54 protein-coding genes and 4 pseudogenes (2 of these 58 cut by a window edge) are annotated in these 55,160 nt (G+C 71.5%); 26 read left to right on the top strand and 32 right to left on the bottom strand.

The window, feature by feature from the left end; all coding sequences use genetic code 11:
* Positions 1–982, bottom strand: partial view of a sensor histidine kinase gene (locus C4B68_RS36155; protein ID WP_099503286.1) — the 5' portion only. The gene continues 266 nt to the left of window position 1, outside the view; only the first 982 of its 1,248 coding nucleotides appear in the window; it begins with the start codon at positions 980–982; its stop codon lies off the left edge, out of view.
* A 152-nt stretch (positions 983–1,134) separates the two neighbouring features.
* Here C4B68_RS36155 and C4B68_RS36150 point away from each other — a divergent pair, with 152 nt between their 5' ends.
* Positions 1,135–1,314, top strand: a complete 180-nt coding sequence (locus C4B68_RS36150; RefSeq protein ID WP_099503288.1) for an AfsR/SARP family transcriptional regulator — start codon at positions 1,135–1,137, stop codon at positions 1,312–1,314.
* Positions 1,315–1,318: 4 nt separating this feature from the next.
* On the opposite strand, the gene C4B68_RS36145 is transcribed toward C4B68_RS36150, so the two are convergent.
* Entirely contained in the window at positions 1,319–2,035 is a 717-nt protein-coding gene (locus C4B68_RS36145; RefSeq protein ID WP_099503289.1) for a TetR/AcrR family transcriptional regulator, read from the bottom strand.
* Positions 2,036–2,292: 257 nt separating this feature from the next.
* The gene (locus tag C4B68_RS36140; RefSeq protein ID WP_099503291.1) at positions 2,293–3,498 is read right to left on the bottom strand and encodes a geranylgeranyl reductase family protein; all 1,206 of its coding nucleotides are present in this window, start codon (positions 3,496–3,498) and stop codon (positions 2,293–2,295) included.
* Between the two features lie 195 nt (positions 3,499–3,693).
* On the opposite strand from C4B68_RS36140, the gene C4B68_RS36135 reads away from it, so the two are divergent.
* Positions 3,694–5,049: a dipeptidase gene (locus C4B68_RS36135; protein WP_099503293.1), complete on the top strand. Its 1,356-nt coding sequence runs from the start codon at positions 3,694–3,696 to the stop codon at positions 5,047–5,049.
* 193 nt (positions 5,050–5,242) lie between these two features.
* Here the strand turns inward: C4B68_RS36135 and C4B68_RS36130 are convergent, their stop codons facing one another.
* The 3 genes from C4B68_RS36130 to C4B68_RS36120 all read right to left on the bottom strand — a co-directional run bounded on the left by C4B68_RS36130 (position 5,243) and on the right by C4B68_RS36120 (position 7,869).
* Positions 5,243–6,283 carry an NUDIX hydrolase gene (locus tag C4B68_RS36130; RefSeq protein WP_099503295.1) on the bottom strand — a complete coding sequence of 347 codons (1,041 nt, stop codon included), beginning with the start codon at positions 6,281–6,283 and terminating at the stop codon, positions 5,243–5,245.
* Positions 6,284–6,413: 130 nt separating this feature from the next.
* Positions 6,414–6,611 (bottom strand): hypothetical protein, encoded by a 198-nt coding sequence (locus C4B68_RS36125; RefSeq protein WP_099503297.1) that lies wholly within the window; start codon positions 6,609–6,611, stop codon positions 6,414–6,416.
* 307 nt (positions 6,612–6,918) lie between these two features.
* Complete coding sequence (locus C4B68_RS36120) at positions 6,919–7,869, bottom strand: ROK family protein (protein WP_099503299.1); 951 nt, start codon at positions 7,867–7,869, stop codon at positions 6,919–6,921.
* Positions 7,870–8,064: 195 nt separating this feature from the next.
* Here C4B68_RS36120 and C4B68_RS36115 point away from each other — a divergent pair, with 195 nt between their 5' ends.
* Together C4B68_RS36115 and C4B68_RS36110 are read left to right on the top strand one after the other, a co-directional pair.
* Positions 8,065–9,159, top strand: coding sequence for a LacI family DNA-binding transcriptional regulator (locus C4B68_RS36115; RefSeq protein WP_099503466.1), 1,095 nt, complete (start codon positions 8,065–8,067; stop codon positions 9,157–9,159).
* Positions 9,160–9,162: 3 nt separating this feature from the next.
* Positions 9,163–9,942, top strand: a complete 780-nt coding sequence (locus C4B68_RS36110; RefSeq protein ID WP_099503301.1) for a hypothetical protein — start codon at positions 9,163–9,165, stop codon at positions 9,940–9,942.
* Between the two features lie 51 nt (positions 9,943–9,993).
* On the opposite strand, the gene C4B68_RS36105 is transcribed toward C4B68_RS36110, so the two are convergent.
* Entirely contained in the window at positions 9,994–11,280 is a 1,287-nt protein-coding gene (locus C4B68_RS36105) for a DUF6986 family protein (protein ID WP_099503302.1), read from the bottom strand.
* Positions 11,281–11,500: 220 nt separating this feature from the next.
* Here C4B68_RS36105 and C4B68_RS36100 point away from each other — a divergent pair, with 220 nt between their 5' ends.
* Entirely contained in the window at positions 11,501–12,364 is an 864-nt protein-coding gene (locus C4B68_RS36100) for an endonuclease/exonuclease/phosphatase family protein (protein WP_373682241.1), read from the top strand.
* Between the two features lie 78 nt (positions 12,365–12,442).
* Here the strand turns inward: C4B68_RS36100 and C4B68_RS36095 are convergent, their stop codons facing one another.
* From C4B68_RS36095 to C4B68_RS36080, 4 genes are all read right to left on the bottom strand, one after another.
* Complete coding sequence (locus C4B68_RS36095) at positions 12,443–13,405, bottom strand: electron transfer flavoprotein subunit alpha/FixB family protein (protein ID WP_099503305.1); 963 nt, start codon at positions 13,403–13,405, stop codon at positions 12,443–12,445.
* A gap of 75 nt (positions 13,406–13,480) precedes the next feature.
* The gene (locus tag C4B68_RS36090; protein ID WP_099503307.1) at positions 13,481–14,266 is read right to left on the bottom strand and encodes an electron transfer flavoprotein subunit beta/FixA family protein; all 786 of its coding nucleotides are present in this window, start codon (positions 14,264–14,266) and stop codon (positions 13,481–13,483) included.
* A 219-nt stretch (positions 14,267–14,485) separates the two neighbouring features.
* Positions 14,486–14,995: a flavin reductase family protein gene (locus C4B68_RS36085; protein WP_099503309.1), complete on the bottom strand. Its 510-nt coding sequence runs from the start codon at positions 14,993–14,995 to the stop codon at positions 14,486–14,488.
* A gap of 206 nt (positions 14,996–15,201) precedes the next feature.
* Complete coding sequence (locus C4B68_RS36080) at positions 15,202–15,615, bottom strand: TlpA family protein disulfide reductase (RefSeq protein WP_099503468.1); 414 nt, start codon at positions 15,613–15,615, stop codon at positions 15,202–15,204.
* A gap of 75 nt (positions 15,616–15,690) precedes the next feature.
* Here C4B68_RS36080 and C4B68_RS36075 point away from each other — a divergent pair, with 75 nt between their 5' ends.
* Together C4B68_RS36075 and C4B68_RS36070 are read left to right on the top strand one after the other, a co-directional pair.
* Positions 15,691–16,107: a DUF4395 domain-containing protein gene (locus C4B68_RS36075; protein ID WP_099503311.1), complete on the top strand. Its 417-nt coding sequence runs from the start codon at positions 15,691–15,693 to the stop codon at positions 16,105–16,107.
* 186 nt (positions 16,108–16,293) lie between these two features.
* Positions 16,294–17,022 (top strand): lysophospholipid acyltransferase family protein, encoded by a 729-nt coding sequence (locus C4B68_RS36070; protein WP_099503313.1) that lies wholly within the window; start codon positions 16,294–16,296, stop codon positions 17,020–17,022.
* Positions 17,023–17,122: 100 nt separating this feature from the next.
* Here C4B68_RS36070 and C4B68_RS36065 read toward each other — a convergent pair whose 3' ends face one another.
* The 6 genes from C4B68_RS36065 to C4B68_RS36040 all read right to left on the bottom strand — a co-directional run bounded on the left by C4B68_RS36065 (position 17,123) and on the right by C4B68_RS36040 (position 22,865).
* On the bottom strand, positions 17,123–17,815 hold the full coding sequence (locus C4B68_RS36065) for a B3/B4 domain-containing protein (RefSeq protein WP_099503314.1): 693 nt from the start codon (positions 17,813–17,815) through the stop codon (positions 17,123–17,125).
* Positions 17,816–17,823: 8 nt separating this feature from the next.
* On the bottom strand, positions 17,824–18,396 hold the full coding sequence (locus tag C4B68_RS36060; protein ID WP_099503316.1) for a transglutaminase domain-containing protein: 573 nt from the start codon (positions 18,394–18,396) through the stop codon (positions 17,824–17,826).
* A gap of 94 nt (positions 18,397–18,490) precedes the next feature.
* Positions 18,491–19,564, bottom strand: a complete 1,074-nt coding sequence (locus C4B68_RS36055; RefSeq protein ID WP_099503318.1) for a threonine aldolase family protein — start codon at positions 19,562–19,564, stop codon at positions 18,491–18,493.
* On the bottom strand, positions 19,561–20,316 hold the full coding sequence (locus tag C4B68_RS36050; protein ID WP_099503470.1) for an SDR family NAD(P)-dependent oxidoreductase: 756 nt from the start codon (positions 20,314–20,316) through the stop codon (positions 19,561–19,563). The genes C4B68_RS36055 and C4B68_RS36050 overlap by 4 nt, the downstream gene beginning before the upstream one ends.
* A 41-nt stretch (positions 20,317–20,357) precedes the next feature.
* Complete coding sequence (locus C4B68_RS36045) at positions 20,358–21,755, bottom strand: DUF6421 family protein (RefSeq protein WP_099503320.1); 1,398 nt, start codon at positions 21,753–21,755, stop codon at positions 20,358–20,360.
* A gap of 81 nt (positions 21,756–21,836) precedes the next feature.
* The gene (locus C4B68_RS36040; RefSeq protein ID WP_099503322.1) at positions 21,837–22,865 is read right to left on the bottom strand and encodes an alpha/beta hydrolase; all 1,029 of its coding nucleotides are present in this window, start codon (positions 22,863–22,865) and stop codon (positions 21,837–21,839) included.
* A 295-nt stretch (positions 22,866–23,160) separates the two neighbouring features.
* Here C4B68_RS36040 and C4B68_RS36035 point away from each other — a divergent pair, with 295 nt between their 5' ends.
* On the top strand, positions 23,161–23,844 hold the full coding sequence (locus tag C4B68_RS36035) for a glycerophosphodiester phosphodiesterase (RefSeq protein WP_099503324.1): 684 nt from the start codon (positions 23,161–23,163) through the stop codon (positions 23,842–23,844).
* 27 nt (positions 23,845–23,871) lie between these two features.
* Here the strand turns inward: C4B68_RS36035 and C4B68_RS36030 are convergent, their stop codons facing one another.
* A complete protein-coding gene (locus tag C4B68_RS36030; RefSeq protein ID WP_099503326.1) occupies positions 23,872–24,414 on the bottom strand; it encodes a GNAT family N-acetyltransferase in 543 nt (180 codons plus the stop codon).
* Between the two features lie 70 nt (positions 24,415–24,484).
* Between C4B68_RS36030 and C4B68_RS36025 the strand changes: the two genes are divergently transcribed.
* The gene (locus tag C4B68_RS36025; protein ID WP_099503328.1) at positions 24,485–24,871 is read left to right on the top strand and encodes a VOC family protein; all 387 of its coding nucleotides are present in this window, start codon (positions 24,485–24,487) and stop codon (positions 24,869–24,871) included.
* Positions 24,872–24,888: 17 nt separating this feature from the next.
* Here the strand turns inward: C4B68_RS36025 and C4B68_RS36020 are convergent, their stop codons facing one another.
* Positions 24,889–25,899, bottom strand: a complete 1,011-nt coding sequence (locus tag C4B68_RS36020; RefSeq protein WP_099503330.1) for a serine hydrolase domain-containing protein — start codon at positions 25,897–25,899, stop codon at positions 24,889–24,891.
* Between the two features lie 264 nt (positions 25,900–26,163).
* Here C4B68_RS36020 and C4B68_RS36015 point away from each other — a divergent pair, with 264 nt between their 5' ends.
* Positions 26,164–26,928 carry a VOC family protein gene (locus tag C4B68_RS36015; protein ID WP_099503332.1) on the top strand — a complete coding sequence of 255 codons (765 nt, stop codon included), beginning with the start codon at positions 26,164–26,166 and terminating at the stop codon, positions 26,926–26,928.
* Between the two features lie 103 nt (positions 26,929–27,031).
* Here C4B68_RS36015 and C4B68_RS36010 read toward each other — a convergent pair whose 3' ends face one another.
* A complete protein-coding gene (locus C4B68_RS36010; protein ID WP_099503472.1) occupies positions 27,032–27,538 on the bottom strand; it encodes a MarR family winged helix-turn-helix transcriptional regulator in 507 nt (168 codons plus the stop codon).
* A gap of 311 nt (positions 27,539–27,849) precedes the next feature.
* Positions 27,850–28,167, bottom strand: a pseudogene (locus C4B68_RS36005) (FUSC family protein); the annotation flags it as partial.
* Between the two features lie 272 nt (positions 28,168–28,439).
* Here C4B68_RS36005 and C4B68_RS36000 point away from each other — a divergent pair.
* The 7 genes from C4B68_RS36000 to C4B68_RS35975 all read left to right on the top strand — a co-directional run bounded on the left by C4B68_RS36000 (position 28,440) and on the right by C4B68_RS35975 (position 33,860).
* Entirely contained in the window at positions 28,440–28,985 is a 546-nt protein-coding gene (locus C4B68_RS36000) for a DUF5134 domain-containing protein (RefSeq protein ID WP_099503334.1), read from the top strand.
* Positions 28,986–29,154: 169 nt separating this feature from the next.
* On the top strand, positions 29,155–30,090 hold the full coding sequence (locus C4B68_RS35995) for a M56 family metallopeptidase (protein ID WP_099503336.1): 936 nt from the start codon (positions 29,155–29,157) through the stop codon (positions 30,088–30,090).
* 89 nt (positions 30,091–30,179) lie between these two features.
* The gene (locus tag C4B68_RS35990) at positions 30,180–30,893 is read left to right on the top strand and encodes a phosphatase PAP2 family protein (RefSeq protein ID WP_099503338.1); all 714 of its coding nucleotides are present in this window, start codon (positions 30,180–30,182) and stop codon (positions 30,891–30,893) included.
* Positions 30,894–31,001: 108 nt separating this feature from the next.
* A complete protein-coding gene (locus C4B68_RS35985) occupies positions 31,002–31,694 on the top strand; it encodes an HAD family hydrolase (protein ID WP_099503340.1) in 693 nt (230 codons plus the stop codon).
* 706 nt (positions 31,695–32,400) lie between these two features.
* Entirely contained in the window at positions 32,401–32,889 is a 489-nt protein-coding gene (locus C4B68_RS35980) for a hypothetical protein (RefSeq protein ID WP_167459226.1), read from the top strand.
* A 35-nt stretch (positions 32,890–32,924) separates the two neighbouring features.
* Positions 32,925–33,032: an aminoglycoside adenylyltransferase domain-containing protein gene (locus C4B68_RS41495; RefSeq protein WP_143674368.1), complete on the top strand. Its 108-nt coding sequence runs from the start codon at positions 32,925–32,927 to the stop codon at positions 33,030–33,032.
* A gap of 141 nt (positions 33,033–33,173) precedes the next feature.
* On the top strand, positions 33,174–33,860 hold the full coding sequence (locus C4B68_RS35975) for a TetR/AcrR family transcriptional regulator (RefSeq protein WP_099503344.1): 687 nt from the start codon (positions 33,174–33,176) through the stop codon (positions 33,858–33,860).
* Here C4B68_RS35975 and C4B68_RS35970 read toward each other — a convergent pair.
* Positions 33,848–35,350 carry an LVIVD repeat-containing protein gene (locus tag C4B68_RS35970; RefSeq protein ID WP_099503474.1) on the bottom strand — a complete coding sequence of 501 codons (1,503 nt, stop codon included), beginning with the start codon at positions 35,348–35,350 and terminating at the stop codon, positions 33,848–33,850. The genes C4B68_RS35975 and C4B68_RS35970 overlap by 13 nt on opposite strands.
* Positions 35,351–35,545: 195 nt before the next feature.
* On the opposite strand from C4B68_RS35970, the gene C4B68_RS35965 reads away from it, so the two are divergent.
* From C4B68_RS35965 to C4B68_RS35955, 3 genes are all read left to right on the top strand, one after another.
* A complete protein-coding gene (locus C4B68_RS35965) occupies positions 35,546–36,196 on the top strand; it encodes a DUF305 domain-containing protein (RefSeq protein WP_099503346.1) in 651 nt (216 codons plus the stop codon).
* A gap of 310 nt (positions 36,197–36,506) precedes the next feature.
* The gene (locus C4B68_RS35960; RefSeq protein ID WP_099503348.1) at positions 36,507–37,853 is read left to right on the top strand and encodes an FAD-dependent oxidoreductase; all 1,347 of its coding nucleotides are present in this window, start codon (positions 36,507–36,509) and stop codon (positions 37,851–37,853) included.
* A gap of 242 nt (positions 37,854–38,095) precedes the next feature.
* The gene (locus C4B68_RS35955; RefSeq protein WP_099503350.1) at positions 38,096–39,478 is read left to right on the top strand and encodes a nucleobase:cation symporter-2 family protein; all 1,383 of its coding nucleotides are present in this window, start codon (positions 38,096–38,098) and stop codon (positions 39,476–39,478) included.
* On the opposite strand, the gene C4B68_RS35950 is transcribed toward C4B68_RS35955, so the two are convergent.
* On the bottom strand, positions 39,404–39,757 hold the full coding sequence (locus C4B68_RS35950) for an ArsR/SmtB family transcription factor (protein ID WP_099503352.1): 354 nt from the start codon (positions 39,755–39,757) through the stop codon (positions 39,404–39,406). The two genes, C4B68_RS35955 and C4B68_RS35950, sit on opposite strands and share 75 nt — an antisense overlap.
* A gap of 191 nt (positions 39,758–39,948) precedes the next feature.
* Here C4B68_RS35950 and C4B68_RS44210 point away from each other — a divergent pair.
* Positions 39,949–40,056, top strand: a pseudogene (locus C4B68_RS44210) (NADH:flavin oxidoreductase/NADH oxidase); the annotation flags it as partial.
* Positions 40,057–40,102: 46 nt separating this feature from the next.
* Here the strand turns inward: C4B68_RS44210 and C4B68_RS35940 are convergent.
* The 3 genes and pseudogenes from C4B68_RS35940 to C4B68_RS35930 all read right to left on the bottom strand — a co-directional run.
* Positions 40,103–40,348, bottom strand: a pseudogene (locus tag C4B68_RS35940) (ABC transporter permease subunit); the annotation flags it as partial.
* 262 nt (positions 40,349–40,610) lie between these two features.
* Positions 40,611–41,258: pseudogene (locus tag C4B68_RS35935) on the bottom strand (sigma-70 family RNA polymerase sigma factor); the annotation flags it as partial.
* A gap of 133 nt (positions 41,259–41,391) precedes the next feature.
* On the bottom strand, positions 41,392–42,147 hold the full coding sequence (locus tag C4B68_RS35930) for a hypothetical protein (RefSeq protein WP_099503476.1): 756 nt from the start codon (positions 42,145–42,147) through the stop codon (positions 41,392–41,394).
* Positions 42,148–42,452: 305 nt separating this feature from the next.
* Here C4B68_RS35930 and C4B68_RS35925 point away from each other — a divergent pair, with 305 nt between their 5' ends.
* The gene (locus C4B68_RS35925; RefSeq protein ID WP_180289309.1) at positions 42,453–42,740 is read left to right on the top strand and encodes a hypothetical protein; all 288 of its coding nucleotides are present in this window, start codon (positions 42,453–42,455) and stop codon (positions 42,738–42,740) included.
* A 30-nt stretch (positions 42,741–42,770) separates the two neighbouring features.
* On the opposite strand, the gene C4B68_RS35920 is transcribed toward C4B68_RS35925, so the two are convergent.
* On the bottom strand, positions 42,771–43,352 hold the full coding sequence (locus tag C4B68_RS35920) for an Rv1733c family protein (protein ID WP_099503356.1): 582 nt from the start codon (positions 43,350–43,352) through the stop codon (positions 42,771–42,773).
* A gap of 273 nt (positions 43,353–43,625) precedes the next feature.
* Between C4B68_RS35920 and C4B68_RS35915 the strand changes: the two genes are divergently transcribed.
* From C4B68_RS35915 to C4B68_RS35900, 4 genes are all read left to right on the top strand, one after another.
* Positions 43,626–44,711 carry a WD40/YVTN/BNR-like repeat-containing protein gene (locus C4B68_RS35915; protein WP_099503478.1) on the top strand — a complete coding sequence of 362 codons (1,086 nt, stop codon included), beginning with the start codon at positions 43,626–43,628 and terminating at the stop codon, positions 44,709–44,711.
* A 187-nt stretch (positions 44,712–44,898) separates the two neighbouring features.
* The gene (locus tag C4B68_RS35910; RefSeq protein ID WP_099503358.1) at positions 44,899–45,576 is read left to right on the top strand and encodes a uracil-DNA glycosylase; all 678 of its coding nucleotides are present in this window, start codon (positions 44,899–44,901) and stop codon (positions 45,574–45,576) included.
* Positions 45,573–46,556, top strand: coding sequence for an N-acetylglucosamine kinase (locus tag C4B68_RS35905; protein ID WP_099503360.1), 984 nt, complete (start codon positions 45,573–45,575; stop codon positions 46,554–46,556). The genes C4B68_RS35910 and C4B68_RS35905 overlap by 4 nt, the downstream gene beginning before the upstream one ends.
* A gap of 227 nt (positions 46,557–46,783) precedes the next feature.
* Entirely contained in the window at positions 46,784–47,704 is a 921-nt protein-coding gene (locus tag C4B68_RS35900) for a sirohydrochlorin chelatase (RefSeq protein WP_099503362.1), read from the top strand.
* A gap of 115 nt (positions 47,705–47,819) precedes the next feature.
* Here C4B68_RS35900 and C4B68_RS35895 read toward each other — a convergent pair whose 3' ends face one another.
* The 5 genes from C4B68_RS35895 to C4B68_RS35870 form a co-directional block, all read right to left on the bottom strand.
* Positions 47,820–48,866 carry a lactonase family protein gene (locus C4B68_RS35895; RefSeq protein WP_099503364.1) on the bottom strand — a complete coding sequence of 349 codons (1,047 nt, stop codon included), beginning with the start codon at positions 48,864–48,866 and terminating at the stop codon, positions 47,820–47,822.
* Between the two features lie 131 nt (positions 48,867–48,997).
* Positions 48,998–50,365: a nitric oxide synthase oxygenase gene (locus tag C4B68_RS35890; protein WP_240634579.1), complete on the bottom strand. Its 1,368-nt coding sequence runs from the start codon at positions 50,363–50,365 to the stop codon at positions 48,998–49,000.
* A 442-nt stretch (positions 50,366–50,807) separates the two neighbouring features.
* Positions 50,808–52,307, bottom strand: a complete 1,500-nt coding sequence (locus tag C4B68_RS35880) for an FUSC family protein (RefSeq protein ID WP_099503368.1) — start codon at positions 52,305–52,307, stop codon at positions 50,808–50,810.
* A 403-nt stretch (positions 52,308–52,710) separates the two neighbouring features.
* Entirely contained in the window at positions 52,711–53,838 is a 1,128-nt protein-coding gene (locus tag C4B68_RS35875; protein ID WP_099503370.1) for a PP2C family protein-serine/threonine phosphatase, read from the bottom strand.
* Positions 53,839–53,848: 10 nt separating this feature from the next.
* Positions 53,849–55,160: the 3' portion of an FUSC family protein gene (locus C4B68_RS35870; protein ID WP_099503372.1), read on the bottom strand. The gene runs 845 nt beyond the window's last position; 1,312 of the gene's 2,157 nt are visible here — the last part of the coding sequence; its start codon lies off the right edge, out of view — the gene reads right to left on this strand; its stop codon occupies positions 53,849–53,851.

The raw sequence follows: 55,160 nt of genomic DNA, 5'->3' as shown, positions 1-55,160 counted from the left end.
CGATGCGGAAGGCGGCGAGATCCGTGCCGGGCGGAAGCGGCGGAGGCGCGCCCTCGACCTCGACCGTGAGGCCCGCGCTCGCCGCCTGCTCCACGAGTTCGGGCAGCCGGTCCAGACCCGGCGCCGGTGCGCGCGGCGCGTCTCCGGGCGTGCGCAGCGTGTTGAGCACCTGGCGGACTTCGCCGAGGGCCTCCTTGCTCGCGGCCTTGATGGTGGTGAGCGCCGTGCGCGCCTGCTCGGGGTCGGTGTCGAGGAGCGCGAGGCCGACGCCCGCCTGGACGTTGATCACGGAGATGCTGTGCGCGAGGACGTCGTGCAGCTCGCGCGCGATCCGCAGCCGTTCCTCGTCGGCGCGCCGTCGCGCGGCCTGCGCGCGCTCGGCCCGCTCCCGGGCCCACTGCTCACGCCGTACCCGGACCAGCTCGGCCACCGCCACGATGGCGACCACCCAGGCGGCGACGACCAGCTCCTGCCCCCAGGCCTGGGGCCCGTCCCCGGACGGCGGCAGCCAGCGGTACAGCCAGTGCGCGATCAGCACATGCCCCGCCCAGAGCATTCCGACGGCCGACCAGGCGGCCCAGCGGTGCCCCGCGACGATGGCGCTGAAGCAGCCCAGGGCCACGGCGATGAAGACCGGCCCGTACGGATACCCGGCGCCGAAGTAGATCATCGCGGCCGTCGCCGTGCCGAACACGACGGCCACCGGATACCGCTGCCGCCACAGCAGCAGGACGCAGGCCACGAGCAGCAGCACCCGCGCGAAGGGGTCGAGCGCCGCGCGTTCGCCCATCTGTTCCTGAGCCGCCAAGCGCGACCCGGCCAGCACGAACACGGCAAGCACCAGGGTGGAACGCCACGGCCACCGGGGGGCCCGCTCCTCGTCGTCCCAGCGGTGCACCCACGGCGGACCGTGCCGCCACCACGGTGGCCCGTGCCGCCACCGTTGCGGCGGGTCTTCCCCGCGTCCGAGCTGCTTGTCCATGTCCGCCACGCTAGACGCCACGGGCCACCGCTGACGTCAGCCGGACGAGGTGATCACACATACTCCCCGCGGAGTACGTCCTCGCTGCTCTCCCGCACCTTCAGCCGGCGCAGCGGCTTCGGCGCCCACCAGTTCGCGCGCCCGAGCTGCTGATGCTGGCGCTGTGCCACACCGGCCGGCCCACGGACGCGCTGGCCGCGTACGAAGGGGCGCGGCAGCGGCTCGCCGAGGCGATGGGCGCCGACCCGGGGCCTGCGCTCCAGTCCCTGCACGAGCGGATCCTGCGGCAGGACCCGACGTTGCTGCCGCTGCCGGCGATGCCGGTGCCCTGAGCTGCTAGCGCGCGGTGGCCCGTCCCTGTTGCGGGTACACCAGGCCCACGCCGTGGGCGAGTTGGGTCACCGCATGGCGGAAGAACGTTTCGCGGTCCTCCACGACTCCGTTGAACTGACCGAACAGCTCGAACCCGACCAGCCCGTACAGCTGCGCCCAGGCCGCGACGAGCGCCGTCACCGTCTCGGGGGTGAGATCGGGCGCGAAGTCGGCTGCCATCCGCACGGCCTCGGGGGCCAGCTCGGCGGGCAGCGGCGGCTTGGCCAAGCCGAGGCCCTGGTGCGCGTCGCGGACGATGTCGATGAGGACGAGGCCGACACGGGAGGCGGCCGGAACGGTGTCCTCCGGCGCGGTGTAGCCGGGGACAGGCGATCCGTAGATCAGCGCGTACTCGTGCGGATGCCCGAGCGCCCAGCCGCGCACGGCCTCGCACACCGCGATCCAGCGCTGCGCCGGCCCGGCCTCGGCGGCGTTGTCGTGGGCCGCCTCCGCGCTCTCGCCCAGGGAGTTGAAGGCGTCGATGATGAGGGCCGTGAGCAGGTCGTCGCGGCTGGGGAAGTAGCGGTAGAGCGCGGAGGAGGCCATGCCGAGCTCGCGGGCCACGGCCCGCAGCGAGAGCTTGGCGGCGCCTTCTGCCGCGAGCTGTCTGCGCGCCGCGTCCTTGATGGCGGCGGTGACCTCGATCCTGGCTCGGGCGCGGGCGCCTTGTGCGGTACTCATGCCGGGCAGTGTCCCACCGTTTTCAGAGCAGTGCACGCAATTGAGAGCGACGCACAAAAAAGAGAGCGGTGCTCTTGCTTCGGGTAGCCGACCTCATTCACACTGCCCTCAAGCGAGAGCAGTGCTCACGCTTTTCGCCCCCAAGGCGCAGGCATCCTGTCCACACACGTCACCGCATGTCCGCACATGTCCATGCACGTCCACCTCGAAAAGAGCTGAGCCCTCGGCCGCGGGCCCCGGCCCCCGGCCCCCTTGGGTCACCGATCGAGCGCGGTCAGGGCGCGGCCGGCCAGCGGATGGGTACGGACGATTTCGCCCAGCGACGTCGAGCCGCGCGTTATCCCGGTGAAGGCCTTCCACGCGGGCCGGAAGCCCGTGATCGCCGCGTGGAACATGCCCGGCCGGCGCTCGAAGACGGTCAGCAGGCGCTTGCCGACGCTCATCTCGACGCCGAGCCCCGCCTTGATCGCGAAGGCGTAGTTCAGCGCCTGGCGCCGGGTGTCCACCGCGTCGTGCGCCTCGGCGATCCGTACCGCCCACTCCCCCGCGAGCCGCCCGGAGCGCAGTGCGAAGGAGATGCCCTCGCGGGTCCAGGGCTCGAGGAGTCCCGCCGCGTCGCCGCACACCAGCACCCGACCCCGCGACAGCGGCGAGTCGTCGGCGCGGCAGCGCGTCAAGTGGCCCGAGGAAATGGCCGGTTCGAACCCCGCGAGCCCGAGGCGGGCGATGAAGTCCTCCAAGTACCGCTTGGTGGCGGCGCCTTCACCGCGTGCGGAGATCACGCCGACGGTGAGCGTGTCCCCCTTCGGGAAGACCCACCCGTAACTGCCGGGCAGCGGTCCCCAGTCGATCAGTACCCGTCCCTGCCAGTCCTCGGCGACGGTCTCCGGTACCGGGATCTCCGCCTCCAGGCCGAGGTCGACCTGGTCGAGCTTCACGCCGACGTGCGCCCCTATCCGGCTGGCGCTGCCGTCGGCGCCGACGACCGCCCGCGCCAGCACCGTCTCGCCGCCCTGCAGCACGACGGCCACGGTGCGCCGGTCCGGCACGGCTGAGCCGTGCTGTTCGACGCGCGACACCGTGACGCCCGTGCGCAGTTCGGCGCCCGCCTTCTGGGCGTGTTCGACGAGCTGCTGGTCGAACTCGGGCCGGTTGATCAGCCCGAACAGCATCTGCTTGGAGCGGCGGGTACGGGTGAACCGGCCGTCGAGCGAGAACGTGACCGCGTGCACCCGGTCCTGGAACGGCAGCTCGAAGCCGGGCGGCAGCGCGTCGCGCGAGGGGCCGATGATGCCGCCGCCGCACGTCTTGTAGCGGGGCAGCTCCGCCTTCTCCAGCAGCAGGACGCTACGTCCCGCGACCGCTGCCGCATAGGCGGCGGAGGCACCCGCCGGCCCCGCGCCGACCACGACGACGTCCCACACCCGCTGCCCGTCGTCCGTCGAAGAGTTCTCGCTGCTCACGATGGTCTATTGCTCCCAGTCCAACCGTCTGCCGCACTTGTCCCCCGCATCCTACGGCGGGCATCGCCGCAGGCCGCTGTGGGAGGATCGGCAGCGTATGCGCCCCGCACACCAGTACGCGCATACGCACCGCACGATCACATGTACACAGAAGTACAACGTCAGTAAAACGTCGCACCCACAAGGAGCGTGCCCATGTCGTCGAATCCGGTCGCCGAGACCGTCGCCTCGCTCATGCCCCGGGCTAAGGCGGAGCTCACCGAGCTGGTGGCCTTCAAGTCGGTGGCGGACTTCGACCAGTTCCCCAAGAGCGAGAGCCAGGGCGCCGCGAACTGGATCGCCGACGCGCTGCGCGCCGAGGGCTTCCAGGACGTGGCACTGCTCGACACCCCCGACGGCACGCAGTCGGTGTACGGCTTCCTGCCCGGGCCCGAGGGCGCGAAGACGGTCCTGCTGTACGCGCACTACGACGTGCAGCCGCCGCTGGACGAAGCGGCCTGGCTGACGCCGCCGTTCGAGCTGACCGAGCGCGACGGCCGCTGGTACGGGCGCGGCAGCGCGGACTGCAAGGGCGGCGTCATCATGCACCTGCTGGCCCTGCGTGCGCTCAAGGCGAACGGCGGCATTCCGGTGCACATCAAGGTGATCGTCGAGGGTTCGGAGGAGCAGGGCACGGGCGGGCTCGAGCGGTACGCCGAGGCGCACCCGGAGCTGCTGACCGCCGACACCATCGTCATCGGTGACGCCGGCAACTTCCGGGCCGGTCTGCCGACGGTCACCGCGACGCTGCGCGGCATGACCCTCGTACGCGTTCAAGTGGACACCCTCGAAGGCAACCTGCACTCGGGGCAGTTCGGCGGAGCGGCGCCCGACGCGCTCGCCGCGCTGATCCGCGTACTGGACTCGCTGCGGGCAAAGGACGGTTCGACGACCGTCGACGGGCTGACGGGCGACGCCACGTGGAACGGCCTGCAGTACGACGAGGAGTCGTTCCGCAAGGACGCGAAGGTGCTCGACGGCGTGGAGCTCATCGGCTCCGGCACGGTCGCCGACCGCATCTGGGCGCGTCCGGCCGTCACCGTCCTCGGCATCGACGTCCCGCCGGTGGTCGGCGCGACCGCGTCCGTGCAGGCGGGCGCCCGCGCGCTGATCAGCCTGCGGGTGCCGCCGGGCGCGGACACGGTCGAGGCGACCAAGCTGCTGCGGGCCCACCTCGAGGCGCACACGCCGTGGGGCGCACGGGTGAGCACCGAGCAGGTCGGCGGGGGCCAGCCGTTCCGCGCCGACACCTCCAGCCCGGCGTACGCGGCGATGACCGAGGCGATGTCGGTCGCCTACGCCGGCCAGGAGATGCAGTACGCGGGCCTGGGCGGCTCCATCCCGCTGTGCAACACCCTTGCCTCGCTGTACCCGCAGGCGGAGATCCTGCTCATCGGCCTGAGCGAGCCGGAGGCGCAGATCCACGCGGTGAACGAGGGTGTCTCGCCGGACGAGCTGGAGCGTCTGTCGGTCGCGGAGGCGCTGTTCCTGCGCAATTACGCGGCGAGCTGATCACTCCGCCCACAGCGGAGGGCCCTCGCCATCAGGCGCGGGCCCTCTCCGCGTCCGGCTCATGGATGTCGCCGAAGTCCTTCCCGGACTCCGCATGTTGAGCTTCCCGGTCGGGCTGTCCGTGATGCGACGCGGCGCCTGCCGGTGGGACTCCGAGTGGGGCGCGGCTCACCCGCCGAGCGCGGTCCGGGCGTCAGCCGACCGGGACCCCGGCCTCCAGATAGAGCGCCGCCCCGCGCTCGCGCGCCCGCAGGGCCCAGCGCAGTCGTTCGTAGCGCACGGGCGGCAGCAGGCCGGCGGCCTCCTCCTCGGTGACGAAGCGCCAGTCGCGTAGCTCGGGGCCGGGCAGCAGCAGTTGCCGGGCGGCCGTCGCGTCGAGCTGGCCGCCGTCGAAGAGGAGCCGCAGGCCGCCGAAGCCGGGAGGCGCGGGCGACTCCCAGTCGACGACAAGGAGAAGGGGCACGTCGTCGAGCGTGAGGCCGGTCTCCTCCTTGACCTCGCGCATGCCCGCGCGCGCGGGCGCCTCGCCGGGTTCGACGACACCTCCGGGGAATTCCCAGCCAGCCTTGTACGTCGGGTCGACGAGCAGCACCCGGTCCTGTTCGTCGAAGAGGAGCACCCCCGCGGCGACGGTCTCCGCGGTGGGTTCGGGCGTTTGCACGATGTCGCACACGGGCACGTCCCCGGTGCGTACGGCGTCGGCGATGCGCAGGGCGGTGTCGTACGGGGTGAGCGCGCTGGTGTCCACGGGGTGGGCGTCGGCGGTGAGCCAGGAGGCGAGCGCGGTGCGGTAGGGCTCGATGTGGTCGTAGGACCACTTGCGCACGCTCATGTCGCCGTCCGGCGGGTCCGAGGGCACCGCGCGCCTGGCTATTCGCTCGCGCAGGATCGTTTCCGCCGGGGCGAGCAGCACATGCCGTACGGGGATCCGGCGCGCGGCGAGGCCGCCGAAGATCTCGTCGCGGTACTCCTGGCGGAGCAGGGTCATCGGGACCACGAGAACACCGCCGAGTTCCGCGAGCATGGCGGCCGCGGTGTCGACCACGAGGCGTCGCCAGATGCGCAGGTCCTGGAAGTCGCCGACCTCGGCGAGGCGTTTGGGCGGCAGCAGCTGCGTGAGTGTGCCGCCGATGACCTCGGGGTCGAAGAGCGTGCTGTTCGGGATCAGCTCGATCAGTTCCCGTGCGGTGGTGGTCTTCCCCGCACCGATCGCACCGTTGATCCAGATGATCACGGTTCCCCCTCTTCTGTTGGCCCCCAGAGGCTTGCCCGCTCAACCCTGCCACGGAAACCAGGCCCTGATGAGGGCGCCGACAGCGCGGCGCCGGTCCCCTCCCAAGGGCACCGGCGCCGCACTTCTCGGCTCAGCCGTTCTGACCGCCCAGCGGGCTCTCGTCCACGGCCATGCTGCCGCTGCTGACCGTTTGATCGAGCGTGGTGTGTGTGTCCTCGATGGGGAGATCACCGAGGACGTCGTGGTCGAGGGCGTGCGACGGGGTGATCGCCGCGACGACGAACCCGGTGGCGAGGGAGGCGATGGCGAGCATGCTGCGCTTCTTCATGCCCGGTTAAACTACGAAGTGCGCGACGGGTCACGGGGTGAAGATTCCTCGTACTGCGGGGGGCTGCCTCGGCCCGGCCCCCGGCCGTCACGGCCGCCCCTACTGGGCCGCCGCTGACCAAGCGTTGTGGGTGATGCGGACCAGGTCGGTCCGCGAGCGCATCGACAGGGCCTGGAAGATCTGACGCAGGTGGTAGGTATGTCACCGCGGACCGGCCCCCAGCCGTTCATCGTCGACTGCCGCGGCACGTCTCCGAGGGGGGAGACCCCCGGATCGGACCCCGATTCCGGTCAGACCCGGTCCGCGGTCACACCCCGGCCGCTGTCGCGCTCGGGTTCACGTTGAGCGCGGCCGCGGCCGCGCCGACGAGGCCGGCGTCCGTGCCCATCAGCGCGGGCACCACGGTCAGCCGCTGCACGAAGGACAGCGTCGCGTAGTCGGCCAGCGCCCTGCGCAGCGGCGTGAACAGGACATCCCCCGCCTTGGCCACTCCCCCGCCGATGACGGCGATGTCGATCTCGACGAGGGTCGCGGTCGCCGCGATGCCCGCCGCGAGGGCCTGCGCGGCGCGCTGGAAGGAGGCCACGGCCACCGGGTCGCCCGCGCGGGCGGCCTCGGCCACCGCGGCGGCCGAGGTGTCGCCGTCGGGGCCGGGCCGCCAGCCGCCCTCCAGCGCGCGGCGTGCGATGTTCGGGCCGCTCGCGATGCGCTCGACGCAGCCGCGTGAACCGCACGGGCAGGGATCGCCGTCGAGGTCGACGCTGATGTGCCCGATGTGGCCCACGTTGCCGGTGGGGCCGGGGTGCAACTGCCCGTTCAGGACGAGCCCGCCGCCGACGCCCGTCGACACGACCATGCACAGCGCGTTGTCGTGGCCGCGGGCGGCACCCTGCCAGTGCTCGGCCGCCGTGATGGCGACGCCGTCGCCGATGAGCTCGACGGGCACGCCCGTGGCCGCACGGACCCGCTCGACCAGCGGGTAGCCCCGCCAGCCGGGCACGTTCACGGGGCTCACGGTGCCCGCGGCGCGGTCCACCGGGCCCGCGCTGCCGATGCCCACGGCGCGCACCCTGCCCCACAGCGGGGAGACGGTCAGCTCGCCGATCACGGCCTCGACGGCCCGCATCACGGTGTCGCCGTCCTCCCGCGCGGGCGTCGCACGCTGCGCGCGCAGCAGGATCCGGCCGTGGTCGTCCACCAGCGCCCCGGCGATCTTGCTGCCGCCGATGTCGAGCGCGGCCACGAGGTCGGTGTGCATCAGAGTCAGATCTCCCAAGGCGGTGTCGTGTCGGACCCGCCGCGCAGCGCCGCGGGTCCAGGTCCCCGGCCATCATGTGCAGGACGACGCACCCCTGGGGGGAAGGCGCAGGCCGGAGTTGCGGTGGACAGTCTCTCCCGCATCTGACAACGTTGTCCAGGCCCTATGCTCGACGCCACATCCTCATACAACCCCATGGACCGACGCATCCCCGTTGACGACAGGACAGGACAGCGCATCGTGGCCGAGACCGCCCGACGAGCAGACCGCCACTCCGGAACCCGCTACGGAAACCGTCCCACCATGAAGGACGTGGCAGCGCGTGCCGGAGTCGGCCTCAAGACGGTCTCGCGGGTGGTCAACGGCGAGCCGGGGGTCACTCCGGACACCGAGCGCCGCGTCCAGGAGGCCATCGAAGCACTGGGCTTTCGCCGCAACGACAGCGCGCGGGTGCTGCGCAAGGGCCGTACGGCGAGCATCGGCCTCGTCCTGGAGGACCTCGCGGACCCGTTCTACGGGCCGCTGAGCCGCGCGGTGGAGGAGGTGGCGCGGGCCCATGGCGCCCTGCTGATCAACGGCTCCAGCGCCGAGGACCCGGACCGCGAGCAGGAGCTGGTCCTCGCCCTGTGCGCGCGCCGCGTGGACGGGCTCGTCGTCATCCCGGCCGGCGACGACCACCGCTACCTCGAGCCCGAGATCAAGGCGGGCGTCGCCACGGTCTTCGTGGACCGCCCGGCCGGGAAGATCGACGCCGACGCCGTCCTGTCGGACAGCTTCGGCGGCGCCCGCGACGGTGTCGCGCACCTCATCGCCCACGGCCACCGCCGGATCGGCTTCATCGGCGACATGCCCCGCATCCACACGGCCGCCGAGCGGCTGCGCGGCTACCGCGCCGCCATGGAGGAGGCGGGCATACCGGTCGAGGACGCGTGGATGTCCCTCGGCGTCACCGACCCGCAGCGGGTACGGAAGGCGGCCGAGGACATGCTGTCCGGCCCCTCCCCCGTCACCGCGATCTTCGCCGGCAACAACCGCGTCACCGTCACGGTCGTCCGCGTCATCGCCGAGTGCGGCCGCCCGGTCGCCCTCGTCGGCTTCGACGACATCGAGCTCGCCGACCTCCTCAAGCCCGGCGTCACCGTCGTCGCCCAGGACGCCGCCGCCCTCGGCCGCACCGCCGCCGAACGCCTCTTCCGCCAACTCGACGGCACCCTCGTCACCCCGGAACGCATCGAACTCCCGACCCGCCTGATCACCCGCGGCTCGGGGGAACTGCCGCCGACGGACTGAGCGATGGGCGACCCTGACCCCCGCACGCTCGACGCGCTCGGCCTCGCCGAGGCGCCGCGCGACCATCCGCTGACCTATCCGGGCGCCTGGCCCGGGGAGTCCGGACTCCTGGACGGGGACCGGCTTTTGCCCCTGACCCGCCGGGTGTACGAGGACCGTGTCCCGGTCGTCGCGGTCGGCTCCAACGCCTGCCCCGCCCAACTGCGCCACAAGATGGCCGAGTACGAGGTGTCCGGCACGATCCCGATGGTGAAGGCGCGGGTCACCGGCATCGGCATCGGTGTCTCGGCCCATGTGAGCCTCCTGGGCTACGTGTCCGCGTCTCCGTTCCACGCGCCAGGCGCGGTCGGCGAGTTGTTCCTCACCTGGCTCGACGCCGCCCAGCTGGCGGTGGTCGACGCGAGCGAGGGAGTCCCGGCGGCCACGGGGGCGTACGACCGCGCCTGGCTGCCCTCCTCCGACATCCGGATCGAGCTGGATTCCGGCGAGCTCCTGCCCGGCGCGTACCTCTACGTCAACCGCCGTGGTGTCCTCCACGACGGTTCCGGGACGCCCCGCGCCCACCCGGGCGAGCGCCCGCTGCTCGCCTCGCTCCTCAGCGGATCACCGCGCCTGCGCCGGTTGTTCGGGGACACACCCGAGGAGTTCTGCGCCCGCGCCCGCTTCGACCGAGCGCTCTGCGAACGGGGAACCCGGCTGTTCGCCGAGGAACGGATGACCACAGCTTCCGGACTGGAAAGGTACGCACAGCCCGAAAGGTACGCACGGCCCCGGCGGACGTAGTCGGCCCATCGAGCGCGCCGGAGGCCGCCGGGCGCTACCGCCCCGCGATCGTCAGATCCCCCGCCGCGGCGAAGCGAAGCCCTCCAGGTCCGTGCGGGTCAGCCCCGTCAGCCGGGCGACCTGGGCGATGTCGAGGGCGCCGCAGTCCAGGCCGCGCAGCAGGTAGCCGCTGAGGGCCTTGGCGGTGGCGGGCTCGTCCATGACGTCGCCGGTGGCGTGGTTGGCGTAGCGGGTGAGGCGGGACGCGGCCTGTTCGAAGCCTTCGCGGTAGAAGGCGAAGACGGCCGCGTAGCGGGTGGGGATGTGGCCGGGGTGCATGTCCCAGCCCTGGTAGTAGGCGCGGGCCAGGGCGCGGCGGGTGAGGCCGTAGTGCAGCCGCCAGGCGTCGTGAACCTTCTCGGTCGGGCCGACCGGCAGGACGTTGGTGGAGCCGTCCGAGACGCGTACGCCGGTGCCCGCGGCCGCTACCTGCATGATCGCCTTGGCGTGGTCGGCGGCGGGGTGGTCGCTGGCCTGGTAGGCGGCGGAGACGCCGAGGCAGGCGCTGTAGTCGAAGGTGCCGTAGTGCAGACCGGTGGCCCGGCCCTCGGCGGCCTGGATCATGCGGGCGACGGTCGCGGTGCCGTCGGCCGCGAGGATCGACTGGCTGGTCTCGATCTGGATCTCGAAGCCGATCCGCCCGGGCTCCAGGCCGCGCGCCTTCTCGAACTCCGCCAGGAGCCGGACCATCGCGGTGACCTGCTCGGCGTAGGTGACCTTGGGGAGCGTCAGGACCAGCCCCCCGGGCAGACCCCCGGCCTCCATCAGGCCCGTGAGGAAGATGTCGAGCGTGCGGATGCCCCGGTCGCGTACCGGCGCCTCCATGCACTTCATGCGGATGCCCATGTACGGGGCCGCCGTGCCGTTCTCGTACGCCTCCGCGATCAGGCGGGCCGCGCGGGCCGCCGCCGCGTCCTCCTCGGCGTCCGGGCGCGGGCCGTAGCCGTCCTCGAAGTCGACGCGCAGGTCTTCGATGGGTTCGCGCTCCAGTTTGGCGCGTACGCGGTCGTACACGGGCTCGGCGAGTTCGTCGGAGAGGCCGAGGACGGCGGCGAAGGAGGCGGCGTCGGGGGCGTGTTCGTCGAGGGCGGCGAGGGCCCGGTCGCCCCAGGAGCGGATGGTGTCGGCGGCGAAGACGTCGCCGGGGACGTACACGGTGTGGACGGGCTGCCGGGTGCCGGGGTCTCCGGGGTAGCGGCGCTCCAGCTCGGCGTCGACCGGGGCGAGGGAGGCGCTGATCTCCTCGCTGACGGCGCCCGCGAGGCTCGTCGCCACCGTCTCCTGCTGTCCCTGCCCCATCCCGCACACTCCTGTTTTCCGCACTACGGAATCAACAATCCGTTGAACGAAGTTATCTGTACGGCTTCCAGCTGGTCAACGCCCTGTCCACAGCCTGAGCCGTCGCGTTCACTCCCGCCGCCAAGTACCTCTGCACCCCCTTTCGCACTTCGGTCCGCCCCTTCATCCTGACTCGCCGGGAGGGAATCACATGTCGGACACCCACAGAAGGACCCGTCGTATGGGCCGGAGAACGGCACTGGCCGTCGCGATCGCCCTGCCCCTGCTCACCACGGCGCAGGCCTCCGCCACCCGGCGCGCCGACCGCCCCCTGGACGTCATGACCTTCAACCTGCGCTTCGCGAGCACCACGGAGCCCAACAGCTGGGCGGTACGCCGTCCGGTGATGCGCGAGCTGTTGCGCGGTGAGGCGCCCGACGTCATCGCCACCCAGGAGGGCCTCTACCAGCAACTGCTCGACATCGAGTCCGACCTCGGACCGCACTACGACTGGATCGGCACCGGCCGCGAGGGCGGCAGCCGCGACGAGTCCACGGCGATCTTCTACGACACGCGCCGCCTGGCCCCGGTCGAGCACGACACCTTCTGGCTCTCCGACACACCCAGGGTGATCGGCTCGAACACCTGGGGCGCTCAGCTCCCGCGCATCGCCACCTGGGTGCGTTTCCGCGATCTGCGGGGCGGCGGGCGGGAGTTCTACGTCCTCAACACCCACCTGGACCACGCGAGCCAGTACGCACGCGCGCGTGCCGCCTCGCTCATCGGGGAGAGGATCGCGGAGCTCGACCGGTCCCTGCCGGTCCTGGTGACCGGCGACTTCAACGCGGTGGCCCACATGAACCCGGTCTACGACATCCTGCTGGGCGCCGGCCTTGCCGACAGCTGGGACACGGCCGCCAGGCGCGGCAAGCTGTACGCGACCTTCCACGGCTACCAGCCGCTGACGCCGGACGGCGACCGCATCGACTGGATCCTCGCCACCACGGGCGTTACGGTGCACCGGGCGTCGATCAACACCTTCGCGCGGGACGGCCAGTTCCCGAGCGACCACCTGCCCGTGCAGGCCTCACTGACCCTGGGATGAGCCTCACCGGCCCTGGGACGGACCGAGGCCCCCGCGACCGGCGAGCGGTCACGGGGGCCTCGTACAGCCTGGCGGTGCTCAGCCCTTGCGGGTCTTGATCTCCTCGGTCAGCTGCGGGACGACGTCGAAGAGGTCGCCGACCACGCCGTAGTCGACCAGGTCGAAGATCGGAGCCTCGGCATCCTTGTTGATCGCCACGATCGTCTTCGACGTCTGCATACCGGCCCGGTGCTGGATCGCACCGGAGATGCCGGAGGCGATGTACAGCTGCGGAGACACGGACTTGCCGGTCTGGCCGACCTGGTTGGTGTGCGGGTACCAGCCGGCGTCGACGGCGGCACGCGAGGCACCGACGGCCGCGCCGAGGGAGTCGGCGAGCGCCTCGATGATCGCGAAGTTCTCCGCACCGTTGACGCCACGGCCGCCGGAAACCACGATCGCGGCCTCGGTCAGCTCGGGGCGGCCGGTCGACTCGCGCGGGGTACGCGCGGTGACCTTGGTGCCGGTGGCCTTCTCGGAGAAGGAGACCGCGAGGGCCTCGACGGCGCCGGCGGCCGGGGCGGCCTCCACGGGAGCCGAGTTCGGCTTGACCGTGATGACCGGAGTGCCCTTGGAGACACGGGACTTGGTGGTGAAGGAGGCGGCGAACGCGGACTGTGTGGCCACCGGACCCTCGTCGCCGGCCTCCAGGTCGACGGCGTCGGTGATGATGCCGGAGCCGATGCGGACCGCGAGGCGGGCCGCGATCTCCTTGCCCTCGGCGGAGGACGGGACGAGCACGGCGGCCGGGGAGACGGCCTCGTACGCGGCCTGCAGCGCGTCCACCTTCGGGACGACCAGGTAGTCGGCGTACTCGGCGGCGTCGTGCGTGAGGACCTTCACCGCGCCGTGCTCGGCGAGCGCGGCGGCGGTGTTCTCGGCGCCGGAGCCGACGGCGACGGCGACGGGCTCACCGATGCGGCGGGCCAGCGTCAGCAGCTCCAGGGTGGGCTTGCGGACGGCACCGTCCACGTGGTCGACGTAGACGAGAACTTCAGCCATGGGACTTCTTCTCTCCTGCTTACGAAAGATGAGGGACGGTCAGTCGGTCGGGGCTCGACGAGCCTCGAACGGGCCTTAGATGAACTTCTGGCCCGCGAGGAACTCGGCGAGCTGCTTGCCGCCCTCGCCCTCGTCCTTGACGATCGTGCCGGCGGTGCGCGCCGGGCGCTCGGCCGCGGAGTCGACCTTGGTCCAGGCGCCTTCGAGGCCGACCTCGTCCGCCTCGATCTCCAGGTCCTCGAGGTCCCAGGACTCCACGGGCTTCTTCTTGGCGGCCATGATGCCCTTGAAGGACGGGTAACGCGCCTCGCCCGACTGGTCGGTGACCGACACGACGGCCGGGAGGGAGGCCTCGAGCTGCTCGGAGGCGGAGTCGCCGTCGCGGCGGCCCTTGACGGTGCCGTCCTCGACGGAGACCTCGGAGAGCAGCGTGACCTGCGGGACGCCCAGGCGCTCGGCCAGCAGGGCGGGGACCACACCGGCGGTGCCGTCGGTGGAAGCCATGCCGGAGATGACCAGGTCGTAACCGGCCTTCTCGATCGCCTTGGCCAGCACCAGCGACGTACCGATGACGTCCGTGCCGTGCAGGTCGTCGTCCTCGACGTGGATCGCCTTGTCGGCGCCCATGGAAAGCGCCTTGCGCAGCGCGTCCTTGGCGTCCTCGGGGCCGACGGTCAGCACGGTGATCTCGGCGTCGTCGGCGTCCTCGGCGATCTGCAGCGCCTGTTCGACGGCGTACTCGTCGAGCTCCGAGAGCAGACCGTCCACGTCGTCACGGTCGACGGTCAGGTCATCGGCGAAGTGCCGGTCGCCAGTGGCGTCGGGCACGTACTTCACAGTGACAACGATCCTCAAGCTCACGCCGGCTCTCCTACTGCATCGTCTTTTCTGGGCTGCCTTCTTTCAGGCAGCATAGGCGCCTGAAGCGGCCGATCCCGGTCGGGGCGACCCGCGCTCCGAACGAAATATTACTCGTCAGTACACCCGCTGACTGCCCACTAAGCAAGCGCTTTGAACTGTGACCTTGGCAACGCTGTGTAACCGGAGAGTAGGACCGCCGAGTAGGACCGGCCAGTAGCCTCAGTCGCGCAGGCCGTTGAAACGCCCCTGGTGGTACAGGAGGGGGCGGCCCGCGCCCGAGGGATCACCGAGGACGACCTCGGCCAGAACGATGCGGTGGTCCCCCGCGGGCACGCGCGCGACGACGCGGCAGACGAGCCAGGCGAGGACGTCGTCGAGGACGGGAACTCCCTCGGGGCCGTTACGCCAACGGGTGGGCGCGCCGAAGCGGTCGGCGCCGCTCCGGGCGAAGGTGGCGGCCAACTCCTGCTGGTGTTCGCCGAGTATGTGGACGCCGACGTGGTCGGACTCGGAGATCGCGGGCCAGCTGGAGGCGCCGATGCCGATGCCGAAGGAGACGACAGGGGGCTCGGCGGAGACCGAGGTGAGCGAGGTGGCGGTGAAGCCGACGGGGCCTCCGGGGCCACCGGCCGTGATCACGGCGACACCGGCAGCGTGCCGCCGGAAGACGCAGCGCAGCAGGTCGGGAGATGCGAGTCGGGATGTGCCGAGGCCGGGCATGGCCGTCATGGAGCTGTCCTTCTGCGAGGGGGACGAGCGGGGTCCGTGGGTGCTCAACAGCCCGGACAGCGCGCACTCGCGGTGCGGGCGAGGTCCACGTGGACACGCTCGAAGAGAAGGAGTTCCGGGGGCATAGGGTCAGGCTGACGATAGGTGGCGCGTGCAGTCAAGCGTGTTCCGGCATCTGGGAGATCCCTCACCATGATCGCCACGCGTCAGACAGCCTCCCCCAGCGCCGCGATCACATCCGCCTTGCGGGGCTGCCCCGTTGCCCGCCGTATGATCCGCCCGTCCGCGTCGAGCACGAGCACGGTCGGGGTCTTGAGGATGCCGAGGTCACGGACGAGGTCCAGGTGGTCCTCGGCGTCGATCTCCACGTGGGACACCCCGGGGACCATGTCGGCCACCTCGGTGAGCACCCGCCGGGTCGCCCGGCAGGGCGCGCAGAAGGCGCTCGAGAACTGCACGAGCGTGGCCCGTTCGCCGAGCCCCTCGCCCAACTCCGCCGCGCCGAGCCGCTTTCCGCCGTCGCGCCCGCGCACTCTCACCCTCCCGCTCCGCCGCCGATGCAGCACTCCGTAGGCACTCGCCAGCACGAGCACGGCCACGCACACCACAAGTCCGGTCATCCCCTGCACAAGCATTCACAAGACCGCAAAGATTCCCGACCCCCAGCATCCGGCACCGTGCGGAATGCTTGATTCATGGACATCGATGTGAGGGGGCCGCGGTTCGGTGCGGCCGTGACGACGGTCGTGCTGGCGCTGGTGCTGATCACCGGGAGCGCCTGGCTGCTGGCCTGGCAGACGCTGGCTTTCGCGCTGGGCACCGCGGGCGGCGTGGCGCGCTCCCCGTACGGCTGGCTGTTCAAGAAGGCCGTACGTCCCCGGATCGGGCCGCCCACGGAGTTCGAGGCGCCCGAACCGCCGCGGTTCGCGCAGGCGGTGGGGCTCGCGTTCGCGGTCGTGGCGCTGATCGGGTACACGGCGGGGCCGCAGTGGCTGGGGCTCGCGGCGACCGGATGCGCGCTCGCGGCGGCGTTCCTCAATGCGGCGTTCGGGTATTGCTTGGGGTGCGAGATGTACCTGGTCGTACGCCGCATGACGGTACGTGCGGAGTAAAGGCCGATTAAAACTCCGAGGTGGATCACTTGACGGACGTGACGAGGATCTCGCCGTTCCGTGGCACCAGGACTGGCTACTCGTTCGTTCTTCGGGCACGATCTGCGCATTGCCGTATACCTACGGCTGCGTAACTTTCCCGCCGGGAGACCCCTTCCCGAGCAGAGAGAAGGGTCCACCCCGTCCATGGCAGAGCTTGTCTACCGTCCCGTCGTCGGCCTCGCCCAAACGCTGTTCAAGGTGTGGGACCTCAAGATCGACTGCCAGGGATCGGAGAACATTCCGCGCTCGGGCGGCGCCGTGCTGGTGAGCAATCACATCAGCTATCTGGACTTCATCTTCGATGGTCTGGCCGCCCTGCCGCAGAAGCGCCTGGTGCGCTTCATGGCGAAGGAGTCGGTCTTCCGGCACAAGATCTCCGGTCCGCTGATGCGCGGCATGAAGCACATCCCGGTCGACCGCAAGCAGGGCGAGACGGCGTACCAGCACGCGCTGGAGTCGCTGCGTTCGGGCGAGATCGTGGGCGTCTTCCCGGAGGCCACCATCTCGCAGTCGTTCACCCTGAAGAGCTTCAAGTCGGGTGCCGCGCGCATGGCCCAGGAGGCCGGCGTCCCGCTCATCCCGATGGCCCTATGGGGCACCCAGCGGCTGTGGACCAAGGGGCACCCGCGCAACTTCAAGCGCAGCCACACTCCGATCAGCATCCGGGTCGGTGAGCAGGTGGAGGCCTCGCAGGACCAGTACGCGGGTGCGCTCACGCGCCGGCTGCGCGAGCGCGTCCAGGAGCTCCTGGAGGCCGCGCAGCGCGCCTATCCCGTACGGCCCAAGGGCGCGGACGACACCTGGTGGATGCCCGCCCATCTCGGCGGCACGGCACCGACCCCCGAAGAGGTGCGCGCGGCCGAGGCCCGCTGAATCGTCCCGTCCGCCGCGGGCGGGCGTGGTGAATCGTCACCCCGGGGCGACCGCGGCGCGCCGATGCGTCACTCCGGGGAGACCGCGGCCCGCCGACGCGTCACTCCGGGGCGTGGACGGTGATCTGCGCCCCGGGGCTGAACTTCTCCAGCAGCTCGGCGAGTTCGGCGCCCGCCGCCTCGACGTCGGCGACCGGCATCGGCGCCAGGCTCTCCAGGAGGAAGACCGCGGAGGCGGACTCCTCGGTGAGCCGTGTGCGCGGGCCCTGGCGCCAGTTCCAGCGCCGGCAGGTCACGCCCGCGTCGTCGCGCCACACCACCTCGCCCGCGTCGGGGTGCTCGACGACCTCCTCGCCGCCCGCGACGGTCACGAAGTCCTCGTCGCCCCTGGCGCGTACGAGCCGCATCCCGCCCTGGATGTGGCCGGTGTCCTCACCGCCGACCGGGATCAGATGGGCGACGCTGATCGCGTTGTAGACGTCCACGAGGACATTGATCCGGGGCAGTCCGGCGTCCGAGAGGGCACGCTTGGCCAGCGCCTCCGCGGAGTTGCGGGTGCGCGACGGCTTGGAGCCGAACGCCGTGTACACCTCCCGCCAGGCTGTCATGTGCGGGTCCTCGTGCGGGGCGCGGCCGTCCAGTCGTACGGCCAGCCGTCGCGCCGCGTCGTCGAGCAGCGCCGAAGTCCCCTCCGTGCTCGGCCCGTTGACCAGTCCGTGCGCCTCGACGGCGAGGTGGGTGAAACCGGGTGCGAGGGCGCGCACCTCGTCGGAAACGGTGAGCGTGAGAGTCATGGGCTGCCTCAGAGTGCGGTGGGGAGCGTTTTCCAGAGGTACGGCCGGTCGGGGGCGGCCTTCAGGGCGCTCAGCACGACCGGGTGCGGTTCAGCGTACAGCACTGGGTAGTCCAGCTCATTGGACTCGGGATCGGGCGTGAAGGCCAGCCGCTCACCGTCGAGCGAGAACTGCGCGTCCACTCCCGGCTTGTTGCCACGGGGGTCCTGCCGATGCCAAGCGCCGTTGAACCGTACGGCGACGAGCCCGTGCACCTCGTCGAACTTCTGATAGCAGAACGCCGTCGGGATGTCCTCGGCCCGCAGCAGCGCGGCCAGGGCATGCGCCTTGGCGTAGCAGATGCCGGTGCGCTGCTCCAGCACGTCGGAGGCGCGCCAGGTGACGCGCAGATCTCCGGAGTCCTGCGAGTGCGGAATGGTGTCGCGCACGAACTCGAACGCCGCCCGCGCATAGGCATACGAGTCGGCCGCCCCCTTGGCGAGACGCGCGGCCGTCTCGTGTACCACCGCATGATGGTGGTCGACTACCTCATCGGCGGCCAAGTAAGCGGACAGATCGGTGGCGTTCTGGATCAGCTCCATGCCCGGAGAGCATAGGAATGCGATCAGCGAGACTCAATGACTTTTCAGGCGACCGCATACCTATGCGCTAGGTGGCGCCAAGGAAGCCCCTGGCCTACTGGCGGGCCATCTCCTCCTTGAGTGCCGCCACGAACCCGTCGACGTCCTCCGCGGTGGTGTCGAAGGCGCACATCCAGCGGACGTCGCCCACGGCCTCGTCCCAGAAGTAGAAGCGATAGCGCTTCTGCAGGCGCTCGCTCACGTCGTGCGGCAGGCGGGCGAAGACCGCGTTGGCCTGGACCGGGTAGAGGATCTCCACGCCGTGCACCGCGCGCACGCCCTCCGCGAGGCGCTGGGCCATCTCGTTGGCGTGGCGGGCGTTGCGCAGCCACAGATCCTTGGCGAGCAGCGCCTCCAGCTGTACGGAGACGAAGCGCATCTTGGAGGCGAGCTGCATCGACAGCTTGCGCAGATGCTTCATGTGGCTGACGGCGTCCTGGTTGAGGACGACGACGGCCTCGCCGAACAGCGCGCCGTTCTTCGTGCCGCCCAGGCTCAGGATGTCGACGCCGACCGCGTTGGTGAACGTCCGCATCGGGACATCCAGGGAGGCGGCCGCGTTGGCTATCCGGGCGCCGTCGAGGTGCACCTTCATGCCGTACGCGTGGGCGTGGTCGCAGATCGCGCGGATCTCACCGGGCGTGTAGACGGTGCCGAGTTCGGTGTTCTGGGCGATCGAGACGACCTGCGGCATCGCGCGGTGCTCGTCGTCCCAGCCGTACGCCTGCCGGTCGATCAGCTCGGGGGTGAGCTTGCCGTCGGGTGTGGGCACGGTGAGCAGCTTGAGGCCGCCCATGCGCTCGGGGGCGCCGCCCTCGTCGACGTTGATGTGCGCGCTCTCCGCGCAGATCACCGCGCCCCAGCGGTCGGTGACCGCCTGGAGGGCGACCACGTTCGCGCCGGTGCCGTTGAAGACCGGGAAGGCCTCGGCCGTGGCACCGAAGTGGCTGCGGATGATCCGCTGGAGGTTCTCGGTGTACGCGTCCTCCCCGTACGCGACCTGATGGCCGCCGTTGGCCAGCGCCAGGGCGGCGAGCACCTCCGGGTGGGCTCCGGCGTAGTTGTCACTGGCGAAACCGCGGACCTCCGGGTCGTGATGACGACGCGCGTCGGTCTTCGGGGGGTTCACGGCTTCTCGGTCAGCCACAGACGGTTTCCGTTCACTTCGGCGGCGGGCTTCTCCCAGACGCCGGCGATGGCCTCGGCCAGGTCCTTGACGTCCGTGAAGCCCGCGAACTTCGCGTTGGGCCGTTCGGCGCGCATCGCGTCGTGGACCAACGCCTTCACCACCAGGATCGCAGCCGCCGACGTCGGGCCCTCAGCGCCCTCGGCGATCCCGGCCTTGTTGAAGTAGTCGGCCATGGCCAGCGTCCACGCCTCGGCGGCGGCCTTGGCGGCGGCGTACGCCGCGTTGCCCGCCGTGGGCTTGCTCGCGCCGGCGGCGCTGATCAGGACGTACCGGCCGCGCTCGCTGCGCTGCAGCGCCTCGTGGAAGGCGAGGGAGGTGTGCTGCACGGTGCGGATGAGCAGCAGTTCGAGCAGGTCCCAGTCGTCGAGAACCGTCTTGGTGAAGGTCTCGCTGCCGCGCCAGCCGCCGACGAGGTGGACGAGACCGTCGACCTTGCCGAAGTCCTTCTCGATGCGCGAGGCCCACTCACGGGTCGAATTCAGGTCGAGCAGGTCGACCGTGTCCCCGACGACGGTGGCGCCGCCGTGCGCGTAGCTGGCCGCGTCCACGGCCTCCGCCAGCCTCTCCGGGTCGTTGTCCGCGCCGACGACGATCGCGCCCGCTTCGGCGAGCCGCAGCAGTGCCGCCCTGCCCGCGGGTCCGCCCGCGCCCGCCACCGCGATCACCGCACCGCTGAGAGCCCCGTTCCCCATGATCTTCGCCTCCTGAGCCGTGTCCTGGGTGCCACGGGCGCTCATGCGGCGGCCCGCTCGGCGCTCGCCGCCGTGATGCCCTTGGTGGAGGCGATCACGTTCTTCAGCTTCTTCGAGAGCGCCTCATAGAACATGCTCAGCGGAAACTCGTCCGGAAGCACGTCGTCCACGAGCTTACGCGGGGGCTGGGTCAGATCGAGGGCGTCCGGACCCTTGGCCCAGTGGGAGCCGGGGTGCGGGGCGAGGTAGGTGGAGACCAGCTCGTACGCCTTGAACCAGTGGACGAGCTTGGGGCGGTCGATGCCGGCCCGGTAGAGGTCCTCGATCTCGGCGCACAGCTGGTTGGTGACCTGCGGGGCGCGCTGCCAGTCGATGTGCAGCGTGTTGTCGGTCCAGCGGACGACGTCGTGCTGGTGCAGGTACGCGAAGAGCAGCTGGCCGCCGAGGCCGTCGTAGTTGCGGACGCGCTCGCCGGTGATCGGGAAGCGGAACATGCGGTCGAAGAGCACCGCGTACTGCACGTCACGGCCCTGCGGGAAGCCGTCGGCCTCCAGCTTCACGGCCTCCTTGAAGGCGGTGAGGTCGCAGCGCAGTTCTTCGAGGCCGTACATCCAGAACGGCTGGCGCTGCTTGATCATGAACGGGTCGAAGGGCAGATCGCCGTGGCTGTGGGTGCGGTCGTGGACCATGTCCCAGAGCACGAAGGCCTGCTCGCAGCGCTGCTGGTCGTGGACCATGGCGGCGATGTCCTCGGGCAGCTCCAGGCCCAGGATGTCCACGGCGGCTGCGGTGACGGCGCGGAAGCGGGCGGCCTCGCGGTCGCAGAAGATGCCGCCCCAGGAGAAGCGCTCGGGCGCCTCGCGCACGGCTATGGTCTCCGGGAAGAGGACGGCCGCATTGGTGTCGTAGCCCGCGGTGAAGTCCTCGAAAGTGATGCCGCAAAAGAGCGGGTTGTCGTAACGGGTGCGCTCCAGTTCGGCCAGCCAGTCCGGCCACACCATGCGCAGCACCACCGCTTCGAAGTTGCGGTCCGGATTGCCGTTCTGCGTGTACATCGGGAAGACCACCAGGTGCTGGAGGCCGTCCTCGCGGTGCGCGGCGGGCTGGAAGGCCAGCAGCGAGTCGAGGAAATCCGGCACCTGGAAGCCGCCGTCGGCCCAGCGCCGCAGGTCCTTCACGAGCGCCTCGTGGTAGGCGGCGTCGTGCGGCAGCAGCGGGGCGAGCTGCTCGATCGCGTCTATGGCACGCCGTACGGCCAGCTCGGCGTCGGAGACGTCCGGGGCGACCTCCGCCTCGAAGTCGATGGAGCCGTCCTTGGACTGCCAGGGCCGGATCTCCTCCACGGCACCCTTGAGCACAGGCCATGCCGGGTGCTCCACCACCCTGGCCACGGGAGGAACCCGTTCCTCCGAACCCACCTGCTCAAGAATTTCCGTCATGTCCCATCCTCCACGGGAGAACCTCGCGTATGGACACCGTATGTATGCGAGGTTCCTTCTCGCAAGAGGAGGCTCGGGAAATTATCCTGCGCTACCCCCACCTTCACCGCTCTTTTTCCTGCCGGACACGGTGGAGGCCACTACTTCCGCCACGCGCCCCTGGGCGGCGCGGGCATCCGTGAGAAGCTCGGGGTAGCCGAAGAAGCCGTGGAACATGCCCGGATAGTGGTTCTCCGTGACCCGCACACCGGACGTCCGCAGCTTCGCGGCGTAGGCGCGGCCCTCCTCGCGGAGCAGATCGAAGCCCGCGGTGACCACGTGGGCGGGCGGCAGACCATGGAGATCGGCCACCAGAGGCGAGGCGTACGGGTGGAACCGGTCGCCGTCAGGTCCGAAGTACTGATCGATGAACCAGCGGCCGTGGGCCGGAGTGAGGAAGTGCCCCACGCCGGAAAAGCGGTCTGGGGAGTCGCTCCGGCCGGCCGCGCCGTCCCGGCCGGACGCTCCGCCCCGCGGCCGTACGTCGGTGGCCGGGTAGACAAGCACCTGGAGCGCGAGCGCCGGGCCGCCCCGGTCGCGGGCGATCAGCGCCGCGACGGCCGCGAGGTTCCCGCCCGCGCTGTCGCCCGCTACCACCAACGCGCCCGGATCCCCGCCCAGTTCGCCGATGTGCTCCGCGGCCCAGCACAGCGCGGCGTACGCGTCGTCGACTGCCGCGGGGAAGCGCGCCTCCGGCGCGAGCCGGTAGTCGACCGACACGACGGCCGCGCCGGCGTCCCGGCACAGGGCACGCGCGATGGGGTCGTACGTGTCCAGCCCGCCGATGACCCATCCGCCACCGTGAAAGAAGACGACCGTGGGGCAGGGCCCGGATGGCGGAGCCGGCGCGGGCAGATAGACGCGTACGGGAATCTCCGGCGCCCCTTCCGGCCCCGGTACCGCGCGGTCCTCGACGCAGCCCACAGCCGGCGGGGCGAAGGGCCACGCGGGCGCGGCGGCGAGGATGCGGCGGGCCTCGGCCGCGTCGGTGACGGTGCCCCCGAGGTCCGGGAAATGGCCTCTGATGGTGTCGATAAGGGCGAGGACCTCGGGCGCGGGTTCGGTGGGCATGCGGCACCTCTCCGGGGCGATCGGAACAACTCCTTGCAGAACAGAGACATGACTAGACGCCGGCCCAGCACGTGGCAAGGGCCCCCGCCCGGTCAACCGCAAGGGGACTCGCCCACCCCAGAGTGACGCGTCCCGGCGCCCCGACGCGGGACTCCCCTGCCAGGGTGCCCCGGTTGCCCCGCGTACGACCGGGTCCATCGCACAGCGGGGCTATTAGGCTGCGACCTTGCCGCGTGGACGCCCCCGTCGGAACCACGCGCGAGCCGAGCCGCCGTCGACGGAAGCGAGTCGCATCTTGAACTTCGTCACCATCGGTCATCGCGGAGTCATGGGTGTAGAGCCCGAGAACACCCTCCGTTCCTTCATCGCCGCCCAGCACGCGGGCCTGGACCTGATCGAACTCGATCTGCATCTGAGCAAGGACGGCGCCCTCGTCGTCATGCACGACACCGAAGTGGACCGTACGACCGACGGCTCGGGGCCGATCGCCGAGAAGACCCTCGCCGAGCTGCGCACGCTGGACGCCGGACACGGTGAGCGCGTCCCCGTCTTCGAGGAGGTCCTGGACGCCGTCAGGACGCCGCTCCAGGCGGAGATCAAGGATGTCGCGGCGGCCAGGGCGCTCGCCGATGTCATGCACCGGCGGGACCTGGTCGGGCGCGTCGAGGTGTCGTCGTTCCACGACGAGGCGATCGCGGAGATCGCCCGGCTCGTACCGGGCGTACGCACCGCGCTCATCGCGAGCCGCTATGGCATCGATGTCGCGGACCGCGCCACGAAGGTCGGAGCGGCGACCGTCTGCCTCAACATCCGCCGGCTGACCCTGGAGGTCGTCGAGCACGCCCGCAAGGCCGACCTGCGGATCATCGGCTGGGTGGTGAACACCCAGGACCAGCTGCGGCTGGTGCGCGCACTGGAGCTGGACGGAGCGACCACCGACTACCCCGAGATCAAACGCACCGGCCGCTTCACCGCGTGAACGCCGGCGTCGACGCCGGCATGAACCTCACACCAGCAACTTGACCAGCAGTTCGAACTGCAGGTCGTCGCGCTGCGGAATACCGAAGCGCTCGTCGCCGTACGGGAAGGGCGTCATCTCTCCCGTACGGCGGTAGCCGCGCCGCTCGTACCAGGCGATGAGGTCGTCGCGTACGGAGATCACCGTCATGTGCATATCCGTGACGCCCCAGGCCTGGCGGGCGGCCCGCTCCGCCTCCGCGATGATCACCTTGCCGAGCCCCTCGCCCTGGAGCGCGGGGCTCACCGCGAACATGCCGAAGTAGGCGTGGTCGCCACGGTGTTCGAGCTGGCAGCAGGCGACGACCGTGCCGTCCCGCTCGACGGTCAGCAGCCGGCTGTCGGGCGCCTTGATGACCGCGAGGACGCCCTCGGGGTCGGTCCGCTGCCCTTCGAGGATGTCCGCCTCCGTGGTCCAGCCGGTCCTGCTGGCGTCCCCGCGGTACGCCGACTGGATCAGCGCGACCAGGACGTCCACGTCGCCGTCGGTGGCGTCGCGGAAAGTCAGTCCGGTGGGGGCGGCGGTGTCCATGGCGCGGTTCTCCGTTCGCTGGCGCGGCTCGGGCACCGACGAGGGTATCCCTCCCCTAGGCTCCGGGTGCATGGTGCATGTACTGAGCAGCCGGACCCTTCTGCGTCCCACCGACCCGGAGCGCTCCCGGACCTTCTACGGCCGGCAGCTGGGCCTGGCCGTCTACCGCGAGTTCGGCACGGGCCCCGAGCGCGGGACCGTCTACTTCCTCGGCGGCGGCTTCCTGGAGGTCTCCGGTCGCTCCGAGACGCCACCCTCCCCCGCGCTCAAGCTGTGGCTCCAGGTCGCGGACGTGTCGGCGGCACACAAGGAGCTGACGGCCGCGGGAGTCGAGGTGCTGCGGCCTCCGGTGAAGGAGCCGTGGGGGCTGATCGAAATGTGGATCGCGGATCCGGACGGCACCGAGATCGCGATCGTGGAGGTCCCCGATGACCATCCGCTGCGCTACCGGCCCTGAGGCGTCGGCGCCCACCGTCACATCACGTGCTGCGGCGCTTCCCATTCCTCGGCCCGGTGGAGCTCCTCGCCGTTGTCCGAATTCGTCATCACCACAAGGCCCGTGCCGGACCTGAGCCGTACGGAGGTCAGCGCGCGGAAGCCCGCGCTCTGCCCGTCGTGGCCGAACTCGGGCTCCCCGGGCGTGCCCTCGACCACCGTGCCCAAGCCGTAGAAACTGCCCGGAAACGCCTCCGTGAGCATGACGCCCGCGAGCCGCGCGGACAGCAGGTCGGACAGGCCCTGGTGCGCGCGGCGCAGCGCCCCGGCGAAGACGGCCAGGTCGGCGGGCGTGGACCACAGACCGCTGCCCGCGCGCACCGGACGCACCCGGTGGCCGCCGGACAGTTCATGTCCGTACTGGTCGTGCCCCGCGGCGGCGTCGGCGGCTCCGGGCTCCCCGAAGGCGCTGTCGCGCATACCCAGCGGCTCGAACACCAGCTCCCGGACGGTCTTGCCGAAGTCCCGCCCGGTGACGTCGGCCAGCAGCTGTTCCACGACCGCCCACTGGGCGCCCTCCTTGCGGAACAGGGAGCCCGGCTCGTGCTCCGCGCGGATCCCGTCCAGGATGTCGGAGAGGTGTGGCATGGCCTCGTCGGGGCGCCACCAGGTGGCCTGCGTGCCCGCGAGGCCGGAGGTGTTGGACAGGCACTGGCGCAGCGTGACCGGGCTGCCGCCGGCCGCCCTGGGCAGCGTACGGCCGATGAGGAGGCCGTCCAGGTCCGCGTCGAGGTCGAGGACTCCGCGGTCGACGAGCCGCAGCGCGGCGTACGCGGTGATCTGCTTGCTGATCGAGCCCGCCTGGAACCGGGTGCGCAGGGTCACCGGTGCGCCCGTCTCGGCGGAGCGGACGCCGTGGGCGTGGACGCCGACGGGTTCGCCGTCCCGCAGGAGGGCGATGGCCGCACCCGGAATGCGGTGCCGCTCCATGACCCGCTCTACGTCGATCCCGACCTCTGTCGAGGGCAGCGCGGCGGCAACTGTCGTCATCGTCGTTCGTCCCGTCGTCTCTCGTTCTGTCGCGGCTCTTGTTCCGTCGCGGCTCTTGTTCCGTCGCGTCGAGTGCCCTCGCGAGCTTCTCGATCGTGTCGTTGTCCGGGGGCGTGCGCAACGCGAAGGCGAGGCCCGCACGGCGGGCAGGCCGGTGCCTTCGGCCGGGCTCGGCGCCCGGATGGCCGATGCGGTGGCCCGGGCTTAGCGTGCTGAGGGGGTCTTGTTGCGCGGGAACGTCGTGATCGCTGCGGAAGGAACCTCATGAAGCTCGACAGGCCGGTGACCGGCGGACCCTGCTGGACCGATCTCGCAACCAACAATGTGGACGCGGCCAAGCGCTTCTACGCCGATCTCTTCGGCTGGCGCCCGGAGACGGATCCGCGCCCGGAGGCGGGCGGCTACACGATCGCGTACCTCGGTGACGCCCCGGTCTCGGCGATCACCCCGCAGTTCCAGGAGTCGCAGCCCGTCGCCTGGAACGTGTCGTTCGCCGTGGCCGACGCGGACGCCGCCGCGGAGGCGGTTCGGGCCGCCGGAGGCACGCCGACCCTCGGCCCGATGGACGTGTTCGACATCGGGCGGTTCGCGGTCGCCCTCGACCCGGGTGGCGCGTCTTTCCAGATGTGGCAGGCGAAGACCTTCCCGGGCGCGGGGCTGTTCAACTCCCCGGGCTCGCTCGGCTGGGTGGAGCTGCTGACCCGTGCGCCCGATCGGGTCACCGAGTTCTACACCCAGGTGTTCGGCTGGACCGTGAACGCCTCGGAGAACTACACCCAATGGGGCATCGAGGGCGCCGACTTCGGCGGCATGCTCACGATGGGCGAGAAGTTCCCGCACGAGGTGCCGTCGCACTGGCTGCCGTACTTCGCCGTCGAGGACGTGGACTCCACGGCGAACGCCGCCGTAGGGGCGGGCGGCAGCATGCTCATGGAGCCCACATCCGTACCGGAGGGCCCGCGCATCGCCGTCCTGCGGGACCCGCAGGGTGCCGCCTTCGGCGTCCATGTGGCGGGCGAGGAAAGCTAGGTCTGACCTCACCGCGGCCCAGTTGCCCGACCGTGACGATCGCCTCGCCGGCGGCAGCGATCCCTCCTCGCCGGCCGCCGGTTCGTCGCCGCACGCTGCCGTGTCAGGCGCGCGGCAGCCTCAGCCGGCCTTCCAGCTGACCGAGCAACTCGCCCAGCAGATCGGCCAGTTCACGCTGTCGGCCAAGGTCGACCCCGGACAGGACCGTCGTCTCGTATGCGAGCTGCTCGGGCAGGACGCCGTCGACGAGTTCGCGTCCCTCGTCGGTGAGCCGGACGTGCGCGACGCGGCGGTCACGGGTGTCACCGCGCCGCTCGACCAGACCGCGCTCGGTCAGCTGCTTGAGCCGCTTGGTGACGGCGGCACCCGAGGAGAAGGTCTCGCGGGCGATCTCGCTGGGCGTCAGCTCGTGTCCGGTGCGCCGCAGGGTGCCGAGGACGTCGAACTCGGGCCGGGTGAGGCCGGCCCGGCGCAGCGGGGCGTCCTCGGCCTGTTGAAGGAGCGCGGCACAGCGGTTGACGCGGCCGATGACCTCCATGGGCCCGGTGTCGAGATCGGGCCGCACCGTCCGCCACTGCCGCACGACGGCCGCCACGGTGTCAGCGGGCACGGCCGCCCGTCCTGCGAGGGCGCCCGCCGCGTCATCCTGTCCGGCGGGGGTACCCGCGGCGTCCGGGTGTCCGGCGGGGGTACCCGCGGCGTCCGCCTGTCCGGCGGGGGTCGGCGAGGGTCCCGTCGTACCCACAGCCGCCGCCCGTGCGTCGGGGGCGCCCTCGGACTCCGCCCGTCCGGCGGACGGACGCTCGTGATCCGTCCATACGGCGGAAGCACTCTCGTGATCCGTCCGTCCGGCGGGGGTGCTCACGCCCTCGGCCCGTACGTCGGGGCCACCCTCCGTCTCCGCCCGCCGGTCCCCTGTCGTCATGCCCGTATGCCCTCCAAGCAGTGCAGTCCCTGTCGTCGTACCGTCGCCGCGAGCGTACGGTGTCCGGCCTGCTCAGCCCGCATGACCCGCTCTTCGGGCAGGGCTCGCTGCCACCATTCGCCGGCGGCGGCGTCGGCCGTGGCGCGCAGGTCGACGACGGCGGCCGCCAGGCCGCGGCGAGCGGACTCAAGGGCGCCGGGCTCGGGGCGCTCCTCGGCCAGCAGCATGGCGGCGCGCTGCTGAGCGTGCTCCACCGCCCAGAGGGCGTGCTCGATGCGGTCGCCGGCCCGCCGGTTGGTGACGGCGAGCCCGGCGGCGCAGCCGAGGGCGGTGCGCAGAGCGATGGGGGCGCGGTGGCCGAGGCGGCGCGGCAACGGCCGTTCGCCGTGGGCGTCATACCCATAACCTGAACAGATGTTTTACTAGTGAAATATATCCACCGTCACACCTCCCACCTGCGGTGAACCCCCGCACGCCCCCGCGCGTACACCCTTGCGCCTGCTTGCGCCCCGCCCGTACCGGGCAGGACTTGACCGACCGAGCGACTTCACGGACTGTCAGTCATCGTCGAGCGGGGAGGTACGCGGTGCACGGACCTGCTTCGCCCGGCTGGCTGCTCGTCGTGCTGTGCGCGGCGACCGGGGCCTACTGCCTGCTGCGGATGCGCAGCCGCGTCGAGGAACAGCGCCGCACGGCGGGCAGTGAGGCGCTCATGGGCTTCGGCATGGCGGCGATGGCCGTACCCGCCGCGGTGGCCACCCCGCCACGCTGGGCCTGGCTCGCCTACACCGCCGTCTTCGGCGCCACCGCCCTGCGCGCTCTCTGGACCGCCCGCACGAGCCCGCACCACCTGCACCACCTGATGGGCGCCTTCGCGATGGTCTACATGGCGGCCGTCATGGCCGCCTCCCCCGGACACCACGACCACGCCACCTCCGGCATCCCCCTGATCACCGGCCTTCTCCTGCTCTACTTCACCGGTTATGTCCTGCGCTCCGGCGTCCGCCTCCTGCCGGTGACCGCCCTGTCCGCGAGCACCCGCACCCTCGCGTGGGGCGACCGCCCCGAACTGTCCCAGGCGTGCCGCCTTTCCATGGGAATCGCGATGCTGGCGATGCTGGTCACGCTCTGAGAACGGTCCACGGGGGTACGCGCGTTGGGACGGGCGGGCGTACGAGTACAAGTACGAGCAAGGAAACGGGCGGGCGTACGAGCATGAGGCCTGTACGAAGCCGTGGCGTACGTCACTTGCCGTCGCAGCCCGTAGGCATCGGCGACGCCCCGCTCATAGGCTTCACCCCATGATGGTCCCCGCGGCACTGTTGCTGCTCGGCGCCCTGGCCGCCGTGGTTGCTCCACGGCTGCTCGCCCGGGCGGACTGGCCGGACCGTGAACCGGTGGTCGCCCTGTGGGTGTGGCAGTGCGTGGTGGCGGCCGTTCTGCTGTGCTGCGTGCTGTCGATGACGCTGAGCGCTGCCGCCGCTTGGGTGGCGGTGCGTGGCCATGTGTTCAGTTCGGCTCCGCGTTCGGTCGTGGACGCGTACGCGTTGAGCACGGGCGGCAGTTGGGCGGCGACGACCGCCGTGGCGCTCGCGTGTGGCGGCGTCTGGACCGCGGCGATGCTGGTCCGCGAGATCGTACGGGCCCGGACGCGCTGCCGACGGCGACGGACCGAACTCCGCCTACGGGCCCCGCTGTTGCCCGGCGAGGAGCCCGGAGCCGACCGTCTGGTGGTCCTGGAGGGCGAACGCCCCGACGCCTGGTGGCTGCCCGGAACCGCACCCCGACTCGTCATCACCACGGCCGCGTTGCGCCGCCTGAAGGGGCGCCAGCTGGATGCCGTACTCGCCCATGAGCAGGGGCATGCGCGGGCTCGGCACAACTGGCTGCTGCACTGTTCGGCCGCGCTGGCAACCGGCTTTCCGCGGGTGCCGGTGTTCGCCGCGTTCCGCGACGAGATGCACCGGCTGGTCGAACTCGCAGCCGACGATGTGGCATCGCGCCGCTTCGGCCGCCTCACCATCGCCCTCGCCCTAGTGGAACTCAACGAGGACCGGGGCGTGTTCGGCCCCTGCCCCACCCCCGACGCCCACGTTCCCCGACGCGTCCACCGCCTCCTCACCGCCCCGGACCGCCTCACGGCGGGCCGCCGCCTCCGCCTGACGGCAGCGGCTGCGCTGGTGCCGGTGATTCCGGTGCTGGTGACGTTCGTGCCGGGGTTGCGGGCGCTGGGGTAGCGGGGCCTCGGGCACCGGACGTTCCCGGGACGGCGGCCGCGCGCCCCCGAGGTTGGCCTTGGGCCCCTCAAGTCGGCAAGGATCACCCCATGCACTCCCCGCCCGTCGACTCACCGTCCCAGCGGCCGGGCCCTCGCACGGCGGCGCTCACCGCGGCGGCTCTGGCCGTGCCCGCCCTGCTGCTGCTTCTGCTGGTCGCGTTCTCCTGGCATCCTTTGCTCGCCGTCGACGGCGACATCGCGCGCACCACGCACACTTGGGCCGTCGAGGAACCCGGCGTCACCCAGGCGTCCCGGATTCTGACGGACTGGGTGTGGGATCCCTGGACAATGCGGGTGGTGTGCGCGGTCGCCGTGGTCTGGCTGGTGTGGATCCACTCGGCATGGTGGCTCGCCCTATGGGTGGCGGCCACATGTGCGCTGGGCACACTGGCGCAGCAGGGACTGAAGTCGGCGGTCGGCCGCGAGCGCCCTGTCTGGCCCGACCCCGTGGACTCCGCCGACTACGAGGCCTTCCCCTCCGGCCACGCCCTGACGGCCATGGTGGTGTGCGGGCTGCTGCTCTGGCTGCTCCACCTCTACGGCGCCGGACGCGCCCTGCGGCGTACGGCGTCGGCCCTGGCCGTGGTCTCCGCCGTGGGCGTCGGACTCACCCGCGTCTGGCTCGGCGTGCACTGGCCGTCGGACGTCGTGGGCGGCTGGCTCATCGGCGCGCTGCTGGTGGCCCTGGCGGTGGCCTCGTACGAACGGTGGATTGCCCCCGGCACAGGACGACTCGACCCGCGCGAATCAACCGACCCCTGACCCGCACGAGACCGCGCAATCATGAGCCGCAGGAGACCGCCCGCCCATGAGCCGCACGAGCCGACTCGCCCTTGACCCACGCCGACCGCGCCACGAAGGATCCCCCTCATGACGATCAAAGGCGTGCTCTTCGACTTCTCCGGAACCCTCTTCCGTGCCGAGTCGACCGAGTCCTGGCTGCGCGGCGCGCTCCGGGCAGCCGGTCTCACCCTGCCGGAAGGGAAGTTGGCCGAGGCCGCGCACGCTCTGGAGAGCGTGGGCGCACTGCCCGGCGGCGGCCGGCCGCCTCGGCTGCCCGAGGGGTTCGACGAGGTGTGGCGCACCCGCGACGCGAGCGCCGAGCTGCACCGGGCCGCGTATACCGGAATCTCCCGGCAGGTACTACTGCCTGGTCCCCTCCACGACGCGCTGTACGACCGCCACATGGTCCCGGACGCCTGGAACCCCTACCCGGACGCGCACGGCGTACTGAGCGCGCTGCGCGAGCACGGGATCGCGGTCGGGGTGGTCAGCAACATCGGCTGGGATCTTCGGCCCGTCTTCCGCGAGCACGGCCTCGACCCGTACGTCGGCGCGTACGTCCTGTCGTACGAACACGGCATCCAGAAGCCGGATCCCCGGCTGTTCGCGGCCGCCTGCGACGCGCTCGGCATCGCACCCGAGGACACCCTGATGGTCGGCGACGACCGCCGCGCGGACGGCGGTGCGGCGGCCCTGGGCTGCCGGGTGCACTTCGTCGACCATCTGCCGGTGACGCACCGCCCGGACGGGCTGCGGCCCGTCCTCGACCTGCTCGGCTGACGTCCGCGCCGGCGCGGTTCGGGGCGGCTTGAAGCGGCCCCGGGTCCTGCAGATTGATGAGGAGGCCCTGCCGGTCCTGCCAGTTTTTCGTTCACCATCCTGGCCCCCAGCACTCGCGCACCGACCCGACCCGCGAGCCACTGCGCTCGGGGAAGATCGCCAAAGTTGCTCATGTGCACAAAGACCGTGTGGTCTTCAGCAGGCCGCTCCCACTCCACGTCATCCGTGTTGACCACGGCCTGCACCCCCTCGTACTTCGGGTTCGCCAGGAGGTCGAGTTCCGGAACGTCCGGCCACACGCCGTGCCAGTCGATGGTGGCGGGCCCGGTGCCGAGGGCACGCACAAAGGACTGCTCCACGCCATCAGCCGGCACATCGACGTCCACGAAAATCGGAAGGTGCGCCTCAAGTTCTCCGCGGGTTGTCGGCAACGTGTCCGCCCGGTACTCATGGCTCAGCCGTTCGGGATCGAACGGCGCGCACTCGTAAAGCGCGTTCGGCAGTACGCCCGCCATCCGCCACACGTCCTCGGCCGTCTGCAGCTCGGCCGCCAGGCGGACGGTCGGCTCGGACCAGGACATCAGTTCCCGCAGGCGCTGAGCCAGTGCGGAAGAGGAAGCCCGCGAGCGCGGGGTCGGGGCCGTGTTGCCGCGCGCGCCGGAAAACCAGGTGCGTGTGGCCGCGACCGTCACCTACCGTGCCGGGCATGCGCGTCGTTTTCACCAAAGGTCCCGGTACGAGCTACGACATCGCCGTGCACCGCGAGACCGGTGCCGCGCTCGCTCCGCGCAACGGGCCCGGCGGGCATCCGTATCTCCCGCACGACCTGGTGCACTTGCTCGTCGAGGTCGAGGCGGGCATCAAGCTCGGGGTCTACGGGCGGCTGGCCGCCGGTGACAACGGCCTGTTCTGGCCCGCCGACCCCGCGGAGCGCGCCAAGGCCGCCCGGCGCCGCAAGTCGAAGCGAGTGAAGTCGTCCTCCCAGGCGAAGGCCGACATGGCCAGGTCGGAGGAGCTGGCGGGCATCGCCGTCCCCGTGTGGGAGGTGCGGCACGGCCACGCGCGGGAGCTGCCGGCGTATGTGTTGGCGGGGGAGATCCCCCCGGTGGTCGACCGGATCGTGTCCCGGTTCGACGACTACGCCGACCGCTGGCACACGCTGCCGGTCGGAGGTTCGCTGACCCTGACGTGGTGACGCCGGCTCAGTCCGCGGTGTCCGACACTGACGTGATGGACCAACTTCCGAAGACGGTCGGGCTGGTCCGCGGCGTCCTGCTGAGCCTCGCTCGCGTCTGGACCACGCTCGCCACGGGCGGGATCAGATCCAAGGACGGCTGATGCACGCTCAGCCCCCGCACGTCCGTCTCGGATGATCCCCCGTGTCACCCGAGACGGACGGCAGTACCGGGCCTCGAAGGGTCTCGGCCCGGAAGCCCTGAGTATAGTTGGCTGACAGCCAGTCAACGCAGGAGTTACAGCATGTCCCCGCGCAGCGCCTCGGTCAATGAAGAGTTGCGGCGACGTTCACGGGAGCGGTTGCTGCAGGCCGCGGTGGAGCTGGTGAGCGAGCGCGGCTATGAGGCGACGACGCTCGGCGACATCGCGGATCGCGCGGGATCGGCGCGCGGACTGGTGTCGTACTACTTCCCCGGCAAACGCCAGCTCGTGCAGTCCGCCGTGCACCGGCTGATGCACGGCACGCTGGAGGAGGCGCTGGAGCGCGAGCCGCGTACGGAGGACGGCCGGGAGCAGATGGCACGGGCCATCGACGCGATCCTGGGCCTCGCCCGGGACCACCCCGTGCTGATGCGCCAGCACATGGCCGGGATTCTGCACGCGGAGGGGTTCGTGCAGTGCCCGGAGCAGCAACGGCTCGCGCAGCTCCTGCTGGACACCGTCGCCCGGTACGGCTCGCCTGACCCCGCCCGCGACTACCCGATGCTGCGCGCGCTGCTCATGGGCGCGGTGTACTCGGCCCTGGTGCCGGGCGTTCCGATGCCGGTCCCGACGCTGCGTGCCGAGTTGTTCGAGCGCTACCGCCTCGACGGCGAGCACGGTGTCCCGCCGGACACCGTGGTGCCCGGCGGGACGTACGAGACCGATGTGTCACGGTTCTTCGCGACGGACGACCGCCCCCGTCACCGATCCGGGGATCAGTCGAAGTAGTCCGGCTGCGTCTGGACGTTGAGCTCGCGCAGTTGGACCCACTTCGCCGGGTCCGTGCGCCGGTCGCTGAGCTTCAGTACGTCGAAGCCCTTGGCTATGTCGTTCGAGTAGATGTGGCCGTTGTAGTAGTACGCCGACCACGAGCCGCCGATCTGGATGGTGTCGGTGGTCAGCGGGCCTCGCTCGAAGTAGGCGATCTCCTTCGGGTTGGCCGAGTCGGTGAAGTCCCAGACGGAGACGCCGCCCTGGTACCACGCCTGGACCATGAGGTCCTTGCCCTTGACGGGGATCAGCGAGCCGTTGTGGGCCACGCAGTTCTCGGTGTCCGCCTGGTGGCGGGAGATCTTGAAGTAGCTCTTGAAGACCAGTTTCCGGTCGTCGCCCTTGCCGACGATGTCGTAGATGCCGTCGGCGCCGCGGTTGGGACCGATCTCCGCGTTGCAGGTGGGCGCGACACCACCGCCCAGCTCATCGGTGAACACGACCTTGTTGGCCTTCTGGTTGAAGGTCGCCGAGTGCCAGAACGCGAAGTTCACATTGTCCTGGACCTGGTCGATGACCTTCGGGTGCTCCGGGTCCTCGATGGAGAACAGGATGCCGTCGCCCATGCAGGCGCCCGCGGCCAGGTCCTTCGACGGCAGGACGGTGATGTCGTGGCAGCCGGTGGTCTTGGACACGCCCGGGTTGGTGGGCCCGCCCGGGTTGCCGCCGCCGTCCGGTCCCTCACCGGGGAAGAGGACGGGGAAGCCCACCACGGCGGCCTTCTCCGGCGCGTTGCGCGGCACCTTGATGACCGAGATGCCGTCGTGCGGCGGCTGGCAGTCGGGGAAGGTGGCGCTCGGCGAGTACGAGGAGACGTAGACGTAGACGTTCTTGCGCTCGGGCACCAGCGTGTGCGTGTGCGAGCCGCACGCGGTCTCGACGGCGGCGACGTACCTCGGGTTCGTCTTGTCGCTGATGTCGAAGATCTTCATGCCCTCCCACGACGACTTCTCCGTCGCGGGCTGCGAGGTGCTGGTGCAGGAGTTGTCGCTGCGCGAGGAGTCGGTGGACAGGAAGAGCAGGTCGCCGGAGACGGAGACGTCGTTCTGCGATCCGGGACACAGCACTTGGGCAACCGACTTGGGCGCCTTCGGGTTGCTGATGTCGAAGATGCGGAAGCCGTCGTAGTTGCCGGCGTACGCGTACTTGCCCTGGAAGGCCAGGTCCGAATTGAGGCCGGTGACGGCCTCCTTGGGGACGTTGGCGAGGTGCTCGATGTTGTCGGAGTGGACGATCTCGTCCCGGCCGGGTATCTCGCCGTCGGCTATCGCCGCCTTCACATCGGCGGCGTCGCTCTTGGAGACCTTCTCCTGCGCGGCCGGGCTGTCCCCGGGGTCGGGGGTCGCCACCGCCGGACCGGCCGTGAGCAGCGCGGCCAGGAGTCCTGCCGCGGCCGCGGCAACTCCCAGGCGTCTGTGCCGCGTTCGGGGATTGTTCAACAGGGTCACTGCTTCCTCCCTTGTGCCGTTCGCGTGGGAACGGTTCACGGATCCCCGCAGTATCGTCTGCATCATGCACAGATCAACAGGGGGCAACACACTCGTGATGAAGGTTTTCGATCGATCACACGCGAAAGAGTGCTAGGACGGTCATCGGCACTCACGAGGTGCCGTGCCTCAGCTCGCCTGTCACAGGAGGTCGTTGTGCTCTTCCGCCGTGCGTCCCGCGCGTCCATCGCCATGGCCTCGTCGGCCGTCCTGGCCGTGCTCGCGGTCGGGGGCTGCGACTCCGGCTCCGACGCCAAGTCCGCCGCGGCGAGCGGGCCTTCGGTCATCGCGCCGGGCAAGCCCGGTGAGGCGAACCGGACGCTGTCCGCTCAGGACGCCGCCGAGCAACACGCGGACGACGACTCCCCCAACTCGGCGGACCTGTCGTACGCACGGATGATGATCGAGCACCACACCCAGGCGCTGGAGATGACCGAACTCGCCCCGAAGCACGCCGAGTCGACGAAGGTGAAGCGGCTCGCGGAGCGGATCTCCGCCGCGCAGGGACCGGAGATCGCCGCCATGAAGAGCTGGCTGAAAACGCACGGCAAAGGCAAGAGCAGCGGGCACGAGCACGCCACGATGCCCGGGATGGCGACCGAGGCGCAGCTCACGAAGTTGCGCGCCGCCGAGGGCAAGGCGTTCGACGAACTCTTCCTGAAGCTGATGATCACCCATCACGAGGGGGCGATCACGATGGCCACGGACGTGAAGGCGCAGGGCAACAACGTCCAGATCGACGAGATGGCCGACGACGTGATCGCGCAGCAGACGAGCGAGATCACGCGGATGCGCGACATGTCGTAACGGCCACGGGTCGGGCGCGGCGGCGCTTCGGGCGGCGCGGAAGGGCGGCCCGGAGGGCGGCGCAGGCAGGTCCGCCGCACGCCTCGAAGAGCGGTTCCTCGATCCGGTCGGCGCAGGCCGCGAGGTCGTCGACGGAGAGGAAGGATGCTTCCGGCACATACGGACCGCGACCGCCTGCGCACACTCCATACGAGCTGACACGCGCACGCGCGCCGCGCGCCGCACCCTGTTTGCGGAGCATGTGCGGTGCGATGCTGGAACCGTCAGCGACCTCCCTGGTCCCTCGGGTACTCGGGTAAGGAGTTCCGCCGTGCTGCATGTCGCCGTCGTCGGCTCGGGGCCCAGCGGGGTTTACAGCGCCCAGAGCCTCCTCCAGAGCCAGATCCCGGGAGTCCGGGTGGACGTCCTGGACCGGCTGCCGTGCCCGTACGGCCTGGTGCGCTACGGCGTCGCGCCCGACCACGAGAAGATCAAGAGCCTGCAGAACAATCTGCGGACGGTGCTGGAGGACGAGCGGGTGCGGTTCCTGGGCGGCGTCCAGGTCGGCCCGGGCGGGGTGCCGGTGACCCGGCTGCGGGAGATGTACCACGCGGTGATCTACTGCGTGGGCGCCGCCACCGACCGCCACCTCGGGGTGCCCGGCGAGGAGCTGCCCGGCAGCTGGTCGGCGACCGAGTTCGTGTCCTGGTACAGCGCGCACCCCGACTCCGTGTCCGACGGCTTCACCCTCGGCGCGCGGTCGGCCGCGGTCATCGGCGTCGGCAATGTGGCCGTCGACGTGACCCGGATGCTGGCCCGCGGCGCGGCCGAGCTGAGCCCCACCGACATGCCGCAGGCGGCGCTCACCGCCCTGGCCGCGAGCAAGGTGACGGACATCAGCATGGTCGGGCGGCGCGGCCCGTCGCAGGCCCGCTTCACCACCAAGGAGCTGCGCGAGCTGGGCTCACTGCCGGACACCGAAGTCATCGTGGATCCCGAGGAGTTGGCGCTCGATCCGGCGTACGTCGATCCGTCGGGGCTGCCCGCGGCGCAGCGCCGCAATGTGGAGGTGCTGCGCGGCTGGGCCGCCACGCCGCCACAGGGCCGTGCCCGCCGGATCCGGCTGCGTTTCTTCCTGCGCCCGGTCGAACTGCTCGCCGACAAAGGGCGCGTGGGTGCGGTGCGTTTCGAGCGGACGCTGCCGGACGGGAAGGGCGGGGTGACGGGGACCGGACAGTACGAGGACATCGAGGCGCAGTTGGTGCTGCGCTCGGTCGGCTATCGCGGGGTGCCGATCGAAGGGCTGCCGTTCGACGCCGACCATGGCACGGTGCCGCATCGGGCGGGACGGATACTGCGGGACGGCGCGATCACCCCGGGCGAGTACGTGGCGGGCTGGATCAAGCGCGGCCCGACGGGCGTCATCGGCACCAACCGGCCGTGCGCCAAGGAGACGGTGGCCTCGCTGCTGGAGGACGCCCCGCTGCTCGCACAGCGGGACCTGCCCGAGGACCCGCTCGCGGCACTGCGGGCGGAGGGGCTGCGGCCGGTCGAGTGGGCCGGATGGCAGGCGATCGAGCGGGCCGAGGCGGACCTCGGAGCCTCGCTCGGCCGGAGCGTGGTCAAGCTTCCCGACTGGGATTCACTGCTGACGGCTGCGCGGACGGCGGGTTCCTGAGCAGCGGCGGCGCGGACGGCAGGTGCTGAGCAGCGAGCCGAGGTGTCCCTAGCAGGACCGAGGGGGTGCCAGCAGAGCCGAGGGGTTCCCAGCAGAGTCGGCGGCGGCTCCGTGGGCAGGACACGTGGCGGCAACAGGCCGGAAATCAACAAACTGTTCAACCCCCTTACGGTCTCGTGCTGTCCGGACCTGCTCGTATCGTTCGGACGGTCCCCCGCTCCCCCGCCGCTCCTGGAGTGCCCATGGCAACGCCCGCACCCGTGCATCCCGTCGACGAGGTCCCACCCGTACGCCAACTGGCCGCCTTCGGGCTGCAGCACGTACTCGCGATGTACGCGGGCGCGGTGGCCGTTCCGCTGATCGTGGGCGGTGCGATGAAGCTGTCGCCCGCCGATCTGGCGTATCTGATCACCGCGGATCTGCTGGTGTGCGGGATCGCGACGCTGATCCAGTGCGTGGGTTTCTGGCGCTTCGGGGTGCGGCTGCCGATCATGCAGGGCTGCACCTTCGCGGCCGTCTCGCCGATGGTGCTCATCGGGACGACGGGCGGCGGACTGCCCGCGATCTACGGGTCGGTGATCGTCGCGGGCCTCGCGATCGTCCTGCTCGCCCCGGTCTTCGGGAAGCTGCTCCGGTTCTTCCCGCCACTCGTCACGGGCACGGTCATTCTGATCATCGGTGTCTCGCTGCTGCCGGTGGCGGGCAACTGGGCGGCCGGCGGCGTGGGCGCGAAGGACTTCGGGGAGCCGGAGAACCTGGCGCTCGCGGGCTTCGTGCTGGCCGTGGTGCTGGGCGTGCAGCGGTTCGCGCCGGCCTTCCTGAGCCGGATCGCGGTGCTGATCGGTATCGCCGTGGGTCTCGCCGTCGCGGTGCCCTTCGGGTTCACGGACTTCGGCGGGGTCGGGGACGCCGACTGGGTCGGGATCAGTACGCCGTTCCACTTCGGCGCACCGACGTTCCACGCCTCCGCGATCATCTCGATGCTGGTTGTGGCTTTGGTGACCATGACCGAGACGACCGGTGACTTCATCGCGGTGGGCGAGATGACCGACCGGCCGGTTCAGCCGCGTTCGCTCGCGGACGGTCTGCGCGCCGACGGCCTCTCGACCGTCCTCGGCGGCGTCTTCAACACCTTCCCCTACACGGCGTTCGCGCAGAACGTGGGCCTTGTCGGCATGACCCGGGTGCGCAGCCGCTGGGTTGTCGCCGCCGCCGGCGGCATCCTCGTCCTGCTCGGCCTGCTGCCCAAGCTGGGCGCGGTTGTGGCGGCTATTCCGGCGCCGGTGCTGGGCGGCGCGGGCCTGGTGATGTTCGGAACGGTCGCCGCGAGCGGCCTGCGCACCCTCGCCGCGGTCGACTTCAAGGGCAACAACAACCTGACGGTGGTGGCCGTTTCGGTCGCCGTGGGCATGCTGCCGGTCGGGGTGCCGACGGTCTACGAGAAGTTCCCCGACTGGTTCCAGACGGTGATGAACAGCGGGATCAGCGCGGGCTGCCTGACGGCGATCGTGCTGAACCTGCTCTTCAACCACCTGCCGGGGAAGGCGAGTTCAGCCGAGGCGGACGGCCTGGCGGGCGGCAGCGGCGAGGACGCTGCCGAGAAGGCCCGGGAAGAGGCCGTCTAGCTCGTCGTTGCGCAGGACGCTCATCTTGGCCGTGCCCCGGTAGACCTGCCGGATCATTCCGCTCTCGCGCAGCACCCGGAAGTGGTGCGTGGTCGTGGACTTGGTGACCGGCAGGTCGAAATGCGAACACGCGAGCTCGCCGCCGTCGGCGGCGAGCTCGCACACGATCTGGAGCCGCATGGGGTCGGAGAGGGCGTGCAGGACCGACTCGAGCCGGATCTCCTCGCGCGCGGGGTGCGGCAGATCACGGCTGCCGGCGGCGGGGACGGCGGTCCTCATGGCGGCTCCACTTCATCCGGGAACTCATCCCTGAATCACCCCTGAGTCCATCAGGGAACTCCATTGTACGAGACCTTTCGTAGTTTGATATTCGCCGTACTACGATGCCTATCGTATGAGGCGTACACCGGTCCCGCGACGAATGGAGTCCGCCGTGAGCGCGCTCTTCGAGCCCTACACCCTGCGTGATGGCCCGTGCCACCGGCGGAACCGGCCTGATCATCGTCGAGGCGACCGCCGCCTCCCCCGAGGGCCGCATCAGCCCGTACGACCTCGGCATCTGGAACGACACCCGGGTCTGACGGCCCAGGGGGCGCGTTCGGCGTACGGCTGGTTCTCGGCGAGGAGCAGGAACCGGCTCGCGAGGCGCATGAGGAGCGCGGCGGCCGCGGCGAGCAGGACGAGGGCCAGCGTTCCGGCCTGGAGAACGGGCAGGTCCTGGGCCAGTGCGGCCTGGAGGGTGGTCCGGCCGAACCCCGGGATGTCGTAGACCTGCTCCACGGCGACCGCGCCGCCGGTCAGGCCGACCACGAGTCGAACGCCGGGGAAAGGTTGGGGGAGTTCCCGAGGCCGAGCGCCCCGCCCGCCCCGGCGCCGGGCACGATCGCGGCGACCGCGCCCGGCGAGCGTGGTCCAGTCGGCGCGGATCACGGGTGGGTTCCTGGGAAAGGGTGCCGGTGTCGGGTGCGTCCAGCCGGACATCGGCACCCTCCCTGTCAGCCCGTCAGGCGGCCAGCACAGCCGGCGCACTCGGCGCGCACGGCGCGCACGGCGCGCACGGCGCGCACGGCGCGCACGGCGCGCACGGCGCGCACGGCGCAGGCGGCGCGCACGGCGCAGGCGGCGCAGCCGTCGCACTCGGCGCCGTCGGCGATTCGGCCTGGGCGAGCAGTGCGACCAGGGTCGCGCGGGCGCGTGCCACACGGGAGCGGAGCGTCCCGATGGGGCAGCCACTGACCTCGGCGGCCTCCGCGTACGGCATGCCCATCAGCTGGGTGAGGACGAACGCCTCGCGCCGGTCGTCGGGCAGCGCGGCCAGCAGGTCGAGCAGCGCGATGCCGTCGTCGAAGCCGGGCACGTCGCGCGGCTGGGCCAGCTCCGCGGCCACCTGCCAGTCGCCGCTGTCGCTCAGCCGCGGCCGGGCGGCGGTATGCCGGAAGCTGTCGATCACCGCACGGCGTGCGATGGACAGCAGCCAGGCGCGGGCCGAGGAACGCCCCTCGAACCGGTGCAGGCTGCCGAGCGCCCGCAGGAACGTGTCCTGGGCGAGGTCATCGGCGGCCTGGGGGTCCGCGGAGAGATGGGCGACGTACCGGACGACGTCGCGATGCAGGGCGCGTACGAAACGTTCGACGGCAGCCGCGTCGCCGCCGCGGGCGGCCAGCGCCCAGGCGGTTATCGACTCGTCGATCGATGCCGTTTTCTCGCTCCTCCCGCTCCTCTCGCTCCTCTCTCTTGGGTCGGATTCGTCGCGCAAGGCGGGTACGGCAGAAGTGATCACCAGGTGTCCTTCTCGGTCATCCGTGATCCGGACCGCCGGGCGCGGGCGCGGTGGTCCGGGTGTGGGGTAGGGCCGTACGGCGAGTACGGCCGATGCCCGAAGCGCGCGGAGGCGCTTCGGGGAACCTGCTGTCTCAGACGACAGCGGTCCCCACGGGCGGACCCCGAGAAGTGATCGCGTGAACGAGAAGGAGGTGCCGCGGCGCGCGGTCCGAGGAGCCACGGCGTACGCGGAACCGCGGACAGTGCGGGGGCGCGGGCAGGGCGAGCGGCAGTCGCAGGGGCGCGGCCAGCCAGCCCGCCACCGCCCGCAGGATGCGGAAAACGGCGCGCTCGCCGTACGCCAGCCAGAGGCCGCAGAGCAGCGCGGCCAGCAGGTGGGCGGCGAGCATGCCGAACGAGGACGTACCGCCCGAGTCCATGTGCCCCATGTGCCCCATGTCCATGGCGTCCGCGGACATGGAGTCCATAGAGCCCATATGCATGGATTCCATGTGCGCGGGACTCATGTGCGCGGAGCTCATGTGCATGGACTCCATGTGCATGGACTCCATGTGCATGGAGCTCATGTCGTGCCCCGTGGAGCCCCATGGCAGAGCGCCCACGCCCATCGAGCCCAGCCCCGAACCCGAGGCCACCGACTGCGCGACCGAGAACGCCGAGTGGAGCAGCCCTTGGGCGACGACCACCACGGACACGATCAACGGCTGCCCGCGCTCACGGCCGGCCAGGGACCACCCCACGCCGCCCATGGCCACGACTCCGCCGGCCATGGCCCACCAGGCCACCGGGGAACCGGACATCATCACGTGCCCCAGGGCGGCGAGCAGCACACAGACGGCCGCGAACATCGCGGCCCGTACTGTGCGAGAACACCACCCAGCAGTCATGACGGCCCTCATCCTTGCATCCGCGGTTCGGTCGTCAGGTGTAGGTACGGAAGACCGCTCGGCGTGCGGTCAATCGCGAACGTGTGATCCAGGACACGAAACGCGCGACAACTCACCGCACTTACCGACCGACCTCTCCGTCATAGCCGCGGCCGTACCGGCCGTAGTCACACTCGTACGGTCATAGCCGCAGGCAGGGAAGGGAGTTGCGCGGGCCGCCGCGTGGCGCGCGGCATTCTCGAACGGCGAAGACCCTACGTGTTGTAGGTTTCTCCGTCGTGTACCTCTTACGTGATGGAGGCCCCGTGAAGGAACGTGACGCCGGGCGACCGGGACGCGGACCGGCACCCGTACTGGCCCTGCTCGTGCCGAGCCTCGGGGTCGCAGCGGTGGGCGTGTATCACCTGTGCGGGTTCGACCTGCACGCCGTGCACGGTCGCCCGCATCTCGACGACGGGCTGACCATGGCGGGCGTGATCATGGCCGTCGTGACGGCGGGAGCGGCCCTCGGCGATCTCCTGTGGCGGGCGGCGACGCGCGACCGCTCGGCCGACGACGGCGGAAAGCCCTGCCCGGCGCGTCCAGAGCTGTGACACGCCCACAGACGAGACGGCCCTACCCCCTCAGCTCGTCTTCCGCCCCCACAGTGGCCCAATCCGCTCCCACTCCTGGTCCCACTGCGCCATGCGCCGCCGTTCAAGGCGGCCTCGCACGAGCCGTCCGCAGACGAACGGCACGCCCGCGCCGCTGACGCCGGCCAGGACGCCGACCAGGGAGGCGCGCAGGCGGGCCTGGGACGCAGAGGCGGGCTCGGTGACAAGGCGGCCAGCGGGGTCGGTCCAGACGGTGACCGGGGTGCCCGCGCCGGTGCCGGCGTGCACCCGCGTCCGGCCCGCGCGCTGCGAGCCGTCTGCCGCGGTCCAGCGCACCTTCGCCCAGACGAAGGTGCCGGACTCCGCGGCGCGCGCAGTCGGCGCGTTCTCGGTGAGGAGGGCCGGGACGGAGCGCCGCTCGGCGCGCTGCTGGGCGAGCCCGTGCTCCACGGTGTGCCCGGCAGCCAGGCCGGTGATCACGCCGCCGAGCACGGTGAACACCCAGGCGACGAACACGATCCAGGCCTCCACGGCATCACTGCGCCGCCGCAGCGGATTGCGTCGCCACCGCCACAGCCACAGCCGCACCTTCGGACCACGGAATGCCGCCATCAATGGCATCCTCCTCACGACCGCGCGGACCCGCCACATCTCCCTCCCATACGCGCTCGGTCCGCTCGCCGCTCACGCCAAGTCCCTCGGCTCTCCTCCGTCCCAGGCGTCCCGGCACCCCCCGGCCACGCCCGGTCATCACTGGCGAAAGCCTCGGCCGGACAGCGAAACCACCGCCCTGACCTGCGGAAATGTCACATCCTGAGGTGACTGTCAGTGGCTGGGTGCAGACTGGCCCGTGTCTGAGACAACGACGTGGCGGAGGTGGTCTGCATGACCGACGTACTGCTCAGCGTAGGCACGCGCAAGGGGCTCTTCATCGGCCGACGGCGCGGCGGCGCCTGGGAGTTCGACGAGAGTCCGTACTTCAACGCGCAGGCCGTGTACTCGATCGCGATCGACACCCGGGGCGAGCGCCCGAGGCTGCTGGCCGGAGGGGACAGCTCGCACTGGGGCCCGTCCGTCTTCCACTCCGACGACCTGGGCCGGACATGGGCCGAACCGGCTCAGCCCGCCGTCAAGTTCCCCAAGGACACCGGCGCTTCGCTGGAGCGGGTGTGGCAGTTGCACCCGGCAGCCGCCGAACCGGACGTGGTGTACGCGGGCACGGAGCCGGCCGCGCTGTACCGCTCGGAGGACCGGGGCGAGTCCTTCGAGCTCGTCCGTCCGCTGTGGGAGCACCCCACGCGCTCGAAGTGGGTGCCGGGCGGCGGCGGGGAAGGGCTGCACACCATCCTCACCGACCACCGCGACCCGCGTGCCGTGACGGTCGCCGTCTCCACGGCCGGGGTGTTCCGCACCGAGGACGGCGGCGTGAGCTGGGCGCCCTCCAACTCCGGTGTCTCCGCGGTGTTCCTGCCGGATCCGAACCCGGAATTCGGCCAGTGCGTGCACAAGATCGCCCAGGACGCGGTGACTCCGGACCGGCTGTATCTGCAGAACCACTGGGGGGTGTACCGCAGCGACGACGCGGGCAAGCACTGGACCGACATCGGCGACGGCCTGCCGTCCACGTTCGGCTTCGCGGCGGCCGCGCATCCGCACCGCGGCGACACGGCGTACGTATTCCCCATCAACGCCGACGCGGACCGTGTCCCGGCCGGCCGGCGATGCCGCGTCTACCGTACGGCGGACGCGGGCAAGAGCTGGGAGCCGCTGTCGGCCGGGCTGCCCGCCGAGGACCACTACGGCACGGTGCTGCGCGACGCGCTGTGCACGGACGGCGCGGACCCGGCAGGCGTGTACTTCGGCAACCGCAACGGCGAGGTGTACGCGTCGGCCGACGACGGCGACAGCTGGCGGCAGTTGGCCTCGCATCTGCCGGACGTGCTCTGCGTACGCGCCGCGGTCGTCGCCTGAGCCTGACCGGCAGCCCCGAGCCTGCCCAACTGTCCTGAGCCCGACCGAGAACCGGGAGACCCCACCGGACCATGAAAACGCGCACCTTGTCTCCAGGGCGCCCATATCGTCAACGGATCGGTCATCCTCGGTCGCCCCACGGCCACCGGTTGATCTCCGCCGCCTGTACGGCAGTAGGGTGACGCCCGTGGCACCACGACCGTTGCGTGAAATCGTTGAACCCGGCTGGGCGAAAGCCCTGGAACCCGTCGCCGGACGGATCGCCGAGATGGGCGACTTCCTGCGCGCGGAGATCGCCGCGGGGCGCACCTATCTCCCGGCGGGGGCGAATGTCCTGCGGGCCTTCCAGCAGCCCTTCGACGACGTACGGGTCCTGATCGTCGGCCAGGACCCGTACCCGACGCCGGGACACGCGGTGGGGCTGTCGTTCTCCGTCGCGCCGGACGTCCGTCCGCTGCCCGGCAGCCTGATCAACATCTTCCGCGAGCTCAACACCGACCTGGGGCTGCCCCAGCCGTCCAACGGCGACCTCACGCCGTGGAGCAAGCAGGGTGTGCTCCTGCTCAACAGGGCGCTCACCACGGCCCCGCGCAGCCCGGCCGCCCATCGCGGCAAGGGCTGGGAGGAGGTCACCGAGCAGGCGATACGGGCGCTGGCCGAGCGAGGCGGGCCGCTGGTGTCGATCCTGTGGGGCCGCGACGCCCGCAACCTGCGTCCGCTCCTCGGCGACCTGCCCTCGGTGGAGTCCGCCCACCCCTCCCCCATGTCGGCGGACCGCGGCTTCTTCGGCTCCCGCCCCTTCAGCCGCGCCAATGACCTGCTGGCCAGGCAGGGAGCCGAGCCGGTGGACTGGCGCCTGCCGTGACGCCCGGCGGCACGCTGCCCGGTGTACTGGCCGTGGACTCGGGGGGCTCGGGGCTGCGCGCGGTGCTCGCCGTGCGCGGGGAGGCCTCAGGGGCTCCCCTGGCCTCGAAGGAACCGGTCCGCACGGGCCCGCGCGGCATCGACGCCGGACATCTGCTGGAGCAACTGCTGCCGATGGTCCGGCAGTTGATGGCTGACTCCGGGGTCGACGGGCTCGCCTCCGTCGCCATCGGAGCGGCGGGCCTGGCCACGCTCGGCGAAGACCTGCGCGCCGAGCTGCCGTCGGCACTGGAGCGTGAACTCGGCGTGCGCCGACTCGCGTTGGCCGCCGACGCCGTGACCGCGTACACGGGTGCGCTCGGTCAGCGGCCGGGCGCGGTGATCGCCGCCGGCACCGGCATGATCGCGGTCGGCACCGACCTGAAGAGCTGGCGCAGGGCCGACGGGTGGGGCCATCTGCTCGGCGACTGCGGCGGCGGGGCCTGGATCGGCCGCGCGGGCCTCGAAGCGGCCGCGCGGGCCTTCGACGGGCGCCCGGGTGGCTCGGCGGGGCTGCTGGCGCGTGCCGAGAGGATGTTCGGCCCGGTACCAGGGTTGCCGGGCAGGCTGTACCCGCGCGCCGACCGGCCGGCCGTACTCGCCGCTTTCGCGCCCGAGGTAGCCACCTGCGCCGAGAGCGACCCCGTGGCGGCGGGCATCCTGCGCGCGGCGGCGCGGAACATGGCCGAGTCGGCAGCCGCCGTGTGCCCGCCCTCGGGAGAGCCCCATGTCGCCCTCGCCGGCGGCCTGTTCAAAATGGGCGACCCCCTCCTCGTACCGCTGCGTGGGGAGTTGGCGGTGCGCCTGCCGCACGCCCGGCAGATACCGGCCGCGGGCGACCCGCTGCGAGGCGCCCTGGGGATCGCCGTCGACCTGGCGAACGACGAGCTCGCCCTGCCTCACGACCAGCAAATGCTGTACGTGGTAACCGAAAAGACGTGAACAAGACATAACCCCGACGCGCCCGAAATAGCGGATAGATACGCCCCTGCCGGACAAGTGAGGCCGATGCCCGCATCGGACGTCGGCACACATCACATGCCGGGCAAGCGGGTTGTTACTGATCACTTCTGATCCGTACGTAACTCATCAGACAAAAGCGGACGGATACCGCTCACCTGCACCCTCCCCGAACAGGGGAACCCAAGAAACCAGTAACATGCGGCGCCATGAGCTCCCCCACTGGGCCCGCGTCCGGCCTGCCCGTACGAATGCCGCGACCCCGCCAGTCCGGGCGGCACCGCCGCCCGGAACCCCTGGCGGCTCCCGAGGGCGCGCCCGCGTTCGTCCTCGCGGTGCCGGGCACCCCCAGCGCCGCCACGCGCGGCCTCGCCGAGGAGGTCGTGAGCATCGCGCGCTCCGAGCTGCCCGGCCTCGACGCCCGGATCGGGTACCTCGACGGGAACGATGAGTTCCCCACGCTGCAGTCCGTGCTGGCGCACGCCGCCGAGGAGCGGGTCGCGCGCTTCGAGCAGGCCCGCGCCGCCGGTGCCGACGTGACCCAGCCCGACGGCCCCGTCGCCATCGTCGTGCCGCTGCTCGCCGGCCCGGACAACGCGCTGCTGCGCCGGGTCCGCCAGGCCGTCATGGACAGCCGGGTCGCTGCCGAACTGACCGATGTGCTCGGCCCGCACCCGCTGCTCGCCGAGGCGCTGCACGTGCGCCTGTCCGAGGCGGGTCTGGCCCGTGCCGACCGCGCCCGGCTGTTCACCGTGGCCACCGCGGCCGACGGCATCATCCTCGCCACCGTGGGCGGCGAGGAGGCCGTGCAGGCGGCCGGGATCACCGGCATGCTGCTCGCCGCGCGGCTCGCCGTGCCGGTGATGGCGGCGGCGCTCGACGTGGACGGCGCGATCGCGGCCACCGCCGAGCAGCTGCGCGGCTCGGGCTCCCAGCAGCTCGCGCTCGCGCCGTATCTGATCGGCCCGGAGCTCGACGCGGGTCTGCTCGACGCGGCCGCCAAGGAGGTGGGCTGCTCCGCCGCCGAGGCGCTCGGCCCGTACCCGGCGATCGGCAAGCTCGCGCTGGCCCAGTACACAACGGCGTTGGGCATCGCCCCGCAGCAGCCGCAGGGCGCTCCGGTCCGCTAGCCGACCGGAACACCGGCCTCCAGGCCCATCAGTCGCGCAAAGGGCCCGCTCCTCTCGCAGGAGCGGGCCCTTGCCGCTGCGTGCGCACGGTTTCTTGCGCGTACGCCCGCCGCGGTCAGTCGAAGACCACGCAGGAGGCCGCCGGGGCTTCGATCGAGCCGGCCCGGCGCGGCACGCCCGTGTCCGGGTGGACCGCGAACCAGGTCACGTCGCCGGAACGCTCGTTGGCGACGTACAGGAAGCCGCCGGAGGGGTCGAGGGCCAGCGCGCGCGGCCAGGTGCCGCCGCAGGGCACCGTGGCGACCAGGCGCAGGCCCTCGCCGACCGTGTCGGGGGTGAGCAGGGAGACGACGTCCTGGCCGCGGGTGGCGGTCCACACGAAGCGGCCGTCGGGCGACACGACGATGCCCGACGGGTACGCGTCACCGTCCGGGACGCCCGGCAGCACCGGCGTCTCGCCGACCGGCCGCAGCGCGCCTTCGGCGGCGTCCCAGCGGCAGACGGTGACGGTGGGCGCGAGTTCGTTGAGGACGTACGCGTGTTCGCCGCGCGGGTGGAAGACGAGGTGGCGGGGCCCGGAGCCGGGGCGCAGCGCGATTTCGCGGTGCAGCGTGAGCGTTCCGCCGTCCAGCCCGCACACCCGTACGGAGTCCGTGCCGAGGTCGACGCTCACCGCCCAGCGTCCGCTCGGGTCGGGCTGCACCTGGTGGGCGTGCGGGCCCTGCTGGCGCGGGGTGTGCGGGCCCGAGCCGCTGTGCTGGAGCACGCTGGAGGCGGCGTACGCGAGCCCGCCGTCGGGGCGGACGGGTACGGCGGTGACGCTGCCGGAGCCGTAGTTGGCGGTCAGGACGTGTCCCGCGAACACGCTGAGGTACGTGGGGCCGCTACCGCCGACCGGCACCAGCGGCCCGGTGAGTTCCGGCTTGTCGCCGTGCACGCGGTACGCGGCCACCGCGCCGTCGGCCGTCTCGCTGACGGCGTAGAGCATGTCCCGCTCGGGCGACAGGGCGAGGTACGCGGGGTCGGGGACGCCGTCCACCGTGCTCAGGACGGTCAGCGCACCGCTGTCCGGGTCCATGGACGCGGTGAGGACGCCGAGGCCTCCCGCCGCCGTGAACGAGCCGATGAACGCCCGTTGTTGCCGCCTGCCGCCGTCTGCCACCGCTGTCCCCTTTCGGTACCGCGTCGTCCGGGGCGACGGTAGCAGCCGACGATCAACGGTCTATTCCAAGAGGGTGAATCCGGGGGGCGGCGACGTCGCGGTGACGGCGTAGGGGTGACGGCGGAGTAGAGCTAGAGCGGGGCCGAGCCCCTCGCCCTTTCGAGTGCCTCCGGGTGGTGGACGTAGGCGGGGCGCAGCTCCACGGTCTCGTACGTGCGGTGGAAGACGGGCGTGGCGCTGCCGGAGATGGGCGGCACGATCCACGACCAGTCCGCGCCGACCCGGCGGCCCTTGCGCTCCTCGCGCCCGAGGTGGGCGAGGAAGCGCCGGGACTCGGTGTGGTGGTCGGTGACCGTGACGCCCGCGCGGTCGTAGGAGTGCAGGACGGCGCGGTTGAGTTCGATGAGCGCGCGGTCCTTCCACAGCGAGCGGTCGGTGCGTGTGTCGAGGCCCAGACGGTCCGCGATGAGCGGCAGGAGGTCGTAGCGGTCGGTGTCGGCGAGGTTGCGGGCGCCGATCTCCGTGCCCATGTACCAGCCGTTGAAGGGGGCTGCCGGGTAGCAGATGCCGCCGATCTCCAGGCACATGTTGGCGAGCGCGGGCACCGCGTGCCAGCGCAGTCCGAGCGTGCGCCACCAGGTGTACTCGGGGTGGGCGAGTTCCACTTCGAGCACCGCGTCGTCCGGCACCGCGAACCAGCTGGGCTTGTCGTCGGTGCCCTGGATCACCAACGGCAGTACGTCGAAGGGGGTGCCGTGGCCGCCGGGCCAGCCGAGCCGCCGGGCGAGCGCGGTCAGGCCCGCGTTGCGCGGGTCGCCGGTCACGCGGCCGTCCGGGCGTGTGTAGCCCGCGTACCGGATGAGCTGTTCGTTCCAGATCCGGGGGCCGGGGCGCCCCGGCTCGTCGGGGGCGAAGACCGTGATGAGCGCCCGGATCCGGCCGTCGTGGGTCGCCTCCCGCAGATGGTCCACCGACGCCGCGGCGACGTCGTGGGCATCCCGCAGGTCCCTGCGGTCCCGGACGCGCAGGGAGTGCCAGTACAGGCGCCCTATGCACCGGTTGGCATTGCGCCAGGCGACGCGCGCGCCGAAGGCGAGCTCTTCCGTGGTGTGCCGGTACGTCCCCGTGTCCGCGATCTCCGCGCGCACGGCGGCGATCCGGCGGGCGGGGTCGCCGAGCCGTTTCTCGGTGTGGTGGAGGGTGAGGAACTCCGTGGCGGCGCACAGGAGTTCGTACGGTTCCGGCCTGGGGTCGGCGGCGGGGGCGCCGGTGCCGAAGCCACGGGCGATCAGCTGTCCCCTGAGGCCGGGGATCCGGGAGGCGCCGTCGGTGCCGAGCCGCGCGGACGACGCGTGCGGGGCCGTACCGTCTCGCCTTCGGCCTGCCGGGACCCGGTCCAGCCACCCGCCCGGCTCGGTGGCCCACGGCGCCGGGCTCCCCCCGCTCCCGTCGTCGGCGTAGCGCTCCGCCCGTCCGGTTCCGCGAGTGAAGTCCCGCATGATGCCACCCCCAAGCGACTCCGCCCGCGGGCCGCTCCCGCACGGCTCGCGGGCTCTGTGCGTCTGATAGCCGCGGGGTTACCCGGCCGGTGCGGTGATCCACCCTCTAGATGGCCGGTGAAAGTTCCTCATTCGGGCGCCCGGTGTCCAGGGGCCGAGGTCGGACGCCCGCGTCGTGCCGGGCGTCTAAGCGGCTCCGGGGAAGTGCGGGTGCGTTCCCGCGTCGTTCGGTGCGTGCTCTCGGTGTGCCGGACGAAGGTCCTCGTAGCAGTGCTACTTGGGCCTTTGGCCGGTGCGGCGAGTGGGGGCACCTCCCACGCCCTTGAGGCAGTGGGGGAGCGTGCCGGGCGGCGTGGGGGCGTGCCTGAACTTCCCCGGGGTCGCTTAGCGTCCGGGTCGGCGGCGATGCCCGCGAGAGCGCGTACTTCGCGGGCGCAGGCGTTCAAGAATCGGCCGACTGAGAACGCAGAGGTCTCCCGAGCGGCGACGCCAGCTCCGTCAGCTTCTTCTCCAGGTTGTACAGATACATAAGAGGCTCCCCGCCGTCCATGGGACGAGGCGTCTCGTGGGCAACGGCCGCCAACCGGCGCTCGCCGGCGGTGAGGGCTTCCACTGCTGCCGTCACGCGCCAACAGGCATCGGCCAGGGCGGCATCACGCGACGCGGCCGGATCGGCGGCGACAGAGACCAGACCGCGCACCTCACCGACGCAGGCTTCGAGCAACTCGATGACCTGACGGGCGCGGGCCATGCGAGCCCGGAAGGGACTCAAAGGGTGTACGAGCGGAGCGAGGGCCACCTTCGCCCGGCCGAACAGCAGCTCCAGCTCGGCGGCATGCGGGGCCGGGTCGGCCTCGACATCGCCGGCGAGGCGAGCGGCAGCCTCGGCCGTGGCCGCGTGAACACACTGCAGGGCCCGCTGAATCCACGCATCGTTCGTCGCATGCGTCGTCACCGGCAGCACGAGGGCCACGGTCAGCGCGGCACACACCGCGCCCACGCCCGTCTCCGCGAGACGCAGCACGAGCAGGGAGAGGTCCAAAACACCCAGCAGGCCGTAGAGCAGGCTGGCCAGGACCGTCACCGCGAGCATCATCCAGGAGTAAGAGACGGCGGCGGTGTAGAAGATCCCGAAGACACAGACCGCGATCAGGGCCGCCGATGGCACGGGCGCGCCCTGCAGCGGAATCGCGACGAGAAAGCCGACGACGACACCGGTCACCGTGCCGAGGACACGGCGGAAACCGCGGACCAGAGTCTCGCCGCGGGAGGCCGTGTTGACGAAGATCCACCAAACAGTGCCAACGGCCCAGTACCAGCGCTCCTCGGAAAGCACCTGGCCGACGGCGAGCGCCAGAGAACAGGCGGCAGCGGCCTGGAATGCCTGCCGGGTGGTGGGCCGCGCCAAGCCCGTGCCGGGCAAGCCCGTCGGAGCCGCGGCAGGCGGGATGCGGCGCTCGATGGGCCAGAGCAGGAAGCGCACGGCGCCGGCCGCCAGCAGGGACAAGCCGATGGCGGCGTACAGCTCGGGCAGCTGCGCGGGAACGGCGTGCAGGAACTGCGTCACGAAGAGGCTCATGAACGCGAAGATGCCGAGCGCGTTACCGCGCGCGCCCCAGCGGCGGGCGTAGACCCCGCAGAAGACAACGGCCACGAAGGCGGCATCGCGGGCTGCCGGGACGTCGTGCAGGGCGGTGGCGAACGCCAGCACCGGGAATCCCGCGACGGGCAGCAGTGCGGTGGTGATTCGCTGGGCGCGCACGCTCGCATCGGCAACGGTGAAGAGGGCGAGGAGCGCCGCGAGCCCCCCGGTGATCGACGCGACGAGGGAGAGCCCGTACAGCTCGGACACGGCGACCGCGACGCCGATGCCGATGACGGCGCGGGTCGCGTTCCGCAGTCTCAAGCGTCCAGGATCAGGAGCTATGAAGATCCTCTTCACGGCCGTTCGCCGCCCCCCTTGCAATGAAGCACGCCGTACCAGCGACCGCCTGGGGTGGTAGGCGAACAGCAGGCACAACGAAGGCGCCGCGGTCCGGGTCCGGCCTCGTCGCCGCCCGGCGCTGCGCGGCGCCGTAAGTACGTGGATGGCAAGAGGTAACCACTCTTACCCCAATGGCTCAACAGCCCATCGGTCGACTGGGCCATTGGCCCATCCAAGGGAGCGCGTACCGGCCGGAGAAGGGCCAACGGACCAACCACCGCCCAGGCAATGGGTGCGCGCCCTTTTCGCTCGCCTTGCGCGGGCCGGGGGCGCCGCTCGCTCGCCCAGCGCGGGCCGGGGGCGCCGCGCAGCCGATCGAGACGTGGCGCCGCCCGTCCGCGATGTGAACGCACCTCCCTCGCTACGACGGCCCGTCCGGCGCCAGCGCGAGTACGGCGCGGTCGTCGGCGTCCGTCCCCGGTGCACCCGCCGACCAGCGCTCCGTGTCCTCCCGCACGAAAGCCACCACGGACTCCGGATCCGGCGCCGCGCCCGGCCCGAACCGCCGCGCGAGCCGCTCCACGACCGGATAGAAGGCCCCCGACGCATCACGCGTCTCGCTCACCCCGTCCGTGTAGACGAGGAGTACCTCGCCGGGCTCGAACAGATGCACCGTGGTCTTCGCCGGGCGGCCCGGACACATGCCTCCGAGCCCCAGGGGCAGCGCCGGTTCGGTGACCAGCCGCCGGGCGCCCCGCGGGCCGATGACGGCGGGCGGCGGATGACCCCGGTCGACGATGCGCACCTCCCCGCCGGAGGACGGGAACTCGAGCAGCAGCGCGGTCACGAACAGTTCCGGGTCGCCGTCCTCGCCCACCGGGCTGTTACGGGCGATGCTGAGCTCCAAGCGCTCGGCGAGCGTGCTCAGGCTCGGCACGTCGTAGGCGGACACCCGGAAACCGGCCAGGACCGAGGCGACCGTCTGGACGGCGCCGATGCCCTTGCCCCGGACGTCGCCGATGATGACCCGCACGCCGAACGGCGTCCGGCACAGGTCGTACAGATCGCCGCCGACGAGCATCCCGCCTTCACCGGCCGTGTAGGACGCGGCGGCGCGCAGCGGACCCACCCTGCGGGGCACCGGCCGCAACAGAGTCCGCTGCATGGCCTCCGCCACCGAGTTCGCCCGGATCAGGTGCCGCGTGGTGCTCTCCCGCTCCGCGGCCAGGGCCGTGCTGGCGGCCCCGATGAGCGCCGTGGCCACGTACAGCGCCGCGTGGTGCTGCTCCCCGAAGTGCCCGGGACGGAGCGACGCCATCAGCATCTCCAGCCCCAGGCAGACGACAGTGGACAGCGCCGTCCCCCGGGGCCCGCGCGTCGCCGCGGTCAGCGGCGGTACGCCGGTGAGCAGGAAGCTGACGGGTTCCTGCCCGCGTACGACGATCTCCAGGGCGATATCGAGCAGCACCACGACGAACGGCAGCCACCAGACCCAGTCCTGGCCCAGGAAACGCGGGCGACGTTCCGGACACGTACTGCTGTGAGGCATAAGGCGCACCCTAAGAGCCCGGTCGGCCGCGACCGGTCACGGTGTGTTCCGTGTCGCGGAGCGAGCCCTCGATCCGCGACAGCTCGGCGTTGAGGCTGCTCAGCCATGTCTCCAGGTCGATCAGCACGGGCAGCGGCGGGGAGTTCTCCGGCGGCGTGAGCGGAGCGCCGGGCGCACCCGGCTGCCGCTGGTCACCGGTGGCGAGCGCGGCGATCCGTGTCGTGGCGGCGGCCACATGGCCGGCCGCCGTACGGGCCCACGCCGCGGCGCCGGGCGGAATGGTGGTCACGGGCAGGTCGAAGCGGGGCAGCCAGTGGGCGCCGAGCAACACGTGGCTGGCGGACATGAGCACGGCCTGCCAGTCGGCGCGGGCCTCCGCCGGCGTTCCCGAGGGCTCGCTGCGGTACTGGGCGTACGCGGCCTCCGCGAGCCGCAGCCGGTGCTCGGTGGGCAGCGTGGACGGGGAGCGTGCCGCGCCCGGTGAGGCGGTGACCACGTCCACGGTGTGCGTGACGAGCGGACCGCAGGAGCGGAGCAGCGCGGCCATGGTTCTGCGCACCTCGCGCCGGGCACCCGCGGGCCAGGCGATCAGCCCGCAGAGCAGACCGATCACGCTGCCCGTCACCACATCGATGACGCGTGCCCCGGCGAGCTGCCAGGAGGCCGGGGCGATCTGCGCGAACGCCGACGCGACGACGAGGGTGAACAGCGCCTGCGCCCAGGCGATGCCGAGCAGCGGCCCCAGCGCGAACGCGGCCAGCATGCCCGGCGCGAGCACCGCCGCGTATGCCTCGGTCTGCCGCCCGAAGCCGACGAGCAGCGCCCCGGCGGCCACGGCGCCCACGAGGTTCCCGGCAAGCACCTTGGGGACCGCCGCCCAGGTCTGCGCGACGGTGGTCCTGCTCAGCGTCAGCACGGCGAGCATCACCCAGAAGCCGTGCGGGAGATCGAGCGACCCCGCCACCAGCCGCGCCGCGCCGAGCCCCAGGGCGATGCGCACGGCGTTCTGGAACTGCACCGACCGCAGCGTCACATGGCCGAAGAGCCGCTTCACCCACAGCCCGGCGGTGCTCGTGTCGGCGTACCAGAACAGCTCCCGGGGCGGAATCGGCGGCGTCCGCCGGCCGTACACGGCGATCCGTGCGGCGGCCTCCACCATGCGGGCCGACTCGGCGATCCCCAGCACGGCCGACTGCCGCCTCAGCACCGGCACCGGCGGTGCGGCATCGGGCGGCCCTGTCGCCTGGTTCGTCCGCAGGGCCTGGAAGTCGAGAATCCCCTCCTCCAGCGTGCCGGGCCGCGGCGGCGGACGGCCCACGCGC

The organism is Streptomyces dengpaensis (genome assembly GCF_002946835.1).
Classification (GTDB): domain Bacteria; phylum Actinomycetota; class Actinomycetes; order Streptomycetales; family Streptomycetaceae; genus Streptomyces; species Streptomyces dengpaensis.
This window is presented reverse-complemented; position numbering and strand designations above follow the sequence as displayed.

Excerpts from the sequence above, each read along its gene's own strand:
- C4B68_RS35955 (WP_099503350.1), top strand. The coding sequence starts at position 38,096 with ATGGCAACGCCCGCACCCGTGCATCCCGTCGACGAGGTCCCACCCGTA.
- C4B68_RS35985 (WP_099503340.1), top strand. The coding sequence starts at position 31,002 with ATGACGATCAAAGGCGTGCTCTTCGACTTCTCCGGAACCCTCTTCCGT.
- C4B68_RS36060 (WP_099503316.1), bottom strand. The coding sequence starts at position 18,396 with ATGGAGCTGATCCAGAACGCCACCGATCTGTCCGCTTACTTGGCCGCC.
- C4B68_RS36045 (WP_099503320.1), bottom strand. The coding sequence starts at position 21,755 with ATGACGGAAATTCTTGAGCAGGTGGGTTCGGAGGAACGGGTTCCTCCC.
- C4B68_RS36095 (WP_099503305.1), bottom strand. The coding sequence starts at position 13,405 with ATGGCTGAAGTTCTCGTCTACGTCGACCACGTGGACGGTGCCGTCCGC.
- C4B68_RS36020 (WP_099503330.1), bottom strand. The coding sequence starts at position 25,899 with ATGACGACAGTTGCCGCCGCGCTGCCCTCGACAGAGGTCGGGATCGAC.
- C4B68_RS36145 (WP_099503289.1), bottom strand. The coding sequence starts at position 2,035 with ATGAGTACCGCACAAGGCGCCCGCGCCCGAGCCAGGATCGAGGTCACC.
- C4B68_RS36030 (WP_099503326.1), bottom strand. The coding sequence starts at position 24,414 with ATGGACACCGCCGCCCCCACCGGACTGACTTTCCGCGACGCCACCGAC.
- C4B68_RS36015 (WP_099503332.1), top strand. The coding sequence starts at position 26,164 with ATGAAGCTCGACAGGCCGGTGACCGGCGGACCCTGCTGGACCGATCTC.
- C4B68_RS36120 (WP_099503299.1), bottom strand. The coding sequence starts at position 7,869 with ATGCACACCGACCTCGTGGCCGCGCTCGACATCGGCGGCAGCAAGATC.
- C4B68_RS36070 (WP_099503313.1), top strand. The coding sequence starts at position 16,294 with ATGGCAGAGCTTGTCTACCGTCCCGTCGTCGGCCTCGCCCAAACGCTG.
- C4B68_RS36135 (WP_099503293.1), top strand. The coding sequence starts at position 3,694 with ATGTCGTCGAATCCGGTCGCCGAGACCGTCGCCTCGCTCATGCCCCGG.
- C4B68_RS36150 (WP_099503288.1), top strand. The coding sequence starts at position 1,135 with ATGCTGGCGCTGTGCCACACCGGCCGGCCCACGGACGCGCTGGCCGCG.
- C4B68_RS36105 (WP_099503302.1), bottom strand. The coding sequence starts at position 11,280 with ATGGGGCAGGGACAGCAGGAGACGGTGGCGACGAGCCTCGCGGGCGCC.
- C4B68_RS35915 (WP_099503478.1), top strand. The coding sequence starts at position 43,626 with ATGACCGACGTACTGCTCAGCGTAGGCACGCGCAAGGGGCTCTTCATC.
- C4B68_RS36085 (WP_099503309.1), bottom strand. The coding sequence starts at position 14,995 with ATGACGGCCATGCCCGGCCTCGGCACATCCCGACTCGCATCTCCCGAC.
- C4B68_RS36065 (WP_099503314.1), bottom strand. The coding sequence starts at position 17,815 with ATGACTCTCACGCTCACCGTTTCCGACGAGGTGCGCGCCCTCGCACCC.
- C4B68_RS35875 (WP_099503370.1), bottom strand. The coding sequence starts at position 53,838 with ATGCCTCACAGCAGTACGTGTCCGGAACGTCGCCCGCGTTTCCTGGGC.
- C4B68_RS35930 (WP_099503476.1), bottom strand. The coding sequence starts at position 42,147 with ATGACTGCTGGGTGGTGTTCTCGCACAGTACGGGCCGCGATGTTCGCG.
- C4B68_RS36050 (WP_099503470.1), bottom strand. The coding sequence starts at position 20,316 with ATGGGGAACGGGGCTCTCAGCGGTGCGGTGATCGCGGTGGCGGGCGCG.
- C4B68_RS36025 (WP_099503328.1), top strand. The coding sequence starts at position 24,485 with ATGGTGCATGTACTGAGCAGCCGGACCCTTCTGCGTCCCACCGACCCG.
- C4B68_RS36110 (WP_099503301.1), top strand. The coding sequence starts at position 9,163 with ATGGGCGACCCTGACCCCCGCACGCTCGACGCGCTCGGCCTCGCCGAG.
- C4B68_RS41495 (WP_143674368.1), top strand. The coding sequence starts at position 32,925 with ATGGACCAACTTCCGAAGACGGTCGGGCTGGTCCGCGGCGTCCTGCTG.
- C4B68_RS36075 (WP_099503311.1), top strand. The coding sequence starts at position 15,691 with ATGGACATCGATGTGAGGGGGCCGCGGTTCGGTGCGGCCGTGACGACG.
- C4B68_RS36080 (WP_099503468.1), bottom strand. The coding sequence starts at position 15,615 with ATGACCGGACTTGTGGTGTGCGTGGCCGTGCTCGTGCTGGCGAGTGCC.
- C4B68_RS36100 (WP_373682241.1), top strand. The coding sequence starts at position 11,501 with ATGGGCCGGAGAACGGCACTGGCCGTCGCGATCGCCCTGCCCCTGCTC.
- C4B68_RS35995 (WP_099503336.1), top strand. The coding sequence starts at position 29,155 with ATGATGGTCCCCGCGGCACTGTTGCTGCTCGGCGCCCTGGCCGCCGTG.
- C4B68_RS36125 (WP_099503297.1), bottom strand. The coding sequence starts at position 6,611 with ATGAAGAAGCGCAGCATGCTCGCCATCGCCTCCCTCGCCACCGGGTTC.
- C4B68_RS35990 (WP_099503338.1), top strand. The coding sequence starts at position 30,180 with ATGCACTCCCCGCCCGTCGACTCACCGTCCCAGCGGCCGGGCCCTCGC.
- C4B68_RS35920 (WP_099503356.1), bottom strand. The coding sequence starts at position 43,352 with ATGGCGGCATTCCGTGGTCCGAAGGTGCGGCTGTGGCTGTGGCGGTGG.
- C4B68_RS35975 (WP_099503344.1), top strand. The coding sequence starts at position 33,174 with ATGTCCCCGCGCAGCGCCTCGGTCAATGAAGAGTTGCGGCGACGTTCA.
- C4B68_RS36115 (WP_099503466.1), top strand. The coding sequence starts at position 8,065 with ATGGACCGACGCATCCCCGTTGACGACAGGACAGGACAGCGCATCGTG.
- C4B68_RS36040 (WP_099503322.1), bottom strand. The coding sequence starts at position 22,865 with ATGCCCACCGAACCCGCGCCCGAGGTCCTCGCCCTTATCGACACCATC.
- C4B68_RS35890 (WP_240634579.1), bottom strand. The coding sequence starts at position 50,365 with ATGCGGGACTTCACTCGCGGAACCGGACGGGCGGAGCGCTACGCCGAC.
- C4B68_RS35900 (WP_099503362.1), top strand. The coding sequence starts at position 46,784 with ATGAGCTCCCCCACTGGGCCCGCGTCCGGCCTGCCCGTACGAATGCCG.
- C4B68_RS35950 (WP_099503352.1), bottom strand. The coding sequence starts at position 39,757 with ATGAGGACCGCCGTCCCCGCCGCCGGCAGCCGTGATCTGCCGCACCCC.
- C4B68_RS35980 (WP_167459226.1), top strand. The coding sequence starts at position 32,401 with ATGCGCGTCGTTTTCACCAAAGGTCCCGGTACGAGCTACGACATCGCC.